At 62.2% G+C, this 57,012-nt stretch carries 45 protein-coding genes, 1 tRNA gene and 3 pseudogenes; 23 read left to right on the top strand and 26 right to left on the bottom strand.

Annotated features, from left to right (window positions below):
* The first annotated feature begins 132 nt into the window (after window positions 1-132).
* The 5 genes from V8Z78_RS24405 to V8Z78_RS24385 all read left to right on the top strand — a co-directional run bounded on the left by V8Z78_RS24405 (window position 133) and on the right by V8Z78_RS24385 (window position 3,831).
* Entirely contained in the window at window positions 133-1,920 is a 1,788-nt protein-coding gene (locus tag V8Z78_RS24405) for a DNA polymerase (protein WP_349732312.1), read from the top strand.
* Between the two features lie 57 nt (window positions 1,921-1,977).
* A complete protein-coding gene (locus tag V8Z78_RS24400) occupies window positions 1,978-2,331 on the top strand; it encodes a hypothetical protein (protein ID WP_150106953.1) in 354 nt (117 codons plus the stop codon).
* Window positions 2,332-2,451: 120 nt separating this feature from the next.
* Window positions 2,452-2,637, top strand: coding sequence for an excisionase family protein (xisR, locus tag V8Z78_RS24395; protein WP_349732311.1), 186 nt, complete (start codon window positions 2,452-2,454; stop codon window positions 2,635-2,637).
* A gap of 65 nt (window positions 2,638-2,702) precedes the next feature.
* Window positions 2,703-3,275: an Arm DNA-binding domain-containing protein gene (locus tag V8Z78_RS24390; protein ID WP_349732310.1), complete on the top strand. Its 573-nt coding sequence runs from the start codon at window positions 2,703-2,705 to the stop codon at window positions 3,273-3,275.
* The gene (locus V8Z78_RS24385) at window positions 3,253-3,831 is read left to right on the top strand and encodes a tyrosine-type recombinase/integrase (RefSeq protein ID WP_349732309.1); all 579 of its coding nucleotides are present in this window, start codon (window positions 3,253-3,255) and stop codon (window positions 3,829-3,831) included. The genes V8Z78_RS24390 and V8Z78_RS24385 overlap by 23 nt, the downstream gene beginning before the upstream one ends.
* Before the next feature lie 388 nt (window positions 3,832-4,219).
* Here the strand turns inward: V8Z78_RS24385 and V8Z78_RS24380 are convergent.
* Window positions 4,220-4,293 (bottom strand) — tRNA-Gly (locus V8Z78_RS24380).
* A gap of 212 nt (window positions 4,294-4,505) precedes the next feature.
* Window positions 4,506-4,742 (bottom strand): hypothetical protein, encoded by a 237-nt coding sequence (locus V8Z78_RS24375; protein ID WP_012838685.1) that lies wholly within the window; start codon window positions 4,740-4,742, stop codon window positions 4,506-4,508.
* 59 nt (window positions 4,743-4,801) lie between these two features.
* Here V8Z78_RS24375 and V8Z78_RS24370 point away from each other — a divergent pair, with 59 nt between their 5' ends.
* Together V8Z78_RS24370 and cyoE are read left to right on the top strand one after the other, a co-directional pair.
* Window positions 4,802-5,980: a COX15/CtaA family protein gene (locus V8Z78_RS24370; RefSeq protein ID WP_349732308.1), complete on the top strand. Its 1,179-nt coding sequence runs from the start codon at window positions 4,802-4,804 to the stop codon at window positions 5,978-5,980.
* A 24-nt stretch (window positions 5,981-6,004) separates the two neighbouring features.
* Window positions 6,005-6,910, top strand: coding sequence for a heme o synthase (gene cyoE / locus V8Z78_RS24365; RefSeq protein ID WP_003062379.1), 906 nt, complete (start codon window positions 6,005-6,007; stop codon window positions 6,908-6,910).
* Between the two features lie 287 nt (window positions 6,911-7,197).
* On the opposite strand, the gene V8Z78_RS24360 is transcribed toward cyoE, so the two are convergent.
* The 4 genes from V8Z78_RS24360 to V8Z78_RS24345 form a co-directional block, all read right to left on the bottom strand.
* Complete coding sequence (locus V8Z78_RS24360; RefSeq protein WP_003062380.1) at window positions 7,198-8,175, bottom strand: c-type cytochrome; 978 nt, start codon at window positions 8,173-8,175, stop codon at window positions 7,198-7,200.
* Window positions 8,176-8,192: 17 nt separating this feature from the next.
* Window positions 8,193-8,912 carry a c-type cytochrome gene (locus tag V8Z78_RS24355; RefSeq protein ID WP_045839462.1) on the bottom strand — a complete coding sequence of 240 codons (720 nt, stop codon included), beginning with the start codon at window positions 8,910-8,912 and terminating at the stop codon, window positions 8,193-8,195.
* Window positions 8,913-9,092: 180 nt separating this feature from the next.
* On the bottom strand, window positions 9,093-10,910 hold the full coding sequence (locus V8Z78_RS24350; protein ID WP_349732307.1) for an ATP-binding protein: 1,818 nt from the start codon (window positions 10,908-10,910) through the stop codon (window positions 9,093-9,095).
* Complete coding sequence (locus V8Z78_RS24345) at window positions 10,910-11,584, bottom strand: response regulator (RefSeq protein ID WP_349732306.1); 675 nt, start codon at window positions 11,582-11,584, stop codon at window positions 10,910-10,912. The genes V8Z78_RS24350 and V8Z78_RS24345 overlap by 1 nt, the downstream gene beginning before the upstream one ends.
* A 238-nt stretch (window positions 11,585-11,822) precedes the next feature.
* Between V8Z78_RS24345 and V8Z78_RS24340 the strand changes: the two genes are divergently transcribed.
* The 3 genes from V8Z78_RS24340 (at window position 11,823) to V8Z78_RS24330 (ending at window position 14,519) form a co-directional block, all read left to right on the top strand.
* Complete coding sequence (locus V8Z78_RS24340; RefSeq protein WP_349732305.1) at window positions 11,823-13,190, top strand: prolipoprotein diacylglyceryl transferase family protein; 1,368 nt, start codon at window positions 11,823-11,825, stop codon at window positions 13,188-13,190.
* A gap of 56 nt (window positions 13,191-13,246) precedes the next feature.
* Window positions 13,247-14,092 (top strand): thiol:disulfide interchange protein DsbG, encoded by an 846-nt coding sequence (gene dsbG, locus V8Z78_RS24335; protein ID WP_052052741.1) that lies wholly within the window; start codon window positions 13,247-13,249, stop codon window positions 14,090-14,092.
* Window positions 14,093-14,168: 76 nt separating this feature from the next.
* Window positions 14,169-14,519, top strand: a complete 351-nt coding sequence (locus V8Z78_RS24330; RefSeq protein WP_012838692.1) for a DsrE family protein — start codon at window positions 14,169-14,171, stop codon at window positions 14,517-14,519.
* 43 nt (window positions 14,520-14,562) lie between these two features.
* On the opposite strand, the gene V8Z78_RS24325 is transcribed toward V8Z78_RS24330, so the two are convergent.
* From V8Z78_RS24325 to V8Z78_RS24300, 6 genes are all read right to left on the bottom strand, one after another.
* Window positions 14,563-15,609: a patatin-like phospholipase family protein gene (locus tag V8Z78_RS24325; RefSeq protein WP_003062395.1), complete on the bottom strand. Its 1,047-nt coding sequence runs from the start codon at window positions 15,607-15,609 to the stop codon at window positions 14,563-14,565.
* Window positions 15,610-15,638: 29 nt separating this feature from the next.
* Window positions 15,639-17,765, bottom strand: coding sequence for an NAD-dependent DNA ligase LigA (gene ligA, locus V8Z78_RS24320; protein WP_012838694.1), 2,127 nt, complete (start codon window positions 17,763-17,765; stop codon window positions 15,639-15,641).
* A 63-nt stretch (window positions 17,766-17,828) separates the two neighbouring features.
* Window positions 17,829-19,178, bottom strand: a complete 1,350-nt coding sequence (locus V8Z78_RS24315) for a hypothetical protein (protein WP_003062398.1) — start codon at window positions 19,176-19,178, stop codon at window positions 17,829-17,831.
* 36 nt (window positions 19,179-19,214) lie between these two features.
* Window positions 19,215-22,742: a chromosome segregation protein SMC gene (gene smc, locus V8Z78_RS24310; protein ID WP_349732304.1), complete on the bottom strand. Its 3,528-nt coding sequence runs from the start codon at window positions 22,740-22,742 to the stop codon at window positions 19,215-19,217.
* 252 nt (window positions 22,743-22,994) lie between these two features.
* Entirely contained in the window at window positions 22,995-23,324 is a 330-nt protein-coding gene (locus V8Z78_RS24305; RefSeq protein ID WP_003062402.1) for a YnfA family protein, read from the bottom strand.
* 51 nt (window positions 23,325-23,375) lie between these two features.
* On the bottom strand, window positions 23,376-26,516 hold the full coding sequence (locus tag V8Z78_RS24300; protein ID WP_349732303.1) for a bifunctional diguanylate cyclase/phosphodiesterase: 3,141 nt from the start codon (window positions 26,514-26,516) through the stop codon (window positions 23,376-23,378).
* Between the two features lie 552 nt (window positions 26,517-27,068).
* Between V8Z78_RS24300 and V8Z78_RS24295 the strand changes: the two genes are divergently transcribed.
* Both V8Z78_RS24295 and V8Z78_RS24290 read left to right on the top strand, forming a co-directional pair.
* Window positions 27,069-27,569, top strand: a complete 501-nt coding sequence (locus V8Z78_RS24295) for a flavodoxin family protein (RefSeq protein ID WP_224648310.1) — start codon at window positions 27,069-27,071, stop codon at window positions 27,567-27,569.
* 170 nt (window positions 27,570-27,739) lie between these two features.
* Window positions 27,740-28,378: a TetR/AcrR family transcriptional regulator gene (locus V8Z78_RS24290; protein WP_003062413.1), complete on the top strand. Its 639-nt coding sequence runs from the start codon at window positions 27,740-27,742 to the stop codon at window positions 28,376-28,378.
* Between the two features lie 133 nt (window positions 28,379-28,511).
* On the opposite strand, the pseudogene V8Z78_RS24285 reads toward V8Z78_RS24290, so the two are convergent.
* The 5 genes and pseudogenes from V8Z78_RS24285 to V8Z78_RS24265 all read right to left on the bottom strand — a co-directional run bounded on the left by V8Z78_RS24285 (window position 28,512) and on the right by V8Z78_RS24265 (window position 37,347).
* Window positions 28,512-29,952 (bottom strand): annotated as a pseudogene (locus tag V8Z78_RS24285) (efflux transporter outer membrane subunit).
* Window positions 29,949-33,116 (bottom strand): efflux RND transporter permease subunit, encoded by a 3,168-nt coding sequence (locus V8Z78_RS24280; RefSeq protein ID WP_349732302.1) that lies wholly within the window; start codon window positions 33,114-33,116, stop codon window positions 29,949-29,951. Before V8Z78_RS24280 ends, V8Z78_RS24285 begins: the two are co-directional and overlap by 4 nt.
* 18 nt (window positions 33,117-33,134) lie before the next feature.
* On the bottom strand, window positions 33,135-34,433 hold the full coding sequence (locus V8Z78_RS24275; protein WP_179626278.1) for an efflux RND transporter periplasmic adaptor subunit: 1,299 nt from the start codon (window positions 34,431-34,433) through the stop codon (window positions 33,135-33,137).
* Between the two features lie 288 nt (window positions 34,434-34,721).
* The gene (locus V8Z78_RS24270) at window positions 34,722-36,155 is read right to left on the bottom strand and encodes an MFS transporter (RefSeq protein ID WP_034391985.1); all 1,434 of its coding nucleotides are present in this window, start codon (window positions 36,153-36,155) and stop codon (window positions 34,722-34,724) included.
* Window positions 36,148-37,347, bottom strand: a complete 1,200-nt coding sequence (locus V8Z78_RS24265; RefSeq protein ID WP_003062420.1) for a multidrug effflux MFS transporter — start codon at window positions 37,345-37,347, stop codon at window positions 36,148-36,150. Before V8Z78_RS24265 ends, V8Z78_RS24270 begins: the two co-directional genes overlap by 8 nt.
* Before the next feature lie 266 nt (window positions 37,348-37,613).
* On the opposite strand from V8Z78_RS24265, the gene V8Z78_RS24260 reads away from it, so the two are divergent.
* Complete coding sequence (locus tag V8Z78_RS24260) at window positions 37,614-38,171, top strand: Lcl C-terminal domain-containing protein (protein WP_349732301.1); 558 nt, start codon at window positions 37,614-37,616, stop codon at window positions 38,169-38,171.
* A 45-nt stretch (window positions 38,172-38,216) separates the two neighbouring features.
* Here V8Z78_RS24260 and V8Z78_RS24255 read toward each other — a convergent pair whose 3' ends face one another.
* The 5 genes from V8Z78_RS24255 to V8Z78_RS24235 form a co-directional block, all read right to left on the bottom strand.
* The gene (locus V8Z78_RS24255; RefSeq protein WP_046460247.1) at window positions 38,217-39,122 is read right to left on the bottom strand and encodes an SDR family oxidoreductase; all 906 of its coding nucleotides are present in this window, start codon (window positions 39,120-39,122) and stop codon (window positions 38,217-38,219) included.
* Window positions 39,123-39,322: 200 nt separating this feature from the next.
* Complete coding sequence (locus V8Z78_RS24250; RefSeq protein ID WP_087865417.1) at window positions 39,323-40,339, bottom strand: NADP-dependent oxidoreductase; 1,017 nt, start codon at window positions 40,337-40,339, stop codon at window positions 39,323-39,325.
* A gap of 135 nt (window positions 40,340-40,474) precedes the next feature.
* Window positions 40,475-40,897 (bottom strand): PaaI family thioesterase, encoded by a 423-nt coding sequence (locus V8Z78_RS24245; RefSeq protein WP_012838708.1) that lies wholly within the window; start codon window positions 40,895-40,897, stop codon window positions 40,475-40,477.
* Window positions 40,898-41,022: 125 nt separating this feature from the next.
* On the bottom strand, window positions 41,023-41,814 hold the full coding sequence (locus V8Z78_RS24240; RefSeq protein WP_003062433.1) for an SDR family oxidoreductase: 792 nt from the start codon (window positions 41,812-41,814) through the stop codon (window positions 41,023-41,025).
* Between the two features lie 208 nt (window positions 41,815-42,022).
* Window positions 42,023-42,739 (bottom strand): methylated-DNA--[protein]-cysteine S-methyltransferase, encoded by a 717-nt coding sequence (locus V8Z78_RS24235; protein ID WP_280040834.1) that lies wholly within the window; start codon window positions 42,737-42,739, stop codon window positions 42,023-42,025.
* Window positions 42,740-42,856: 117 nt separating this feature from the next.
* Here V8Z78_RS24235 and V8Z78_RS24230 point away from each other — a divergent pair, with 117 nt between their 5' ends.
* The 5 genes from V8Z78_RS24230 (at window position 42,857) to V8Z78_RS24210 (ending at window position 47,212) form a co-directional block, all read left to right on the top strand.
* Window positions 42,857-43,162 carry a hypothetical protein gene (locus V8Z78_RS24230; RefSeq protein WP_012838710.1) on the top strand — a complete coding sequence of 102 codons (306 nt, stop codon included), beginning with the start codon at window positions 42,857-42,859 and terminating at the stop codon, window positions 43,160-43,162.
* Between the two features lie 150 nt (window positions 43,163-43,312).
* A complete protein-coding gene (locus V8Z78_RS24225; protein ID WP_280031519.1) occupies window positions 43,313-44,269 on the top strand; it encodes a class I SAM-dependent methyltransferase in 957 nt (318 codons plus the stop codon).
* A complete protein-coding gene (locus tag V8Z78_RS24220) occupies window positions 44,266-45,267 on the top strand; it encodes an alpha/beta hydrolase fold domain-containing protein (RefSeq protein ID WP_057092439.1) in 1,002 nt (333 codons plus the stop codon). Before V8Z78_RS24225 ends, V8Z78_RS24220 begins: the two co-directional genes overlap by 4 nt.
* Window positions 45,268-45,409: 142 nt before the next feature.
* Window positions 45,410-45,883, top strand: coding sequence for a nucleoside deaminase (locus tag V8Z78_RS24215; protein WP_338025515.1), 474 nt, complete (start codon window positions 45,410-45,412; stop codon window positions 45,881-45,883).
* Between the two features lie 96 nt (window positions 45,884-45,979).
* On the top strand, window positions 45,980-47,212 hold the full coding sequence (locus tag V8Z78_RS24210) for a cyanate transporter (protein WP_349732300.1): 1,233 nt from the start codon (window positions 45,980-45,982) through the stop codon (window positions 47,210-47,212).
* A gap of 73 nt (window positions 47,213-47,285) precedes the next feature.
* On the opposite strand, the gene V8Z78_RS24205 is transcribed toward V8Z78_RS24210, so the two are convergent.
* A complete protein-coding gene (locus tag V8Z78_RS24205; protein ID WP_179626285.1) occupies window positions 47,286-48,431 on the bottom strand; it encodes an AAA family ATPase in 1,146 nt (381 codons plus the stop codon).
* Window positions 48,432-48,504: 73 nt separating this feature from the next.
* A pseudogene (locus tag V8Z78_RS24200) lies at window positions 48,505-49,339 on the bottom strand (RNA ligase family protein).
* A 508-nt stretch (window positions 49,340-49,847) separates the two neighbouring features.
* Between V8Z78_RS24200 and V8Z78_RS24195 the strand changes: the two are divergent.
* The 4 genes from V8Z78_RS24195 to phnE all read left to right on the top strand — a co-directional run bounded on the left by V8Z78_RS24195 (window position 49,848) and on the right by phnE (window position 55,394).
* Window positions 49,848-51,806: a choice-of-anchor I family protein gene (locus tag V8Z78_RS24195; protein ID WP_502878872.1), complete on the top strand. Its 1,959-nt coding sequence runs from the start codon at window positions 49,848-49,850 to the stop codon at window positions 51,804-51,806.
* Between the two features lie 224 nt (window positions 51,807-52,030).
* Window positions 52,031-52,912 (top strand): putative selenate ABC transporter substrate-binding protein, encoded by an 882-nt coding sequence (locus tag V8Z78_RS24190; protein ID WP_003062471.1) that lies wholly within the window; start codon window positions 52,031-52,033, stop codon window positions 52,910-52,912.
* Between the two features lie 74 nt (window positions 52,913-52,986).
* Window positions 52,987-53,829 carry a phosphonate ABC transporter ATP-binding protein gene (locus V8Z78_RS24185; RefSeq protein WP_046460238.1) on the top strand — a complete coding sequence of 281 codons (843 nt, stop codon included), beginning with the start codon at window positions 52,987-52,989 and terminating at the stop codon, window positions 53,827-53,829.
* Entirely contained in the window at window positions 53,820-55,394 is a 1,575-nt protein-coding gene (gene phnE / locus V8Z78_RS24180) for a phosphonate ABC transporter, permease protein PhnE (RefSeq protein WP_046460237.1), read from the top strand. The genes V8Z78_RS24185 and phnE overlap by 10 nt, the downstream gene beginning before the upstream one ends.
* A gap of 178 nt (window positions 55,395-55,572) precedes the next feature.
* On the opposite strand, the gene V8Z78_RS24175 is transcribed toward phnE, so the two are convergent.
* Together V8Z78_RS24175 and V8Z78_RS24170 are read right to left on the bottom strand one after the other, a co-directional pair.
* Window positions 55,573-56,028: an Lrp/AsnC family transcriptional regulator gene (locus V8Z78_RS24175; protein WP_003062481.1), complete on the bottom strand. Its 456-nt coding sequence runs from the start codon at window positions 56,026-56,028 to the stop codon at window positions 55,573-55,575.
* A 262-nt stretch (window positions 56,029-56,290) separates the two neighbouring features.
* The gene (locus tag V8Z78_RS24170) at window positions 56,291-56,794 is read right to left on the bottom strand and encodes a c-type cytochrome (RefSeq protein ID WP_349732298.1); all 504 of its coding nucleotides are present in this window, start codon (window positions 56,792-56,794) and stop codon (window positions 56,291-56,293) included.
* Here V8Z78_RS24170 and V8Z78_RS27240 point away from each other — a divergent pair.
* Window positions 56,708-57,012, top strand: a pseudogene (locus V8Z78_RS27240) (IS481 family transposase); the annotation flags it as partial. The gene V8Z78_RS24170 and the pseudogene V8Z78_RS27240 overlap by 87 nt on opposite strands.

Below are 57,012 nucleotides of genomic sequence, written 5' to 3'. Positions count from 1 at the left end.
AACAAAACCTAATCCACATCTTGAGCCTTACGGCTCAAGTCAAGGAGTGGGTCAGTTTGAGATGGAAATGGCGGGTCAGTTTTGCGTGGAAATTAACAGGCATGGGTTGTTGGGCTGCCAGGCGGTGATGTGATGGTGTGGGATCTTGATGTGCTAGACGCATCAGCCGTCACCTCATTGATATCAGACAGCATCAATTCCAAAAACCTTTATTGCTACAACGCAGCTGAGCTCCTCACATGGGCTATGAGTACTGCAAGGGCCGCAAACATGGCGCCAGCAGCGGTCTACGACCCTCTCTGGCATGTCAGGTACGTAGATCCGGATCGGATCTACGACATTTCAAGGCGCGCGGTCATCGAACAAGCCGCCGCAGCGCTTGTGAAAGCGCATAAAAAGTCATCCCCACCCACATCGCTGGAAGCCATCATGCATGGGGCTGGCATGAATGCTCGCGCAGTTAAAGCTGCCCACGACAGAGCATGGTCCGTCGCGCCGCTAAGCACATGGCACTACAGAAATGCAGTGTTGGGCCATGCGGATCCACACAGAGTCATGATGAACCGTGGCTGGGAAGTTTGCGCGACGAACCTGCCGACACAGTTGGTACAGATCAGCTGCAATGGGATGCCAGTTGATATTGACCGCCTGGAATCGATTAGATGTGATGCGGCGGCGGTAGTTGCCAAGGCTGCAAGTACTGTAGTTGAGCACATCCCGTCGTTGTACGAAATCCAGGCACGTCTATCCGCTATGTCCGGAGGAGCTACTGATGAGATCCGCTTAGCAGTCGGAGAGTACGCCAGATCAACGGGTGTTGAGCTTGATGCCAGTGACAATGGCCTTCCATCCATCAGCCTAAAGTCACTATCAAACAAGGGGGCTATAGCGCTACCCGGCATCGCCGCATGGCGTGACCTGTGTGATGCAAGACGTACCTTGGCGTCATGTGATGATTTGATTGCATCAGTGTCACCGAATGGACGGATCCACCCCCTATTCGGATACGACACCGTAACAGGCCGGCTAACAGCAAAACGGCCCGCTTCTATGGCGATGGATCAGCGCCTCAGGAGTGCTGTGACGGCTCCTGAAGGGTCTGTGATCATTAGTGCCGATTACAGTCAAATCGAACTGCGCATCGCCGCATGTTTCGCAGAAAAAATGCGGGCAGGCACTGGACTCCCTGGAATGCTGGCAACTGCCTTCAGGACTGGCGTTGACCCCCATCTCACCACAGCATTGCAGTCTGTCCGGCAGCGTGGAGATATCGATTTCACCGGCAATGCCGCTGCGTACATTGCTGGACTATGCGACGAGGAACGCTGTGAACTGAAGTCCAGACTCTTCGTTGAACGAGACACTGCCAAAGCTCAGAATTTCGGACTGCTCTACGGTATGAAAGATTCATCGTTCTGGGAATACGGGCGGCTAGCTTATGGGCTCACATGGACATTTGAAGAGGCACAAGCGGCAAGGGATGCGTGGTTCAAGATGTACCCGGAAATTGCTCTGTTACACGACTCGTACCAGAGCACGTTCAGCGCAGCGGCAAAGGAAACACTGTTTCTGAAAGCGCATGACGGTGTCTTTCAGACCACCACCTCTCGGGTTGTCAGCGGTGCCACATTGAGCGGCAGGAAGGTTACTGCAACCTCTCCTTTTCTGCTACTGAGCTACGCGTGTCAAGGCACAGGCGCAGACATCATCATTAGCGCCATTGCATCGATGGATCACGGCACCAGGCGGCACCTCGTGAATGTGGTTCACGATGAGCTTGTCCTGTGTGTACCAGAGTCATGTTCGCAACGAGAGGCCGCAGAGGTTCGAAGAGCGATGCTCAGCGCTGAAGATGCTGTTTTTGCACAGTACAACATCCCTGCTTCTGTCGACATCACAGTGGGCAACTCCTGGTCCTGAGCTGATAGCAGCTGATACCGTAAAGTACCACCCGACACTCATAAAAGGTACTGACTCATGGCTACAAAGAAAAAATCCGGTGCGGGAGCTGATGAACAAGGCCTACGTTTGGTCGTCGTTGGACGCGGAGAGACGCGTGGCCGTCGGCCTCATCTGCTCAGACTGCGTGAATCGCTATACCAAGAATTGAAAACGGTTGCGGATGGGCAGACGTACTTGCTCATTGAGATTGCTATGCGCCGCTTAATCAATGAGCTCAAGGCACGTCCGGTCAATCCCGTTGAGATAGTGCAAGCACAGGATCTCGACGCAACGCAGCTCGATGAACACTTGCTTGAGCAGTTTTCATCTCCAGCTGCAGCAGCTTCCCGCAGAGCGCCCTCAAGAGTTGCAAAGAAAGATCCACAGTAGAAGGGCTTGAGCTTCCTGGCACCTTCACCGCCCTGCCCATCTTTTCGTCACCGACACATCAAAGCGTTGAAGTCATGAAACCCACAAAAAAAATCCACTCCTCTGGCGGCAATCCCTGAATTGCAGGTCCTCGTCACGGTCCGCGCGGCAGCAGCGCAGACAGGACTGACTGAAAAAGCAATTCGACGCAAGATCGAATCTGGAGTCTGGCTTGCAACTGTCGAGTTCAGCCGTGCGCCAAATGGTCAAATTTTCATTGATCTGCAAGCTGTAGCGCGCTGGCAGCGCGGCCTGCGTCGCTTTTGAGATTTTCTCGATTTTTTAGACAATCTGATATCAACAAATATCATTAGATTTCAGGAGTGCAAAGCATGGCGACAGCAGTGAAAAAAGTGAAGGCAATCCCAGGCGTCGAAGTACGCGACGCATCGATACGCATCCGTATAAACATGCGAGGCACAAGCGTCATCCAACGACTGAATGCGCCGGACGGCAGCGCTCTACTCCCCACTCTGCAGAACGTGATGTACGCAACCCAGCTTGTCACAAAAATCAAGGCCGACATCAGACTTGGAACGTACGAACACGAGAACTATTTCGCAACCGAAAATTTGACTTCGGAAACGAAGCCTATACCGACTCTCATCGAGCAAATTGATCATTGGTTCAACACGCTAGATCTCGCAAAGTCGACAATGCGCGGCTACGCTGTTTGCTGCAATTTCTGGCGCCGTACAACAATTGAAGTCACAGTCGGTAGAGGGAAGAAAGCTCGCGTCGAAGAAGTGAAGATCGCAGACATTCCGCTCGACAAGTTGACGCTGTCACATCTGCAACTGGCGCGCAAAAAAAGCTTCAGCGCTAAGCGGCAAAACGTTCAACAACTACCTGAGTGCTGTCAGCTCGGCGCTCGCGCTGGCAGTGCAGGATGGAATTCTCACTGAAGCCGTTTCTACAGCTCGTGCGCATAAAAAGTGGCAGAAAAAGCAAGCCGATCCGTTCTCTCTGAATGAGATCAACAGTATCGTTTCGTACATGCGCGAACGATACGACGAACGCATTGCGAATCTCGTTGAATTTTGGTCCCTCACAGGCCTGCGCTCTTCTGAGTTGTACGGACTGCGCTGGGGCTCAGTGGATTTCAATAGAGCTGAAATCAAGGTCCACGAAGCGCTGGTTTTTGGTGAGCACAAAGCGAGCACAAAAACGGACTCATCGAGAATGGTGCTGCTGACCAAGCGAGCCATCGAGCTACTGAGGCTCCAAAAGAAGTTCACGTTTATGGGAGGCAACGATGCGTTCGTTTTCACGAACCCTTACGACGATCTTCCATGGCACTCAGAAAAGTCGATAAGAAACAAATACTGGATACCGACACTTCGCGCATTAGGTATCCGCTACCGCCGACCATACAACATGCGTCACACAAACGCGACGATGCGCCTAATGGCAGGTCAAAAAAATTGGCTACGCTGCAGGACAGATGGGGCACAGCATTGAGATGTTCACGCGCACGTATGCGCGCTGGCTTAACGGTGAGCAAGATCGAGTAGAACTCGAAAAGTTTGAGTTGCTAACAGAAGCGCAGCATGGTCAGCAGCAAGCTGCAGCGTACGTTCGACATGTACGCGGTATAGCAGGGCAGCAATCGCCGCGCACCTGACACGCATCGCAGAGACAAAAAAGCCGCTCATCGAGCGGCTTTTTCCATGAGGTTCTGAGCGGCCGTGATAGGCATCAGTTGTAAGCGTAGAAAATGTGTCGTGACACGCTCTTCTGCGCACGCCCCCTAATCATAGCGCTCAACTTTAAATCAGACAAATTTGCCCAAAATTTTGCCCAGCGAACCACTCAGCACAGATAACCATTTGATTAAATTGAGAAAGTCTGGAGCGGGTGATGGGAATCGAACCCACGTTATTTGCTTGGGAAGCAAGAGTCCTACCATTGAACGACACCCGCGTCTGCGACGAAGCCACGACTGCAGCTGTCTTCGACACACTCACAGTTCCAGGCTGCGAGCTTGGGCTATCGTACATCAAGGCTGTGTAGCCTCCGTTCAAAATCGGAGCATTTTGGCAATTTTTTGCCTCGGAGTTTCCCCGAAAGTAGGGTTTTGAGGACCAGCCTTTCTTCCTCGTTGTTAGGGACACTCCGGTCACGACTGCCTAGCCTCAAATCACATGGGTAAAATTGTGCGGGATCAAAGAGCCTGCATTCAACTGCTGCTCCAAGCGTCGAGCAAAGTCCTGGTCCTGGAGCACGCAAGTCTCGCTACGGGCAAGCAGGTTGCTCTCGTTTTGCGCTTGACCAAGATCTTCAATAATTTCTGTAAATACTGGCCAAGTACTGACCGCCCCTGCCGAATCATGCCGCTTTGCTTCTGCGATTTTTTCCTGCCCGCTGACCACCGTGCCTTGTCTGAAGCACAGGCGGCTGGACGATGGAAGCCGGCCCGCGGAGCTGCGGCATGACGGAGCAGCAGCTTTATGACCTGGCTCCTGCGCTGGAGCTCATGGCTTTCGGTCTGGTGCTGGCCCTGGGGCCTTTGTGCTGGGTCTGGTGGCGCAGTCGCGGCACCGGCCCCGGCAAACGTCTGCAGGCCCTTTGCGTGCTGACGCTGTTCCTGACCTTCGATCTGGTCTTGTTCGGCGCCTTCACACGGCTGACGGACTCGGGCCTGGGCTGCCCTGATTGGCCTGGCTGCTATGGCACGGCCAGCCCTATCGCAGCACATGCCCAGATCTCCGAGGCGAAAGCCGCCATGCCGACCGGCCCTGTCACCCATGGCAAGGCCTGGGTGGAAATGATTCACCGCTATCTGGCGACCACGGTCGGCGTGCTCATCATTGCCATGACGGTCATGAGCTGGAAGCAGGCGCGGGCCGCCAGACGCAAGGGTCAGCACGCGTCTTTCAGCGGCGCGGCCAACCCCTGGTGGCCGACTCTGGCTCTGGTATGGGTCTGCATACAGGGCGCTTTCGGCGCCTTGACGGTCACCATGAAGCTGTTTCCGGCCATCGTCACCCTGCATCTGCTGGGCGGTACCGGCTTGCTGGCCTTGCTGGCCATTCCTGCATCGGGACTGAGCCAGCAGCAGGCCGGTCGCTCTGCGGCCCCGATTGCCGGACGCTTGCGCATCGCGCTATGGCTGTGTCTGGCGCTGCTCATCGTCCAGGTCAGCCTGGGCGGCTGGGTCAGCACCAATTACGCCGTGCTGGCCTGCACGAGCTTCCCCGGCTGTCAGGGCAGTTGGTGGCCGGCCATGAATTTCGCCGAAGCGCTGCAGATCTGGCGCCCGCTGGGCATGCTCAAGGACGGCAGCCACATCAGCTTCGAAGCGCTGACCGCGATCCACTACACCCACAGGCTGGCAGCCTATGTGGTGGTTCTGGCACTGGCCAGCCTGTGGTGGGCATTGCGTCATGCCCCTGCACTGGCCAGGCAGCGCCGGCTGCTGGGATTTTTTGCGGTGCTGCAAGTTCTGACGGGTCTGTCCAATGTGGTGTTGGACTGGCCCCTGGTGGCGGCCGTGCTCCACACCGGTGGAGCTGCGGCCCTGGTAACGATTGTGGTCTGGAGCCTGGCCGTGACGCGTAACCATGCCGTCACCGCCCCCGACCCTGAAATGGCGCACCGCCCTGCCTGAGGCATAGCGCAAAAGAGTGATTGCATGAGTCAAAGTGAAGCCTTGTTGAACAACACCTCGCGAATCAGCCAGTTCTACGCGCTGACCAAGCCGCGCGTGGTGCAGCTCATCGTGTTCTGCGCCCTGATCGGCATGGTGCTGGCCGTACCCGGCTGGCCCACGGCCAATCAGTGGATCCATATGGGCGTCGCCTGCGTCGGCATCTGGCTGGTGGCGGCTGCCGCTGCGGCCTTCAACTGCCTGGTGGAGCGTCATATCGATGCCAAGATGAAGCGCACATCATGGCGCCCCACGGCGCGCGGCGAGCTCTCCAGTCAGCAGGCACTGGCCTTCTCGGCCATTCTCTGCATGATTGGCGCCACGATCTTGCTGGTCTGGACCAATGCGCTGACGATGTGGCTGACACTGGCCACCTTTGTCGGCTATGCGGTGATCTACACCGTGGTTCTCAAGCCCGCCACGCCACAGAACATCGTGATCGGCGGAGCTTCAGGCGCCATGCCACCCGTGCTGGGCTGGGCCGCCATGACGGGCAATGTCGGCCCCGAGGCGCTGATTCTGTTCCTCATCATCTTCCTCTGGACTCCGCCCCACTTCTGGGCACTGGCCCTGTACCGCGTGGAGGACTACCGCCAATCCGGCCTGCCCATGCTGCCCGTGACCCATGGCAGCGAATACACGCGCCTGCAGATTCTGCTCTACACCGTTGTGCTGTTTGCGGCCGGTCTGCTGCCCTTCATGTACGGCATGAGCAGCTGGCTGTATCTGTTCGCGGCTGTCGTTCTGGGTGCAGGCTTCATCGCCTATGCCGTGGCCCTGTACCGCAATTACTCGGACGAGCTGTCGCGCCGCACCTTCCGTTTTTCACTGCTTCACCTGAGCCTGCTGTTTCTCGCCCTGCTCGTGGATCACTACCTGTTCATGGCCTGATCTTTCAAGCCCTGCCATTGCAAAAGCCCGGCTCGCCGGGCTTTTCTACGCCTGTCGGAAAGTGATCTTCCCGTGCTTTCCGAGTCTAGGTTTGAGTGCGGATTGAATGGATCTTGTGCAGCCCAGCCAAACCCCGGGCTCCGTGACCAGGACGCAACGTACCGCCGACGGCTCAACGGCGGCTTGGCCGGACACCCACTCTGATCACCCCGATCACCAAAAAAGGCCGGCCCCGGCTACAGGGCTGGCCTTGAGCCTGCATCCGGCAGACCTAATCAAGCGTCCATTTACAGACCCTTGAGCAGCTTGCCGTTCACTTCCTTGCCGTACATGGAGTACTTTCCATGGTGCTTTTCGGCCGTGGCCTGCAGATTGCCGTTGAAGCGCGGATCCTGGCCACGCTCCTGGCTGTTGATGAAGGTCGCCACATCCCAGGCTTCCTGATCGCTCAGCGTTGCATTGCCGTAGGGCATGTTGTTCTTGATGAAGTTGGCCGCCTTGTCGATGTCATGCATGCCGGCACCCCAGTTATAGGAGTCCTTGCCCCACAGCGGCGGGAACACGGCCACATCGCCGACAAACTGGCCCTTGCCGTCTGCAGCGTGGCATAGCGCGCACTTGGCTTCATAAACCTTGGCACCGGCTTCATAGGTGGGAGTCTCTTCGGGCTTGCCCGCCTTCTTGAAACCTGCACCGGGCAGCTTCTCGCCCGTGGGAGCCTTCTGTGCCATCCAGTAGGCATAGGACTCCAGTGCCACCAGAACGTCATGACCGTCGTCCGGTGCCTTGCCGTTCATGGAGTACATGAAGCAGCCGCGCACGCGCTCGGCAAAGGTGTCCACATGGTCGGTCTTCTTGCGATAGGCCGGGTACATGGGGTAGGCCCCCCACATGGGGGCTGCGCCCTTCAAACGACCTGCGTCGAGGTGGCAATTGGTGCAGCTCAGCGGGTTGCCCGAGAAGCCTACGGCATTGACCGGCGTGCGTGTGAAGATCGCTTCGCCACGGCGCACCCACTCGCCCATGGGGCCTTCCGGATAGTCGCTGACGCCGGGAGGTGTGAATTCACCGGGCTTGGCTGCCACTGTCACGGCCTTGGCGTCTGCAGCAGGCGCGGCCACCTTGGCTGGTTCTTCAGCCTTCTTGGGGCTGCTGATGCTCATGCCATACCAGAGCGCGCCGCCCAGACCGGCGAACAGGCAGGCCACCACCGCGTATTCAGCGAGATTGGAGCTTTTGGAAGCAGTTTGTTGTTTGTCCGACATTGTCAACTCCCGAACTCTTAAGGCTTGGCGGTTGCTGCGGCAGCAGCGGGGTTGTGCAGGCGCTGGTAGTACGCAGCAACGGCCTTGACGTCATCGGCCGTGAGCTTCTTGGCTACAGCCCCCATCAGACCCAGTGGGCCGGCCTCACGCTGCCCCTTGTTCCAGGCATCGATCTGACTTTGCATATAGTCGGCAGATAGATGGCCGATGGCCGGAAAGTCCTTGCCCACGCCCACGCCACCGGGGCCATGGCACTGCGCACAGGCAGGAATGCCGTCGGCCCAGCGACCACGCTCGACCAACCAGGCACCGCTATCGTCGCTCTTGCCGGGCAAGGCACCACGCACGCTCTTGATAGGCAGTTGCAGGCTGGCGTAATAGACGGCCACATCGGCGCGTTCCTGCTCGCTCAAGGCCTTGGCCATGGGAGCCATGACAGCGGACTGACGGGCACCGGCCGCCAGCTGGTTCAACTGACGCTCCAGGTAACCGGCGTGCTGACCCGCCAGTGCGGGGAAGCCAGGCTGGCCCTCGCCCTTGGCACCATGGCAGGTGACGCAGGCGGCCGCGCCGCCGGCCGAGCCGGACTGAGCGATCTTTGCACCGGCAGCGACATTGCCGTTCAATGCAGCCTTGGCGGCAGCAGGTTCTTGCGCCCAGGCGCTGGTCGCCATCAGCATGGAAATGCCGACAGCCACCCACGACCGGGGCAGAGTCTTTGTGTTCAAGCGATTCATCTTGGGAATGGAGATTTAAGCGGCTCAGATCTGCCGCACATCAGGCGTGTGCTGAACGCCGACGTCTGACCTGGAATGTCACGAGCCAAAGCAGCCCAATGACAGCAAGCACATTGCCCGAAGATACTTATAGAAGATTAAGAGCCAATTAATGCTGCAAACAATTGGCCCCCAATCTGACTAATCAGGCGGCGCAGCACAGGACTTCACCGGCAGGCATAAACGCACCACCAGCCCTGTCACCGCTTCTGGCGCCAGGCCGCTGTGCACCTGCTCGAATGCATAGCCCTTATGCTGCTGCCACTGGGCCAAGGGCAGCAGCTCTAGCTCACCGTCGCTGCACTGTGCAATGCGCTGCACTATCGCCAGCCCCAGACCGCTGCCATGGGCCTGATGCTGCTTGCGCCAGAAGCGCTGGGTCGCCACGGCACAGTCCTCGCTACTCAGCCCGGGCCCATGGTCAATCACTGTGAACTCCACATAACCGGCAGGATTGACAGACATCGTCTGTGGCTTGTCGCCGCCGACCTGCGCCAGCTGCGGAATGTGGCGCAGGCCGAGCAGCACCGCAGAGTCGTCCGGCTCGCCACTTGCCTGCTGCCCATAGCGCAAGGCGTTTTCCATCAGATTGCGCAATGCCGACACCAGCAGGGGCTGAGGCACGGCCACACGCAAGTCCTGCAGCCTGGCGTCATTCAGGGCTTGCTGAGGCAACCAGCGCAAGCGCAGCGAGCCTGAAGGAATGGCCGTGGCGGCCAATCCCCAGGCTTTTTCCAGAGCCTCCCACGCACAGGCGGGCTCGCTACCGCAGGCCATGGCACGAGAGCCTCCTGCACCTTCGCCCACCGGCTGACAATCCAGCCGGGCCAAGAGCAGCAATTGCTCCAGCGTGTGCTGCAAATGCTCCACGCCCTCCCCCGCCTGCTCCAGCGCCTGCCGGGTCATCTGCCACTGTGCGGTCTCCGAAATCGGCCTGGGCGCAGCATCCTCTTTGCCAGCGCCGGGCTGATCCCTCAAAGCGACCATCTGAGACCCCGCATTGGCCACCGCCATCTGCGCCACCTGTACATGGGTTTTGACGGCAGTCAGCGGAGTGCGCAGCTCATGGGCGGCATCGTCGCTCCAGCGACGTTCGCGCTCAATGGCTTTGTGCACGCGCTGCAGCAGGTGATTGATGGTCTGCACCAGTGGCGCCAGCTCCTTGACCTGCCTGCCTTGCGCCACGGGCGAATCGTCTCCGGGCGGACGCTCGCTCAACTCCTGGCGCAGCGACTCAAGGGGGCGCAGGCCGCGTGTCACCCCCCACCACATCAACACCATGCTGGCCAGCAGCGCCAGCACAAAGGGCAGGATGATGGTGTAGGCGAAACCATGTATCAGCCCCTCGCGCACATCGATGCGGTCGGCCGTGGCAATGCGCACGCCATGCTCCTCAAGCACATAGGTACGCCAGGGCTTGCCGCCTTTGGTGATGCTCGAGAAGCCTAGCGGCAGCGGCCCCTGGAAGCTGGGCGCACCCGCAGTGCGAGCCAGCACCTGAGAATCGGTAGGCTCGGCCGCCTGCTCGGAGGCCGTATCTGCGGAGTCCTCGGCGCGGCCGGTCTTTGCAGTTTTGGCGCGCGGTGCATCCAGCGGAGATGCCGGAATCAGGGCTGGGCGAGCCGCCTTGCCGCTCGCCTCGTCCGACACAGCATCTGCATCCATAGCATCATGTGTAGGTGCGGTATGCACTTCGCTGCGAATCATGCTGACCTCGCAAGCCACACCATCACGAGCCACCACATTGAGCATGGGACCCCAGTCCTCGGGACTGGTGTTGTGCGGCTTGAACTGGTGAACAATGCCCGCCACCATGCGGGCCGATGCAATCAGCCGGTCGTCGAGCACGGAACGCAGCTCATGCCTCATGTCGGCAAACATCCATGCTGCCACACCGCCCCATAGAGTGCACAGCGCCAGACACAGCCAGACCAGCAAACGGACCCGCAGGCTGCGCATCAGCAACTGCCTCCCTGCACGCGCCCTAATCTGAAGCCCACACCACGCACGGTCTCCACCATGTCCGAGCCCAGCTTGCGACGCAGATGGTGCACATGCACATTGACCGCGTTGCTTTCCACATCAAGGCTGTAGCCATAGAGGCTGTCGCGCAGTTGCTCCAGGCTCAGCACTCGCCCGGGCGACTGCAGCAGCGCGCGCAGCAACGCCCATTCACGACGCGACAGGTCCACGATGCTGCCCTCCCGTATGGCCTGGCCGGCGGCCAGATCCACTTTGACATCGCCCAGCACAATCCAGTCCACGGTACGCCCCGCCGCCAGTCGCAGCAGCGCATGCAGCCGCGCCGCCAGCTCGTGCAGATCGAAGGGTTTGACCAGATAATCGTCAGCTCCGGTCTGCAAGCCTTCGATGCGCTGGTCCACTGCATCACGTGCGGTCAGCACCAGCACCGGCAGCTCCAGCCCCTGACGGCGCCACCGCGCCAGCAGATGCAGACCGTCCTCATCGGGCAGACCCAGATCCAGCACACATACATCGAAGTGGGAGGATTTGAGTGCCGCATCAGCCTGGCTGGCGCAACCCACCACGTCCACGCCAAAGCCCTGTAGCTGCAGGCCCGCCTTCACCCCGCTGGCGACCAAAGCGTTATCTTCCACTAACAGCACATGCATTTTTTCACTGCGCAACCGCCACCCGCACCATCACATCCGGAGATGTGAGTACCTGTTACGCACCTTGTTTATCCGAAGCGGTCGAGCATCGCAGATTTGTCTTTTCGCAGCGTTAACCCCTGCTTAATCCCTTGCGCCCAAGATGCGGGGCTGCCTCATCCAAGACACTCAGCCACCACCATTCATGTCTCTTCGCTCTGCCGCAGCCTTCGTTCTGCTTTCAGTCCTGCTGACGGGAATGACTGCCTGGGCACAGCCGCTGACCCTGCCCGGCCTGAGTGCCGACAAGCCCGCTGCGCAACCCGAAGTCCTGACTGCTGAACAGGCTTTCGAGCTGGTCCACACCGAGCAAAGCGCCATCCAAACAGAGGCTGATGGCCGCCGCCTGCTGGAGCTGCGCTGGAATATTGCTCCTGGTCACTATCTCTACCGCGACCAGTTGCGCCTGCTCGATGCTCAGGGTCAGCCAATACCGCTGCAGATCCCCGAAGGTCGGACCCTGAGCGATGCCTTCTTTGGCCGTGTGCAGGTCTTTCACCGGGAGTTGCGCATTCAGGCTGCGCTGCCTGAACGGCCGGCACAATGGCCGCTGGAGCTGCAATGGCAGGGCTGTGCCGAGATAGGCATCTGCTACCCGGTACAGCAGCAGAGCATCAGCGCCGCTCAAGCAGGCATGGACGGGAATGCGGATGCCCCGACTCCAGCCCTTGACGAAGGCAATACCGAAGCAGCTCAACCCGGCTTGTTGCAGGCACTGGCCTTGCCCGCCAGTGTGCGGATAGGCCCTCTCGCTCTGCCCACCATGGCTCTTGCCGCATTTCTGGCATTGTTTGCCAGCCAGTGGTGGGCGCGGCTCAGGCAGCGGCAAAGCAATCAGCCTGTAGAGACTGTGCTGCTTCACGCCACGCTTGCCGGACTGGTGGCGGCGCGCACGGCCTACGTCGTGCAATGGTGGCCCGAGTACTGGGGGCCCGTGAGCGCATCTCCCTCCAGCGTGCTGCAGATTCTGGATATTCGCGACGGTGGCTGGAACCTTTGGGCCGGACTGCTGGTGGCGGTTCTCTGGGCAGCCTGGAGCTGCCGCAGCCATGCACTCCTGAAACGTGGCGTGCTGCAGTCCCTGGGTGTGGGTGCGTTCATCCTGATCGCAGCTTACACATTGCGAAATTGGGTTGAGCCTTCAGAGTCTTCACTCCCCTCTCTGACGCTGGTCAGCGCTGCCGCTCAGCCCACGGATCTGCGCAGCTACGGCGGTCAACCGCTGGTCATCAACCTCTGGGCCAGTTGGTGCCCGCCCTGCAAGCGCGAGATGCCGGTACTGGCCCAAGCGCAAAAAGACCATCCAGGTGTGCGTTTCATCTGGATCAACCAGGGTGAAGACGCCGCTGCAGTGCTGCGCTATTTGCAGTCCATGCCTCTCCCCCCAGCCCAGGTGCTCCTGGACCCAGAGCAGCTCGCCGGTCAGCACTGGCAGCAGCGCGCCCTGCCATCCACCTATTTCTATGACGCGAACGGACGCCTGCGGTCCACGCGTACGGGGGAGCTCTCCCGCGCAAGCCTGAGCGAGCAGTTGCGCATCATTGCGCCTCCAACACAGGCCCCATGACTCAAGATGGACAAAGGTTTATCGTGCCACGTTTACAGCCCCTGTCACGCCAATGGATGGCGCTGATCCTCCCCATCTTCGCTGCAGCCGCAGCCACCGTAGTCGCCGTGGCCTATACCCGCGACGTGATTGCCGCCAGTGGCGCTGCAGCAAGCGGTGCGGCAAGCAGCGACCTGCCCTCAGCGCAGTTTCTCGCCGAGCAAGGCCTGCAGATCGTGGGCCCCATGCAAAGCGCCGGCGGCCTCAAGGCCTGGGCCGCCTACCGCGACCAGCAGCCCATCCCCATCTACCGCATGCCTGACGGCAAGCACTGGGTGATTGGCACCGTCATCGATGCCCAGGGCAAGGATGTCAACGCCAAAGCCTTGCACAACGCCGTGCAAAAGCCCATGGGCCAGGAGTTCTGGACCGATCTGGAGCGTACACACTGGATTGGCGACGGCAAGCCCGATGCCGCCCGCATCGCCTATGTGTTCACCGATCCCAACTGCCCTTATTGCAACCAGCTCTGGCGCGATGCCAGGCCACTGGTGCAAGCTGGCCAGCTGCAGTTGCGCCATATTCTGGTGGGCATGCTGCGCCCCAGCAGCGAAGGCAAGGCCGCCGCCATTCTGGCCTCCAAGGCACCCGAGCAGGCTCTTGCCAGCCATGCCATGGCCTATGCCGACGCTCATGGCAAGAATCCCGATGTCCTGGGTATTGCACCGCTGCAGCGCATCCCCCTGTCGGCCCGCGATGCACTAGCCAACAACGCCGCGCTGATGAGCAATGCAGGCCTGCGTGCCACACCCGCGACGATCTGGAAGAATGCCCAGGGGCTGGTGCAGATCCGCACCGGCATGCCGCCCGGGCTGCTGGACGAGTTGATGGACAAAGCTCCCGCCAAGTCGCCAGCACATTAGGATTCAAGTCACCGCATAGCCCCTGCACAGAATTTGCAAGCGGCTATCATCGCGCTAGCAAATCTGCCCCAACACCATGAGCCGACCTGACTGGAACACCCTGCTGCCCGCCCTGCGCCCCAGCACCCGCATCGTGCTGCACGCACCCAGCACGCAAGCACTGATCCGCGCACGCGGCAACTTCAAGAACCTGAAAGCCGCCAACCCCGAGTTGGAAGTCTGGATTGTCGTCAATGCCCAGGCCGTGCAAGCCGTGCTGGACCAGCCGGACGACATGGGTCCTGCTCTGGCACATGTGCTGCTGTGCCCCAACACGCTCAGGAACGCCGGCATCAGCGCACCGGACAATATTCAGGTGCTGCCCATGGGCGCCGTCGAAGCCATCGCCCGCATGCAGCAAGGTGGCTGGACCTATATCCGCAGCTGAGCAGGCTGCGGCATCGACACTCCAGAGCCGTGCGCACTCCGGGCTAAAGACCCCAGTCCTTGAGCGCAGGCAACGCCAGCTGAGTTGCGGCATAGCCTTCATCGATGGACTCGCGCCCCCGGTAGAAGTCCATCAGCCCGACATGCGAGAGACGCGGAGCAATCAGCACCTCGGCCGGGTCACCCGCCATGCGGCTGCGGGTGATGCGCATCTGCATGATGTTGACACTGGCCATGACCACATTGACCAGCGAGGGCACAGGCACAGAAGCACCGTCCTCGGCATCTCCCTCCCCCTTGCGCCCCCTGCGCATGACGGATGAGGACAATGTCTTCACGCTCGTCATACTGCGCATCCATGCGCCCGCCCAACCGAGCGGTGAGCCATTCGCCGCCAGCGCTTCAGGAATCTGGCCCAGCGGCACCGGAGGCTCTTCCTCATCCAGATGCAGCTGCGAGACCCTGAGCTCGCGGGAATGCAGGTTGATCTCGCTCTCGCTCATGTCAACGGGCTTCATATGTCTGCGCATGATGTCGGCATTCAAATCGACGGCGATGACGATGTCCGCACCCATGGCGCGCGCCAGCGACACCGGCACCGGGTTGACCAGACCGCCATCGACCAGCAGCCGCCCCTCTCGCATCACCGGAGTGAACAGGCCGGGCAAGGCGATGGAAGCACGCACGGCTTCGGCAATCGAGCCCTTGCGCAGCCAGACCTCGGCACCTGTCTGCAGATCGGTGGCCACGCAGCCGAACGGCGTGCCCAGTTGCTCCACGGTTTCCTGGACGAAATTCTCGCGCCAGAACTCGATGATCTTCTCGCCCTTGAGCAATCCGCCGCCCAGATTGAAGTCCATGAAGCCGAAGACCTTGCGCTTGCCCAGGCCCAGTACCCAGCTCTCGAAGGCATCCATTTCGCCGGCGGCATAGGTTGCACCGACCAATGAGCCAATAGAGGTGCCGCAGATGATGTCGGGGCTGACACCGGCCTCGCGCAGCGCGCGCAGCACGCCAAAATGCGCCCAGCCTCTTGCGGAGCCGCTGCCCAGGGCCAGGCCCACCACGGGTTTACGTCGCAATTTGTTCATGTAGCCTCCTTGCTGCTTCTACAGCCGACTCAACCGGGCTGCTCGCCCCTTAGCAGAGCCAGCATGCCAGCTTCGTCCAGCACGGGCACGCCCAACTCCTCGGCCTTGGCCAGCTTGCTGCCCGCCTCGGCACCTGCGACCACATAGCTGGTCTTTTTGCTGACCGAACCCGAAACCTTGGCACCCGCCGCCTCCAGCATATCCTTGGCGGCGTCGCGGCCCAGCGTGGGCAAGGTGCCGGTCAGCACCACGGTCAGGCCGGCCAGAATCTGAGGAGCCTTCTCGGCCGGCTCACCTTCCTCCCAATGCACACCGCAGGCGCGCAGTTGCTCCACCACCTCGCGGTTATGGGGCTGGGCAAAAAAGGTGTGAATGCTGTCTGCCACCACCGGCCCGACATCCTTGACTTGCAGCAACTCCTCCACGCTGGCGTCCATGATGGCGTCGAGCTTGCCGAAATGCTTGGCCAGATCCCTGGCCGTGGATTCGCCCACATTTCGAATGCCCAAGCCAAACAGAAAGCGCTGCAGCGTGGTGCTCTTGGATTTTTCCAGGGCTGCCAGCACGTTCTGGGCCGATTTCTCGGCCATGCGATCCAGCGCTGCCAGCGAGCTCAGGCCCAGCCTGTAAAGGTCAGGCAGCACGCGCACCACCTGGGCATCCACGAGCTGATCGACCAGCTTGTCGCCCAGACCTTCGATGTCCATGGCACGGCGATGCGCAAAGTGCAAGATTGCCTCCTTGCGCTGTGCGCCACAGAACAGGCCGCCCGTGCAGCGGTGGTTGGCCTCGCCTTTTTCACGCACCACCTCGCTGCCGCAGATGGGACAGGTCTTGGGCATGCGGAAGTTGGGCACATAAGCAGGCCGCTCGCCCGGCACCCGTCCCACCACCTCGGGGATCACGTCGCCCGCACGGCGCACTATGACCTGATCGCCCACGCGCACACCCTTCTTGCGGATGTCGAACAGATTGGACAGCGTGGCATTGGTCACCACCACACCGCCCACCTGCACAGGAGCCAGGCGGGCCACGGGCGTCAACTTGCCCGTGCGCCCCACCTGCACATCGATGGCTTCCATGAGCGTAGGCATCTCCTGCGCCGGGTATTTGTGCGCCACGGCCCAGCGCGGCTCGCGCGACTTGAAGCCCAGCTGACGCTGCAGTGCCAGGCTGTTGACCTTGTAGACCACGCCGTCGATTTCATAGGGCAGATTGGCGCGCTCGGCACCAATGCGCTCGTGAAACGCTACCAGTTCAGAAGCACCCAGCGCAATACTGACTTGCGGTGCAACCGGAAAGCCCCAGGACTTCAAAGTCTGCAGCATGGCGTAGTGCGTGCCGAAGTCCGGCCCGCCCTGCTGCGGCGGCGTGATCTCGCCCAGACCATAGGCGAAGAACGACAGCGGACGCTGGGCCGCGATATTCGAGTCGAGCTGACGGACCGATCCGGCCGCCGCATTGCGCGGATTGGCAAAGGTCTTGGCACCTGCGGCCTGCTGGCGCGCGTTGAGCTTGTCCAGATCGGCCTTGGCCATATGCACCTCGCCTCGCACCTCCACCACGGGGGGTACATCGCGGCCTGCGGACAGGGTCAGGGGAATCTGGCGAATGGTACGGATATTGTGCGTGACGTCTTCCCCCACCTCGCCATCGCCGCGCGTGGTGGCCTGCACCAGGCGACCGTTTTCATAACGCAGATTCATGGCCAGGCCATCGAACTTGGGCTCGGCCACATATTCGATGGCTGCAGCGGACTCATCCAGCCCCAGCTCCTTGCGCACACGCTGGTCGAAGGCAATGGCACCCGTGGCCTCGTTATCGGTCTCTGTCTGGATGCTCAGCATGGGCACGGCATGGCGAACCGGAGTCAAACCGTCCAGCACCGCACCGATCACGCGCTGCGTGGGAGAGTCCGGCGTAACGAGTGCGGGGTAAGCCCCCTCCAGCGCTTCGAGTTGCTGATAGACGCGGTCATATTCCCCGTCGGGAACCGTGGGCGTATCGAGTACATAGTACTCATGTGCCCATTGATGGAGTTGGGCGCGCAATGCCGCCACCTTGCTCGTCACGCTTTCGGGCACGCCTGCATTGATAGCTGTCGATGGCTTCTGGCCCTGGGGTTCAGCGGAAAAAAGATCTAAATTCTCGGTCATGCTCTGCCCGCTGGAAATTCAAAGTCCGGGATAAAAAAGGCCAACATTGTTGGCCTGTTTGTTTTAGCTGAAAAGCCTTCTGGCAAGAAGTGAGCCGGCCGACAGCTCTGCGCTGTCGAGCTTGTCGTAGAGCAGCTCCAGGTCATGCTGAATCGGGTCCAGCGCCGAGACCGGCAGCAGATAGCCGTTCTGGTCGCAGAGCACGCCGTCCATGGTCTGGCACAGTTGCTCCGCCACCTGACGCAGGCGCGCAAACGGCTGCTGCCCGCGCGGCACCTGGGCCACGTCCAGGCTGAGCAGGAATTCGCGCACGACGGACTGATCCAGATCATCGCCCATGGCGGCCTGGGGGTCGTAGTTCAGCACCAGCACCGGAGGCAGGCCCTGGATGGGCGAGGCAAGCACCATGCGGCCCGGCATGGGCGTGATGACAAAGCCCAGGCGCTGGGCATTTTGCTGGACATAACCAGCACTCCAGGACGCCTGACGCGCACGCAGCATAAAGCTCAGCTGCGCATCGTGCTCGCTGGCGAACTGATCGAGCTCGCGTGCACGCGAGACCTCGTTGAGCATATTGGGCACGTCGGCCATGGCGCCCAACGCATCGGCGAAACGCTGCACCTTGGTGACGAACTCCGAAAACTCGATCTCGTTGAGTGCACCGGTACGGTTGGCCAGCTGGACACCGGCCTGAAAGCCCAGATAGCGCTGGCCGGTCTGCAACGGCTCCCACTGCTTGCTGTCCTGGTTCATGCCTTCAATGGCAAAGGGCTTGTTGCCGGCACGGCGGGTACTGGGCTGGGCCTGCAAGGCCACTTCACCAGGAACAATCTGGGCCACGGTGATCGGAGCAATCGCATCGATCAGCGCATCCAGATGGCCGCGTCGCTCCACTGACGGGGCGGGAGGAATCGAGGCGGCCAGAGGAGCGTCCGTCAACACGGGCTCCACAGCCTGCACGGCCTGCTCGGTCACTGCAGCAATGGCTGCATCCGTGCCCTGAGCGTTCACCTCTTGCACAGCATGCGCAGCCTCGGTCGTCTCGGCTTTGTGCTGGGCGGCCGCCAGAGCTTCCTGACGCTGCGCTTCCTCATGGGCTTCGCGCGCCACCAGGCGGGCCAGCTCGGCATCGGCTTCGGCAAAGCGACCTGCGGATTCGGGCATCTGCAGGGGCTCGGTACCGGGAATGGCCTTGCCGAAATCCCCCAGCACGGGCTCATGCTGGTATTTGGTCAGGTCCGCACCATGACCGACGGTGTTCATTCCGGGCTCGAGGCGCTGAGGATCTGTGCTTTCTTCCTCAGGCTCGGCCCGCTTGGGCGCATTGCGACGCGCAGTCCAGGAGTTGTAGGCAACGATCAGCGCCAACAGCACCACACCCAGGACGGCCAGACTGATTTGCAAGTTACTCATGTGAGAAAACGGTTCTTCAATAGGGGATGACCGGGCTCAGGATAGCTCAGCCATGGAGAGGGCGGACTCCATGTCCACCGCAACAATTCGTGAAACGCCCTGTTCCTGCATGGTCACACCAATCAGCTGCTCAGCCATCTCCATGGCGATCTTGTTGTGACTGATGAACAGGAACTGGGTTCCCTTGCTCATGCTGTAAACCAGCTTGGCATAACGTTCGGTATTGGCGTCGTCCAGCGGAGCATCCACCTCGTCCAGCAAACAGAATGGCGCTGGGTTGAGCTGGAAGATGGCAAACACCAGCGCAATCGCGGTCAGCGCCTTCTCGCCGCCCGAGAGCAGGTGAATGGTCTGGTTCTTCTTGCCGGGCGGCTGAGCAATCACCTGCACCCCGGCGTCGAGAATCTCGTCGCCAGTGATCACCAACTTGGCCTGACCGCCACCGAACAGCTCGGGAAACATGCGGCCAAAATGGCGATTGACGATGTCGAAGGTGCCGGTCAGCAAATCCCGCGTCTCGGCATCGATCTTGCGAATGGCTTCTTCCAAGGTGTTCATGGCCTTGGTCAGATCATCCATCTGCGCATCGAGGAAGGTCTTGCGCTCACGCGCCAGGGTCAACTCATCCAGCGCGGCCAGATTCACGGCCCCCAGGGCCTGGATTTCGCGGTGCAGGCGGTCGATTTCACCTTGCAGGCCGTGCATGCGCACATTTCCTTCGGCAATCGACTGAGCCACAGCAGCCAGATCGGCCTCGGCTTCGGTCAGCAGATTGCTGTACTGCTCCAGTCCCAGGCGCGCGGCCTGTTCCTTGAGCTGGAATTCGGTGATGCGCTGACGCAGCGGGTCCAGTGCCTTTTCCAGGCTCTGGCGGCGCTCGTCGCTGGCACGCAGCTTATTGGTCAGATCCTCATATTCGCTGCGGCGCTCGGCGACGTCTTTTTCGCGCTGCATCTTCAGATCCAGCGCATCCTGCAGGCCGCCCTGCGCTGCGGCATCAGACAGTCTTGCCAGTTCGTCCTGAGCGCGTTGCTGCTCCTCGGCCAGGGACTTGGCCTGCTGGCTGGCGGTTTCGATGGTGCGCGACAGCTCGGCGCGACGCGCGTGCAGCGTGCGCTGCGAGAAGGTCGCCTCCTGGGCCTGACGCTCCAGACTGCGCAACTGCTCGCGCGATTCGTTCAGGCGGCGCTCGGCCTCCAGCACGCGATCCCCCAGCTGGGCATGGCGCTCCTGGCTGTCGGCCAACTGCATGTCCAGCTCTTCAAAGCGGGCCTCGGCGGCGACCTTGCGCTCTTCGATATCGGAGAGCTGGGTTTCGACTTCGGACAGATCCGCCGAAATTTGCGCATTGCGTGCGCGCGCCTGCTCGGCCAGTTGAGACAGGCGCAAGGTCTCGACCTGCAGCTCATGGGCACGGCTTTGCGACTCGCTCGCTTCGCGGCGTGCGGACACCAGACGCTGCGAGGCATCGGCATAAGCGCTTTCGGCGCGCACCAAGGCCGAACGCGATTCATCGGCGATCAGCGCCTGGGCGCGGACTTCCTTTTCCAGGTGCTCGATTTCCTGCGCCCGCGCCAGCAGCCCCGATTGTTCGGAGTCCTGCGCATAAAAGGTCACGCTGTGCGCGGTCACCGCATGGCCGGTGGGCACATAAATGGTCTCGCCAGCCTGCAGATCGGCACGCTTGGCCAGGGCCTCGTCGAGCGTGGGCGCGGTATAGCAGCCCGTCAGCCAGTCCACCAGCACGGCGCGCAGGCCGGCATCATTGATCTTGAGCAGATCGCTGAGACGCGCAAAGCGCGCAGCCACAGGTGCTCCCGCTGCCTGAGCCTGGCTGAAAAAGGCCAGCCGGGCCGGCGGAGCGTCCAGCCCCCCGGAGCCCAGAAAACCGCGCACCATGTCGAGGCGACCGACTTCCAGCGCACCCAGACGTTCGCGCAGTGCGGCTTCCAGCGCATTTTCCCAGCCCGACTCGATGGCTATGCGGCTCCACAGGCCTTGCATGCCGTCCAACCCATGCTTGGCCAGCCAGGGCTGAAGCTTGCCATCGGTCTTGACCTTTTCCTGCAAGGCCTTGAGCGCATCCAGCCGCGCCGACAGATCGGCGTGACGACTGTTTTCGGCATTCACGGCCTGCTGGCGTGCGCGCCTATCCTCATCGAGTTGCGGCACGCTGTCCTGCAACTCATTGAGGACGGCATCGGCCATCTCGGCCAGCTCCTGCGTCTCGGCCAGCTGCGCCTGCAAATTGTTCAGGCGCGCTTCGTCCGGCGTTTCCAGTGCATTGCGGTCGGCCCGCAAACGTTCGTAACGGGTTTCAAACTGACGGCGCTGCTCATCGAGACTGCGCTGCTCGGCGGCCAGCACCTGAATCTGCTGCTGCACCTGCACCACCGAGTTGCGCTGGTCTGCATCGGCTTTCTGCGCCTTATGCAGAGAATCTTCCAGATCGGGCAGGCGGGTGCTTTGCTCCTCGAGCTGGGCAGCCAGCATCTCGGCCTGCTCTTCGGCATCCATGCCCGCACCCTCGATGTTCTCGATCTCGCCCTGGGCCTCTTCGCTGCGGCTGCTCCACAGCAGCAGTTGCTCGGCCAGTTGCTGCAGACGCAGTTGCACGCGCTGACGGCCTTCGACCACATAGCGGATTTCGGCCTCCAGCTTGCCGACCTCGGCCGTGGCTTCGTAGAGCTTGCTCTGCGCCTGATTGACCTGATCGCTGGCGTCGTAGTGCGACTGGCGCAGGGTCTCGAGTCCGCTCTCGTTGTTGCGGATATCGGCCATGCGCTCTTCGAGCTCGTTGACGACCTTGAGGCCTTCGACACGCACGCGGTCCTGCTCGGCCTCGGCATCGGCCCGCTTCATGAACCACAGTTGGTGCTGCTTGAGCGTGACCTGGGCGTTCAGGCCGTTGTACTTGGCCGCAACTTCGGCCTGCTTTTCCAGCTTGTCCAGATTGGCATTGAGCTCGCGCAGAATGTCTTCCACACGGGTGAGGTTCTCGGTCGTGGCCGAGAGGCGGTTTTCCGTCTCACGACGACGCTCCTTGTACTTGGAAACCCCGGCCGCTTCTTCGAGGAACAGGCGCAGCTCTTCAGGGCGCGACTCGATGATGCGGCTGATCGTGCCCTGACCGATGATGGCGTAGGCACGCGGTCCCAGACCCGTGCCCAGAAACACGTCCTGAACGTCGCGACGACGCACGGGCTGGTTGTTGATGAAGTAGCTGCTGTTGCCCTCGCGCGTGAGCACGCGCTTGACGGCGATTTCGCCGAACTGCCCCCACTGACCGCCCGCGCGGTGGTCGCTGTTGTCGAAGGTCAGCTCCACACTGGCACGGCTGGACGGCTTGCGATGCGTGGTGCCGTTGAAGATCACGTCCTGCATGGACTCGCCACGCAGCTCGCTGGCCTTGCTCTCCCCCAGCACCCAGCGCACCGCATCCATGATGTTGGACTTGCCGCAACCGTTGGGCCCCACCACGCCGACCATCTGCCCCGGCAGAATGAAATTGGTGGGCTCGGCAAAGGATTTGAAGCCGGAGAGCTTGATGGAATTCAGGCGCACGGTGTCGGTGTCGGTCTAGAGGCTGGCCAGCAAAGGCTTGTGATTGGGAAAGAAAAACGGCAAAAGCGGTTGCACAAACGCAAAACTTGAAAAAGCCCTGTTCTTGCTCGCAACCGTCAACAGACGGGAATCATAACGCGGCCTGCCCCCTCGTCAGCCAAGATTGCTGCATACACGCAAACCATAGCGGCCTGCGCAGGATCGGCAAGGGATTGGGGCAGATTTTGATCAAATAAGAGAGCAGCGGATGCCTCAGGTGCGCGGCTGAAAAGCAATCAAACCCGCCCCCAGCAGACAGACGGCCACCCCTGCCATATCCCAGACGCTGGGTTTGATGCCATCCACCAGCCACAGCCACAGAAGCGCCACGCTGATGTAGATGCCGCCGTAGGCCGCGTAGACACGACCCGAGGCCGAGGGATGCAAAGTCAGCAGCCAGACAAACAAGGCCAGGCTGACCGCGGCGGGCAGCAACAGCCAGGCGCTGCCGCCCTGCTTGAGCCAGAGCCAGGGCAGGTAGCAGCCCACAATCTCCGCCACGGCGGTCAGGACAAATAACAGCAGGGTCTTGATTTCAGGCAATTCAATCTCTCACACAGCGAAATGCGGGCATTGTAGAGAGCATGAACCGCCTCAGCGCATGGACACCGGACTGAGAGCCGGCGTCGGAGATCCCGGCACATTGCCATTGGTGACCAGGCTCTCGAACTCGCTGACCGGCACGGGCGGGCTCATCAGATACCCCTGCCACGCATAGCAGCGTATGCCTTCGAGAAAACGGCACTGCGCCTGGGTCTCCACGCCTTCGGCGATCACATGCAGACTCAGGCTCTTGGCCAGAGCCACAATGGTGCGGGCAATGGCCGCGTCATTGGGATCGGTCAGCACGTCACGCACAAAGCTGCGGTCGATCTTGAGCTGGTCCAGCGGCAACCGTTTCAGATAGGACAGCGAGGAATAGCCGGTACCAAAGTCGTCCAGCGAAAATCCGATGCCGTAGGACTTCAGGCGCATCATCTTGGCGATGGTGTCGTCCACGTCGGAGACCAGCATGCCTTCGGTCAGCTCCAGCTTGAGCCGACGCGCATCGGCCCCATGCTCGGCCAGCGCCTTGAGCACCTGTTCGACAAATCCGCTCTGATGGAACTGCTTGGGACTGACGTTGACCGAGAGCACCAGTTGCGCATAACGGGGGTGCTTGGCCCATTTCGCCAGTTGCTGGCAGGCGGCTTGCAGCACCCAGTCGCCCAGGGGGAGGATGACGCCTGTTTCCTCGGCCAGCGGAATGAAATGCGCAGGAGGGACAAAGCCTTTTTCAGGATGCTTCCAGCGCAGCAGACCTTCGGCGCCAATCACTTTGCCCATCTCCACCTGGGGTTGATAGAACAGCTCGAATTCACCGGCCTGCAGACCGGCACGCATGTCCTGCTCAAGCGTACGGCGTTCCTGCAGCGCCGATTGCAGCTGAGGGTCGAAGAAGCAACTGACATTGCGCCCCTGGCTCTTGGCCTGGTACATGGCCATTTCAGCGCGGCGCTGCACTTCTTCACCCGTCAGCTCTGGCTCGCCAAACAGGCTCAGGCCCATGCTGACGGTAATGGAGCGCGGAATGCCGCCGATCTCTATGGGCTCACGCAAGCGGCTCAGCCACTGGTCGGCCTGCTGCTCCAGCCTGGCGGCAGCCGCCACGGAATCGCTGCCAAGGTCCTCGATCAGCAGCACAAAATCATCGCCGCCCTGACGAGCAATCGTGGCCCCTGGAGGAAGCAGACCACGGATGCGCTGACTCATCGACTGCAGCAGCAAATCGCCCTGATCCAGGCCATAGGTCTCGTTGAAGGCTTTGAAGTTGTCGATATCCAGCAGCACCACACCACCAAAATGGGCCTTGCGTTGCGCCACGGCCAGAGCCTGTTGCAGCCGATCAGCCAGCAGGCGCCGGTTGGGCAGGCCAGTCAAGGCGTCGTAGAAGGCCAGACGGCGGACCTCCTGCTCGGCCGCCATGCGCTGGCTCTGATCCTGCAGCACCATCAAGCACCCTTCGGCTTGCAACACGGCACTGACCGCGACCGGGCGGCGCAGGCCGTCTACCCCACTGAGCATCAATGTCTGCGCAGACACCGTGCAAGCCGACGCCTCGGTGGCGAGCTCGTCCCACTGAGCCTGCACATCGTCGACACGCTCGGATTGGCGCAGCTGCAATGTCCGGCGGGCCTGAGCCTTGGCGACTTCCCAGCGCTGGATGACGCGCTCGCGCTCAGCGGCATCGGGGAACATGCGCTCCCACCACTGCTGGGTTGATACGCCGGGCTTGCCCCCATGGCCAGCCAGACGCAGAAACTCTTCGTTCCAGTAGACCAGGCGCCCATCCAGATCCTCCATGACCAGACCCACCGGAAGTCTTTGCATGAGATTGCGCAACTGCTGATGACCCAGCCGCTCCATCTGCTCGAGGCGCTTGCGCCCGCTGATGTCCTGCACCAGCACCTGCAGGCGCCGTGATTCATGACGTCCGGTCAGAAACGCATTGAGTTCGACCCAGACTGGCGCGCCCTCCTTGGAACGCAGACAGAATTCGCCCGCATTGTGCTGGAACTGCTGCAGGTCCAGTCCTTCAAGCAGTTGCGCACAGTGCGCCTGGTCTTCGGGCATGACCAGCTCCAGCACGCTGCGTCTGTGAATTTCCTGAGCCTCATAGCCCAGCAACTGACAGAAATGCTGGTTGACCTTGAGTACGCTGCGCGTGGCGATATCAAGCTCGAGCACGCCCATGGCCGCCTGCTCGCACATGGCATGAAAGCGCGCATCACTCTCCTGCCTTGCCTGCGCACTGAACTTGAGGCGCCGGCTCCAGCTCCAGCGGCTTTGCCACCAGCCCGAGACCCAGGCAGCCAGCACCAGCCCCGCCAGCAAACCCAGGCCCAACACCAGCCAGGGCAGATACCTCTCAAACCTTCTCTGAGTGCTGAGCGCAGGCTTGAACTGCAGCGACCAGATGCGGTCATACACCTGTATCTGCCGCTCCAGCGGCTTGATCAAGGCAAATTCAGGATGGGTTTCCGCCTCCGCCCACAGTGAGCCAGTGAACAAGATTTCCGCACCGCCAGCAAGCATCGACAGCGGTGTGCTCAGTCTCATGTGGTCCCCACCAGCCTTTGGCGATGGGTCGGCTGGGCTGAGATCCACCAGCTTGAAAGCGACCTGAGGGTAGAGGTTGGCCGGAACCAGCCCCCTCGCAAATTCGCCCAGACGGATCCGGGCATTGAGCGTCCCGAGCGGCTTTCCGGAAGATTTCCCGATCGCGGCGACGCCGCCCCCCTCTTCTGCAGCCCACAGCGGAGCCCGCAACACCACGCCCTTGGGGCTATCGGGCAGTTGCAGAAAGCGAAATGGAGCCGACATCGACATCTGGCGAGAGTTCCACGCCTGCATCAAGGAATGAAATGCCGCCGCCGGCTGACGCGCGTTGCTTCCCGCCAGCGCCTCGTTGCCTATCAACGGCCAGACGTAGGAAACCTCGAAGGCCTGTGAATCACGCGCAACATCGGTGTGCTGCTCCGCAGTCACTGCACGGGTCAGACTCAGGGCCTGCAGCCCCACCAGACTATCCTGACTGAGCAGAGCATGGGCATGCTGGGCAAACACCTGCTGGCCCGCATCCGCATTGCCGGCCATTTGCTCGGCGAGCTTGACGAGCAGACGGTCATAGCTGCCCAGGCGTTGCTCCAAAGCTCGCGTCGCCATATCGGCACTGAGCTGCAAGCGCTGTTGCATGCGCGACTCCTGGCGTTGATGGAGCATCCAGCCCCCCAAACTGCCACAGGAAATTCCAAAACCCAATGCCAGCAGCGCCAACCAGGGTTTACGCATTTTCATCACTGGCTGAGTTGCGAATTGCGACATGCAAAAAACACAAGATTCCTGAGTTGCGAGGTGGCTCCAGTCGGCAGTGGCGCCTTGCAGCAAAGGCTGCAGCACCATGAGCCAAGATGAGGAGCGACATAGTTTGTAGGAGCAAACCTACATCCAAAGAACAGTCACACCAAGTGATTACCCTGAAAGCCTTGGCATGATTGCGTCTGGATTTAGATCAAATCATAGGCATAAGCTTGTATATCCAATACAAAGCGCTGCAAAATCAAGAGCAACCCCAGGTCGCAAAATTGACAAATGTCAATATTTGTCGGAGCTTAGTCCCATTCAGGCCGCATCACAAACCACGGCAACCCGTATCTTTTTAGCAACAATCAAGCAGAACCACAGCGCTCTACCCGGTTATTCCCGCCTGCAAGCGCCTGCGGTTTGTCCACCGGCAATAAAGCAACCATGTCACAACGCACGACCCTGCTGATCGTCTACCACTCACTGACTGGCGGCACACTCCAGATGGTTGAAGCGGCCAGCACCGGCGCCCAGCAGGAGGAATCCGTCGAGGTCCGCGTGCTGCATGCCTCCCAGGCCGGCCCGCAAGACCTGCTGCAAGCTCAGGGCTATCTGTTTGCCACACCGGAGAATCTGGCCGCCATCAGCGGTCTGATGAAGGACTTCTTCGATCGAAGCTATTACGGCGTGCTCGACCGGATACAGGGCCGACCCTATGCCAGTTTGGTCTGCGCCGGCAGCGACGGTCATAACGCAGCCAGGCAGATGGAACGCATTGCCACCGGCTGGCGCCTGAAGGCCGTGGCAGAGCCGCTCATCATCTGCACCCATGCCCAGACGCCGGAGGCCATACTCGCCCCCAAACAGATACCGTCCGCCGATTTGCAGCGCTGCGAAGAATTGGGGCAATCACTGGCCACGGGACTGGCCTTGGGCATTTTTTAGAAAAACAAGGGTTTGCCCGCATCATTCCGGGCAGGACAGGCTCCATACAAAGGCAAAAATGGAGCCTTCGAATCGGCTTGTATAAATGTGCCATCATTGCTTGCGCACGCTTTTCCCCGATGCGCGCTCCCATGCAGGCATAGTCTGCGACTTCACCAGCTCTTGCGTCCATGATTGAACCAGACACCGCACGCCCCAAGCGCACGCCACGCGGCCCCAGTCCACAAAAGACCCAGGCCACACGCCGCTCCATCGTGGCGGCTGCGTTTGCAGAATTTCTGGAACACGGCTATGCGCGTGGCACCACGGCTTCGGTTGCACAGCGCGCAGGACTGTCCAAGGTCACGCTGTTTCGCTATTTCGACAGCAAGGAAGCCTTGTTCGAGGCAGTGATCCAGACACATATCGCCTCTGCCGCCGTGGCCTTGCAGTCCAGCCCCATGCACGAGCATGAATCGGTGGGCGAGTATCTGCTGCGCACGGTGGGGGCTGCGGCAGAGGTCATCGACAGCAGCGGCCGCTCTGCCACGGCCAGGCTGGTCGTCGCCGAAGGCCTGGAGTTTCCGCTGCTGGCGCAGATGTATCGCCGCTACGTGCACGATGCCCTGCTCGAGCATTTCACCCGGCTCGCGCAGCTGGCCGCCAAACGTGGCGAACTCAAGGCGCCCGAGCTGGTGCAGCACCCGGAATTGCTGCTCGCACCGCTGTGGCTGGCGATGATGAACAACACCGTCATCCATCCCGAAGTGCCCATGAATGCTGGAACCCTGTTCCGACTCCAGGTGGCTCTGCTATTCAAGATGCCATGACCTTGGATGTTGACGCGCCGAAATTTCAATGAAATCCGGCTCAATCGCTTTCTGGTAAAGCGCTAGTAGCTATCAAAAAACAAAGCCGCAGTCTTTCAGGCTGCAGCTTTTTTTTATCGAGCGAGTCCGCCCATCAACCCTGCTGTGCGGCCTCGTCCCCGCCCAGCGCCTTCCACAGAGTCACACGGTTGAGCTGCTCAGACAGGCGCAGGCCTATCAGGGTCTGCTGCGCGGTATAGAGGCTGCGCTGCGCATCCAGCACCGTCAGATAGTTGTCCACGCCGGCCTTGAAGCGAGCATTCGACAAATCGAAGGCTTTTTGGGTATTGGCCACCATGCTTGTCTGGGCGGCCAGCCGCTCATCCCACTGGGCTCGGTCGGCCAGCACATCCGCCACCTCCTTGAAGGCTGTCTGCACGGACTTCTCGTACTGACTCAGTGCAATGCGCTGATTGCTTTCGGCCACTTGCACATTGGCGCGGTTGCGACCGCCATCAAAAATCGGCAGCTTGACCAGAGGGATGAAACTCCAGGTGCTGTTGTTGTTACCGAACAAACGGTCCAGCTCGTTGCTGCCGGTACCGACACTGCCAGTGAGCGTGATGCTGGGAAACAGCGCCGCTCTGGCTGCGCCGATATTCGCGTTCATGGCCTTCAGATTGCGCTCGGCGGCCTGCACATCGGGACGCTTGAGCAGTACCGATGATGGCAGGGGTACGGGCACGACCTTGAGAGCCGCCGTGTCTGCCGCGCCCGCCAGGGTCTGCGCAGTAGGTAGCAGTTGCACGGGCACCGCCCCCCCCCACCAGCAGTTGCAGGGCATTGCGATCTCTGTCGACCTGGGAGGTATAGCTGGCCACATCGCCGCGCGCCGTATCGACCGTGGTCTGGTTCTGAGCCAGCACCAAACCGGAGGTCGAGCCCAGTTCATGCATGCGCCGTGTCAGCTCAAAAGCCTTGATGCGGCTGTCCAGCGTGTCCTTGGCCAGCTGCAGGCGCGCCTGATCGGCCGCCAGCGTCAGCCAGGCATTGGCGACATCGGCCACCAGGCCGATCTGCACATTGCGCCGGTTGTCCTGGCTTTGCAGAAACTGCTGCAGCGAGGCTTCGCTCAGATTGCGGATGCGCCCCCACAGGTCCAGCTCATAGCTGGCGAAACCCAGCTGAGCCGTGTATTGCTCGGTGATGCTGGAACGCCCGGCCGTCGTCAGATCCCCTGCGGTGCGCGTGCGATTGCTCTGCGCCTGGGCCGTGATGCCAGGCAGCAGATCGGCTCTTGTGATGCCGTACTGGGCGCGCGCCTTCTCGATGTTTTCCAGCGCGGCACGCAGATCGCGATTGTTGCTCAGCGCCAGCGCCACCACCTCGCGCAGCTGCGGCGACTGCAACCATTGCAGCGCCTGGGCCTGTTGCAGCGCCGCCTCGCTCGCCTGGGCCGGCAAGGCGTTGCCTGAGACAGTCTCGGGCACGGGCAGATCAGGCGTTTTATAGGCCGGAGCCAGATTGCAGCCCGCCAGCAAGGCCGTCACTGCGGCGGCCGCCATGGTCGAAAATTTCATGCTCGGGCGCCTCATGCTGCGCTCTCCTTGTTGACGTCAGGTGCCTCATCGCTGCGCGAGCGGCTCTTGAACCAGCTGCGAACCAGCAGGAAGAACACCGGCACGAGGAAGATACCCAGCACCGTCGATGCCACCATGCCGCCCAGCACGGCCGTGCCGATGGCATTGCGACCACCAGCGCCAGCGCCGGTGCCGATGGCCAGCGGGATCACGCCGAAACCAAAGGCCAGAGAAGTCATCAGGATGGGTCGCAGACGCAGGCGCACGGCTTCCACAGTCGCATCGAACAGCTTCTTGCCCTGCTCCTGCAGCTGCACCGCAAACTCCACGATCAGGATCGCGTTCTTTGCCGCAAGACCCACGGTCGTGAGCAGACCGACCTGGAAATACACATCGTTGGTCAAGCCACGCGTATAGGTCGCCAGCAGTGCGCCGACCACACCCAGCGGCACGGCCAGCATCACCGACAGCGGCACCGTCCAGCTTTCATAGAGTGCAGCCAGGCACAGGAAGACGAACAGAATCGAGATGGCATACAGCATGGGCGCTTGCGCACCGGACTGGCGCTCCTGCAGAGAAGCGCCTGTCCATTCGTAGGCAATGCCGTTGGGCAGCTTCTTCAAGATATCTTCCACCGTCTCCATGGCGGTACCCGAGCTGATGCCGGCTGCGGCACGGCCTTCGAACTCATAGGCCGGGCTGCCGTTGTAGCGCAGCAGCTGGGGTGAGCCGTAGGCCCAGTAGCTTTTGGAGAAGGCTCCGAAAGGCACCATCTCGCCCTTGTTGTTGCGCACCGTCCATTTGGCGATATCGGTGGGCAGCATGCGGTACTGGGCATCGCCCATGATGTAGACACGCTTGACACGACCATTGTTCAAGAAGTCGTTCACATAGGTGCCACCCATGGCGCTGGAGAGCACGCTGTTGATGTCGCTGTACGCCAGTCCCAGCGCAGCGGCCTTGCGCTCATCCACATCCACGCGCAGCTCGCTGGCGTCTTCCAGATTGGTCGTGCGCACGGCAGTCAGCAGATTGTTGGCGCGCATTTCGCCAAGCACCTGATCACGCGCGGCGAGCAGTGCCTCGTGGCCCACACCATTGATGTCCTTGATCATGAAGTTGTAGCCCGAACTCGAACCCAGGCCGCGCACTGCAGGCGGCAGCACCACTTGCACGCGCGCATCACGGATGCTGGCCAGCTCCCTGGTCGCCTTGTTCGCAATGGCCGCGGCTGATTGAGAAGGCAGCGGACGCATGCTCCAGGGCTTCAGACGGATGAAGCCGCGCGCCGAACTCTGGTCGCCGTTGAGACCGGACACCTGGTTGAAGCTGATCACATCCGGCTGCTTGGCCAGGTACTCGCGCACCTGGTCAAGCACTTCCTGAAGACGGGCATTCGAAGCACCGGAAGGCAGGTTCACGTTGACGTAGACAAAGCCCTGGTCCTCATCGGGCAGAAAGGAAGTGGGCAGCTTGGCCATCAGCAGCCAGACCGCGGCCAGCACGGCCAGGAAGATCAGCATCATGCGCTTGGCCCGGCCCAGGCTGAAGGCCACGGTGCTTTGGTAGCGATTGGCGGCGGCATCGAAATTGCGGTTGAACCAGCGGAAGAACCGGTCGTTGATGCCCAGCACCCCGGAGCGTATGGGACGCTCATGGCCGTCGCCATGGCTGCGATCCGGTGCCTTGAGAAGCGTGGCGCACAGCGCCGGTGTCAGCGTCAGGGCCACGAACACGGACAGCGCCATGGCCGCCACGATGGTGATGGAGAACTGGCGATAGATCACACCCGTGGAGCCGCCAAAGAAGGCCATGGGCACAAACACCGCCGACAGCGTGACCCCGATGCCGACCAGCGCAGGCGTGATTTCCTTCATGGACTGGCGCGTCGCCTCCTTGGGAGACTTGCCCGTCTCGTGCATCACCCGCTCCACGTTCTCGACCACCACGATGGCATCGTCCACCAGCAGGCCGATGGCCAGCACCATGGCAAACATGGTCAGGGTATTGATGGAGAAGCCCGCGACGGACAGCACGCCGAAGGTCCCAAGCAGCACCACCGGCACGGCAATGGCGGGGATCAGCGTGGCGCGGAAGTTCTGCAGGAACACGAACATCACGATCACCACCAGCACCATGGCCTCGCCCAGCGCATGCACCACTTCGCTGATCGAGGCCCGCACAAAGGGCGTGGAGTCCGAACTCACGAAATAGTCGATCTGATTGGGAAAGAAGGGCTTGAGCTCGGCCAGCTTGGCCGCCACTGCATCCGACACCGCCATGGCGTTGGCACCATCGGCCAGGATGATGCCCATGCCTGCGCCCGGCATACCATTGAGCTTGGCCTGGATGGAGAGATTGTCGGCCCCCAGTTCCACCCGGGCCACGTCCTTGATGGTGACGACCGAGCCGTCATTCGAAGACTTGAGCACGATGTCCTCGAACTGCTCCACGGTCTTGAGCTTGGTACGCGCCGTAATGGTCGCGTTCAGCTGCTGGTTCTGCACCGCGGGCAAGGCCCCCAGCTGACCCGCCGAGACCTGGGCATTTTGCGCGTTGAGCGCGCTGCTCAGATCGGAGGGGATCAGCCCGTACTTCTCCATCTTGGCGGGGTCCATCCAGATGCGCATGGCATAGGGCGTGCCGAAGACGTTGATGTCACCGACGCCTTCGATGCGACCGATGATGTCCACCAAATTGCTGTTGATGTAGTCGCCGATGTCCACTGCGGTCACATCTTCATCGGGCGAATAGAAGCTGTAGGTGACCAGAAAATCCTGGCCGCCCTTGTTGATGAAGACGCCACGCGTCTTCACGGAGTCCGGCAGGCGGTTGACCGCGCCCTGGATCTTGTTTTGCACCTGCACCTGCGCCACGTCGACATTGGTGCCCGGAGCAAAGGTCAGCGTGATGCGAGCCTGACCGGAGGCATTGCTGGTCGAGCTCATATAGAGCATGTTGTCGATGCCTTTGATCTGCTGCTCGATGATCTGCGTCACCGAGTTTTCGACCGTCTCGGCCGAAGCACCCGTGTACTGGGCGCCGATGGTCACGCGGGGTGGAGCGATCTCGGGATACTGCTCCAGCGGCAGCAGCTTGATCGACAAAGCCCCGGCCAGCATGATGATGATGGCGATGACCCACGCAAAGATGGGCCGGTTGATGAAGAACTGAGCCATGTGTGTCGCCTGCCTTGCTTACTTCTTGGCAGGTGCATCGGCAGCGGCCTGCACGGGCGGCTCGCCCCGCTGGCTCTTGCGCTCGGCCTTGGCCTTCAGATCCACCTCCACGGTCTGAACCTTGTCGCCGGGCTTGATGCGCTGAAAGCCATCCACCATCACACGCTCGCCTGCTTTCAGGCCCGTCTTGAGCAACCAGAAAGCGCCTACGGCGCGGTCCAGTTCCACATCCCGCTTTTCAACCACATCGCCGTCCTTGACGACCATGACATTGGCACGGCCGGTCAGATCGCGGGTCACCGACTGCTGCGGCACCAGCAAGGCATCGGGTGCCAGGGCCGTTGGCAGCAAGGCCTTCACATACATGCCGGGCATGAGCATGCCGTCGGGATTGGGCACCTCGGCGCGCAGGGTCAGCGTGCCGGTCGTGTCGTTGACGATCACGCCCGCAAAGGCCAGCTTGCCCTGATGCGGGTAGTCGCTGCCGTCGTCGAGCTGGATGCGCACGGGAATCTTGTTGCCTTCCACCTTCTGGTAGCGGCCGGAATCCAGATCGCGCTTGAGCTGCATCAGATCGGTGCTGGACTGGGTGAAGTCCACATACATGGGGTCCAACCGCACGATGGTGGTGAGCGCCGTGGCCTGATTGGCTGTGACCAGCGCACCGGGCGTGACGGCAGACAGCGCGATGCGACCGCCGATAGGGGCTTCGATCCGGCTGTACTTGAGATTGATGCGTGCGGTTTCCAGATTCGCCTTGGCCACGGCCACATCCGATGCGGACTGGGCCGCCGCCGCCTGGCTTTCGTCAAACGCCTGCTTGCTGATCGCGTCGATCTTGACCAGCTCGGCATTGCGCCGTGCCGTTGCAGCCAGCGTGCGCTGGCTGGCTTCGGCCTTGGCAACGGCGGCCGCAGCACTGGCCTCGGCCGCCTTCAACGACGCGGCGTCGATCTGATAGAGCTGCTGGCCCTGTTTGACCAGAGCACCTTCGGTGAACAAGCGCTGCTGAATGATGCCCGAGACCTGGGGACGCACTTCGGCCGTCATGAAGGCACGGGTGCGCCCCGGCAGGCTGGCATCCAGCTGCTGGCTTTGCGACTGCAAGGTGACCACGCCGACCTTCGGCTCGGACTTGGGCGGGCCTTTTTGCTCCGCCTCGGGCTTGGAGCAGCCCGCCAGCGCAGTGGCAATCAGCATGGCTCCCACAGCCAGTGTCCAGCGCTGCTGGCGATGACCTTGCTGGCTTGCACTGGGAAGGCAAGAAAAATGCGCCTCTCGGCGCGGGCTCAGCGAAGCGGGCTGGTCAATCTTCATACGTGGAGCGGTCTGAACTAAAGAACTTGTCAACATTGTGCGCCGACAATATTAATAAAATGTAAAGCAGCCAAAGGCGCAATGACATGCCGGCAATCACCCGCTTGCCATTCTCCTGTCATGCGGGCATGCGGCGTCGCAGCGGTCTCTGGCTTGAGACACCACTGCAGAAAACCTTGGCAGCAAGGCTCCTCGTCATAACGGACTAGAGCCGGAACCCGCAAAACCCCGGAATCGGCAACTGGCTGCGCTCTCTATATCAGGACAAAAGCAGCTTTTGCTGCCAAATCAATGCTGCTGCTTGCCCGGACGTACGCGCAAGATGCTGAAAACTCCGGCCAGCGCCGCAAAACCGCCGGCCACAGCCAGCGCCAGCAGTTCAGCATTGCCGCCATGCCCGCCCGAGATGGCAAAGATGGTGGCCAGCACCACGGCACCCAGTGTCTGACCTGTCATGCGGGCAGAACTGAGCATGCCGCCCGCGGCACCGCTGCGCGACATGGGGGCCGAAGTGACGATGGTGTGATTGTTGGGCGACTGGTAGAGCGCGAAGCCGCTGCCCGCCAGCAGCATGCGCCAGACCATGTCCCAGTGCGCCACATCGACCGGCATGGCCGCCAACAGCCACAGTCCACAGGCAAACATGGCCATGCCGATGCCGCCCAGCAACCCGTCGGGATACTTGCCGATCAGGCGTCCGGCCACCGGCGCCGTCAGCACGGTGGCCAGCGGCCAGGCCGTGATCAGCATGCCTGCCTCCATGGGTGACAGACCGCGCGCCTCCAGCAGCAGGAACGGCAGGGCCAGATAGGACAGCATCTGCGCGCAGAAGGCCGAGACCGAGCCGCACATCGACAGTCGGAACACGGGAATGCGCATCAGATCGACGGGGAACAGCGGAGCTGTCTTGTGCCACTGACGGCGCAGATAGACATAGCCGACCACCAGCCCGGCGCCCAGCAGCCACCAGCCCGAAGGCATCAGCGGGCTGCCCGCAGCCCCCTGATCCTGCCCCATGCGCACGCCCAGTTGCTCACCGCCCAGGAAAAGCAGGGTGAACATCAGAATATTGAGCAATACGTCAAGCGCCGCTATCGGCTCGCCATTCTTGCGCACCACGGGGTTGGCCGGCAGCGCCTTGCGCCCCATCCACAAGGTCATCAAGCCCAGCGGCACGTTGATGGCAAACAGCCAGGGCCAGCTGGCAACCGACAGGATGGCAGCGGCCACCGAAGGCCCGGCCATGGACGAGGTCGCCACCACCAGCGAGTTGATGGCCATGCCGCGCCCCAGCATGGCACGCGGATAGGTCAAGCGCACCAGCGCCGCATTGACGCTCATGATGCCCGCTGCACCCATGCCTTGAAACACGCGCGCTGCAATCAGCGTGCTCAGCGAGCTGGCCAGCGTGGCCGCCACCGAGGCAATGACAAACACCGTCATGCCCAGCAGATAGATGCGCCGATAACCCAGGCGCTCGCCCAGGGCTGCCAGCGGCAGCAGCAGCACCAGGCCGGCCAGCTGATAGGCGTTGACCACCCAGAGTGTCAGGGCCGAGCTGGCCTGCAGCTCGCGCGCAATGGCGGGCAAGGCCAGATTGACAATGCTGCTGTCCAGCACCGACAGCGTCAGTCCCAGAATGATGACCAGCATGGCGCGGCCACGCGCACCGTCAGGCAGGCCGTCGTAGGCAGGGGAAGCTTGAGCAGTGCTCTCAGTCATGGGCGACTCGGTGCACACGGCCCAGCGTGATCCAGGTCAGCGCCACGCCCACCAGGGCGCCGGTCGCCATGCCCACCACCATGGGCAGGGGCTTGCCATTGGAAAAGTGCCCCACGATCTGCATGGCCGCAGCGCCGCTCAGCATCTGCAGCGTTCCCAGCAAGGCGGAGGCCGTGCCCGCAATCTCGCCATGCTCTTCCAGGGCCAGCACCGAGGTCGTGGGAATCACCAGGCCCATGAAGGCGCTGGCAATGAAGTACAGCACGATCAGCACCGCCAGCTTCTCGCCGCCCAGCAGGTAATAGAGCAGCAATGCTGCCATGGTCAGGCCCGAAGCAGAAGCCGCAGCCTTGACCACATTGACCAGGCCAAAGCGCTGGCCCAGCCGCCCCGTCAGCTGCGCCGCGCCGATAAAGGCGATGGAGTTCAGCGCAAACGCCATGCTGTACTGGGTGGACGAGAGGCCGTAGTAGTTGATGAGCACAAAGGGCGAGCCCGCCAGATAGACGAAAAAGCCCGCCATGGCGCAGCCGCCGATGAACACCAGGCCCAGGTAATGCCAGTCACGCAGCAGGACCAGATAGGCCTTGAGCGCACCGCCAAGGCTGCTGTCCAGCCGCGCCTCGGCCGTGCGGGTCTCTTCCACGCCACGCCACGTGGCGATCAGGCCCAGCACGGCTGCTGCCGCCACCACCCAGAACACGGCACGCCAGCCGGCCAGGGAAATCACGCCGCTGCCGGCCAGGGGCGCCAGAATCGGCGAGACGCTGAACACCAGCATCAGCAGCGACATCATGCGCGCGGCCGCGTGGCCGGTATGCAGATCGCGCACCACGGCACGCGGCACGGCCATGCAGGCCGCAGCACCCAGACCCTGCACAAAGCGAAACGCCACCAGGGTCTCGATATTCGGAGCCAGCGCGCATCCCACGCTGGCGACGGCAAAAACCGTCAGACCAAAGTACAGCGGCGGCTTGCGGCCCAGCATGTCGGAGACCGGCCCATAGAGCAGCTGGCCCACACCAATGGAGAGAAAGAACGCGGTCAGGCTGGCTTGCACGGCCCCGACCTGGGCATCCAGGCTGGCGCCGATCTGGGGCAAGGCCGGCAGATACATATCGATGGCGAAAGGCCCGATGGCCGACAACAGGCCCAGGATCAGAACCAGACGCAGGGAGACAGAAGCTTGCATAGGGGTGTGATTGTCGTGGTAACTTGATTTATGTGCTGAGCAATTGCCGGTTTCCTGTATGACCTTGCAGGCTCACGCCAGTCCGCCGGGCAGCGCCTGTGCCGAAGCCTTCAATTACGAGGCTTTAGACCCGGTCATCCAGGCGATGACTGCATGGACAACCAGCACAATGGGCTCAACCACCCTTCCCTGCTCTCGCCGTGACTGCTGCAAGCTCCTTCCCACGTCTGCCCTTTTCGCTGCCCACCGCGCTCGCTGCACTATGCTTGGCGGCTGGACCAACTGGTGCACAGCCCGCGCCTGCTGCCCCTGCCTTTCAGCTCTCGCCCGATGCCAGCATGGTGATAGACACGCGCGCCAGGCTGGCCTGGCCGCGCTGCGCCGAGGGCATGAGCTGGAATGGCAAGGCCTGCAGCGGCCAGGCCGAGGTCTTCAGCTACAAGCAGGCCATGAGCCATGCCGCAGAACGCAGCAAGGCCGAAAACCTGCGCTGGCGCCTGCCGCGCGTCAATGAACTCAAACGCCTGCTGGACCGCAGCAGCAAGCCCCAGGGCCTGAACCCGGAACTCTTTCCCAATGCGCCACGCGACTGGTACTGGACGGGTACGGCCGCCGTGAATGCCCAGCGCCTGAACACCTACAACTACGCCCAGGTGGACAAATCCAGCAGCCTCTCCGGCCTCTCGGCCCAGCAGGCCTGGGCGGTCAACACCGAGACACTGCAGGCCGTGCCCGATATGGGCAAGGGCAATGCCTTGCTGCTGCGCCTGGTGCGCCCTGCCACCGAGGCCGAACTCGGCACCCAGGCTCCGGCCGCACCATGAAAAAAGCCTTGCCGCTTTGGCAAGGCTTTTTCAACTCCCGCCGGCTCAGCCAGCGCGCAGCGCTGCCTTGAGGCTCTCGCCCAGTTCGGGCTTGTGCGCAAACGGATCCGTCGGGTTGCGGCCCTGAACCACATCTTCCAGGCGCACCTGCACCGAGCCCAGGGCCTGCGGGTGGCTGTAGATATAGAACTGGCCCGAGGCCATGGCATCGAACACCTTCTGCGCCACCTCGGTCGCCGTGACCTTGCCCGAGCCCACTGCCTTGTCGGTCATGGCCTGGCCTATCTTCTGGCTGGCCGTCAAAGGCTGCGCCTCCAGGCCTTGGGGACGGTTGCGCTCGCTATGACCTATGCCCGTGGGCACGAAGAAGGGGCAGAGCAGACTGGCACTGACCTGGTCCGAGACCAGGGCCAGGTCCTGGTACAGCGTCTCGGTCAGTGACACCACAGCGTGCTTGCTGACGTTGTAGATGCCCATGTTCGGCGGCGCCAGCAGACCTGCCATGCTGGCGGTATTGACGATATGGCCTTCGAAGGCGGGATCGGCCTTGGCGGCCTCCAGCATCATGGGCGTGAACAGGCGTACGCCATGGATTACGCCCCAGACATTGACGCCCAGCACCCATTGCCAGTCGGCAACAGTGTTTTCCCAGACCAGGCCGCCCGCGCCGACGCCCGCGTTGTTGAAGACAAAGTGCGGCGCACCAAAGGTTTCCTTGACTTCGGCTGCCAGTCGCTCCATCTGCGCCGCATCCGAGACATCGACCCTGCGCGCCAGCACCTTGGCACCGGCAGCCTTGAGCTCGGTCTCGGCCTTGTCCAGCGCCTCCTGCTGCACATCGACCAGCACCAGATTCATGCCTCTGGCGGCTCCGATGCGCGCGCACTCCAGCCCGAAGCCCGAGCCCGCACCAGTCAGAACCGCCGTCTTTCCCGCGAAATTCGTGATCATTTTTGTCTCCGTATTTATTTGGACGCAGCTCAAATGCGCTTCCACACTCGAAACCGGTGCGGCACAACCAAGGGACAGCAAGCAAGGGCCTATGCCGGCCGCGCCGCCCCGCAGCGAGGCTGTCGTCCCCCTTCCATAGCGCGCAGCGCGTAGAGAAAGGGGGCGCCCGGCTAGGGGAAGGCGCAAAGCGCCTCAGGGGGTTAGAGCAGCTTCACCAGCTGCTTGCCGAAGTTCTTGCCCTTGAGCAGGCCCAGGAACGCGCCGGGCGCCGAGGCCAGACCTTGGGAGATCGTCTCGCGCGGCTTGAGCTTGCCAGCTGCCACCAGACCGCCCAGCTCGGTCAGGGCCTCGCCCCAGACTTCCATGTGCTCGCTGACGATAAAGCCCTCGAGCTTGATGCGGTTGACCAGCAGCAGCGCCGGGTTGGCCAGCGGCAGGGGCTGGCCGTCATAGCCGGCAATCATTCCGCACAGGGCCACACGCGCAAAGGCATTGGTGCGCAGCAGCACGGCGTCGAAGATATAGCCGCCCACGTTCTCGAAATAGCCGTCGATGCCGTTGGGGCAGGCATCCTTCAAGGCCTTGGCCATGGTCTTGACATCGGGGTGCTCGCGGTAATCGATGCAGGCATCAAAGCCCAGCTCATGCACGGCGTAGCGGCATTTCTCGGCACCGCCCGCAATGCCCACCACGCGGCAGCCACGTGCCTTGGCCAGCGCCACAAAGGCGCTGCCCACGGCACCGGTGGCAGCGCTGACGACCATGGTTTCACCGGCCTTGGGGTTGATGATCTTGACCAGGCCATACCAGGCCGTCACGCCCGGCATGCCCACGGCGCCCAGATAGTAGGACAGCGGCACATGGGTGGTGTCGACCTTGCGCAGCGCGCCGGGCACGCTGGGGTCGAGCAGCGAATATTCCTGCCAGCCGCCCATGCCGACCACCTTGTCGCCGGCCTTGAACTTGGGGTGGCGGCTCTCGACGATCTCGCCTACCGTGCCGCCCTGCATGACCTCGCCCAGCGGCTGGGGCTGGGCATAGCTCTTGGAGTCGTTCATGCGGCCGCGCATATAGGGGTCCAGGCTCAGATAGTGGTGGCGCACCAGCACCTGGCCCTCGCCCACCGTGGGCAGCGGCGACTGCACCAGCTTGAAATTGCTCTCCACCGCCTCGCCCTGGGGGCGATTGTCCAGAAGGATTTGCTGATTGACCGTCATGTTTCGTCTCCTGTTTGAACTTCAGATTTCATAGCTGCAAGCGTTTGACATGCCTCACACTTGAAGCCGATAACACACAAAACAACGATAGGAAAAGCGGTGTCCGCTCATAAAAACAGAGCAACCGATCCGTACTCAATCCGTGGGCAGGGCTTGCAATCCGCCTTCGGCCGCAGGCCTGCGCTTCATGTACTTGAAGGTGCCCGTGGCATGTACGCAGAGTCGGCCCTGTGCATCGTAGATGCGGCCTTCGGTAAAAGCCATGGTGCCGGTGCGATGCAGCAGCACGCCCTTGCCCACCAGCGGGCCGTTGGCCGCCTGCATGAACGAGGTTTTCATCTCGATGGTGACCACGCCCAGATCGAAATCCACGCTGCGCGCAGCCACGGCCATGGTCACATCCATCAGCGTCATCGAGGCTCCGCCATGGGTGATGCCGAAGGAATTCAGATGTTCGGGACGCGGTGTGAAGTGCAGCTCGGACTCACCGTTCTCCATCTTGTGGAGGGTGAAGCCCAGCTCATGCACAAAGGGAATTTCAGGACCAAATGACAACACCGCGAAACCTTTCAGAAGAGTGATGCGCCGCAGACCGCAGCAGCTGAACCGTGAATGTAAGCGCGGCGGACAGCCTCAGAATGCTGCGCCGCACAAAAACATGACTCACCCTTCATCCGCCACTATCAACCGCCGACCAGAGCGCTCACGCCGCCATCCACGGCCATCCACTGGCCCGTGATGTGCTTGCCGGCGTCGCTGGCGTAGAGCAGCGTCAGCCCCTTGAGATCCTCATCATCGCCCAGGCGGCGCAGCGGGGCATGGGAGCGCATTTCGTCCTCGCCCAGTGTCTCGATCAGCACGGCCGCCATCTTGGTCTTGAAAAAGCCCGGGCAGATGGCGTTGACGGTAATGCCGTGCTCGCCCCACTCGCCGGCCAGAGCGCGCGTGAAATTGATGACTGCGCCCTTGGAGGTGTTGTAGGCAATGGTCTTCATGCCCGTGGGATTGCCGCCCAGGCCGGCGATCGAGGCCAGATTGATGATGCGGCCGCTCTTGCGCTCCAGCATGGACAGGCGGGCGATCTGCTGGCTCAGCAGAAAATAGCCGCGCACATTCAGGTTCATCACCTTGTCCCAGGCAGCCGTCGGGTGGTCTTCGGCCGGCGCACCCCAGCTGGCTCCGGCATTGTTGATCAGAATGTCCACATGGCCGAGACGCTGCACGGCCTCCTTGGCCAGGCGCGTGATATCGGCCTCGTCCGAGCAGTCGGCAGCAATCCAGTCGGCCTCTATGCCAGCGGCCTTAAGCTCGGCTGCGGCCTCTTCCAGATCCTTGGCCTTGCGCGAGCTCAGCAGAATCTTCGCGCCGGCCTCGCCCAGCGCATGCGCCATCTGCAGACCCAGGCCACGCGAGCCGCCGGTCACCAGGGCCGTCTTGCCCGAGAGGTCGAAAAGTTGCTGCACCGTACGTGTCATTCTCATGTCTCCTGTTTGTTTTCAAGGTTCAAACCGGGTGCGCAGTGCCTTGCAAGGCCTGCCCGTCAAAAGCTGCATGAATTGTGCGGGCGCCTCAGACGCTGTGTTGTCACCTGCGTGTCGGCGCTGTCCCGCAGGTGGCAGAGCCCGCGCTGGCGCGGCTTGCAGGGTCTGCCAGCTGCAGCAAGGCAAAGCGCATCCGGCGCCTTCAATCGGCAAACAGCGACTGCGTGCCGCCCCAGGCCCCGCCTTCGATCTCCAGCATGCGCAGCTTGGTCAAAGCGCCCTGACCGCCCGAGAAGCCTCCCGGTGCCCGCCCTGCGGCCAGCACGCGATGACAGGGAACAATCGGCGCAAACGGATTCGCACCCAGGGCCTGGCCCACGGCGCGCGCAGCACCGGCCTCACCCAGCGCTGCTGCAACTTCACCATAAGTGCTGGTCCGGCCTGGCGCCAGGGCGCGCGTGAAGGCATAGACCCGGCTGTGAAACGCAGGCACGGCAAACTCATCCAGCGCGATCTGCTGAAGATCGGGCAGACCAGCGGCCGACTCCTGCCCAAAGGCCTGGCGCATATCGCCCAGCACGCCGAAAGCCGCGGCCTCTGCACCGGGCTGCGCCCAGGCCTGTTCGCCCTGAGAACTCAGGCCTGCCAGCAGACACTGCACCCCGGCCATGGCCTGCAGCGCAAAGCCCGGAACCGCGGAGATGGAGGTCACGGCGCCATAGGCCGCAGGCCCGCGCTGCGGCTGCAGCGCATGGCGTTTGCTCAGGCCCAGCAGCATGCGCTCCCGGGTCTCGCCCCAGCTGGCCTCGGGCAGTTGCACGGCGCAGATGGCAGCGGCAGTCCAGGCCAGACCACAGACACCGATGCGCGTGACAAACAGGGCATGGCCGGGAAACGGCAACGAAGCAGCGTGATTCATGGCCACAGTCTACAAAACGCAGCCAGAGGTGGCTGTTTAAAAATTCCCCAAGAACTGGATACAAAAACAGTTAATTACTGTATATTTAAACAGTCAAAACACTGTGGATATACGGACATGCAAGAAGCCCATTTCACCGTCTCTCTTTGCGACTACCCCGAGCTGCCCGAGGACAAACGCCAGCAGGCCGAGGCACGCTATGCGCGTGTGCTGGCCCGCCAGCTCGGCGGAGAGGAACAGGTCGGACAAGCCCTGTCGCTGGTGCAAGGCCTGGAAGACACCCCGCCCGAAGAAATCACCGACGACGCCAAGCTCACCTTCCAGCGCTGGATGAAAGCCGCCCGCGCCGCGGCCGAGGCCGGCCTGCAAGGCATTGGCGGCACCGAAAGCTGTTTTTTCGATGTGCGGCGCATCTACCACTGAGTGAACGGACGCGGGCGGCGCGAGTCCCGAGGCCGTCAGCGCCGGCCCGGGCCGCCAACCATTGCAAGGGACATGTGCCGCCCTGGCCACAGGAGCTCGCTGCAATGCCTACACTGGCGGCTTGTTTGACCGTGTGACTGTTCTCTCTCCATGCAAGCCCTGCTAGCCGCCATTGCCCAGATGCCCTTCCCCACCGATGCCCAGCGCATCTTTCATGGCCGTGGCGGGCGGTATCCGGGCTGCGAGCAGATCTCGCTGGATGCTTTTGCGCCCGTCATCGTGCTGACCAGCTTTGCCCCCATGGAGGAAGCCCAGCTGAGCCAGATTGGTCAGGCGCTGGAGCAGCGCTGGCAGCAGATCGCCCCTGCAGGACTGCCTCTGACCTGGGCCTTCCAGACCCGCGAAAGCGGCGGCAAGGTCGAAACTCGCGTCATGGCCGGCGAGCTGCCCGAGCCGCATGTGGTCACAGAGAACGGCGCCCGCTATCTGATCCATATCGCACGCGGGCAGAACCACGGCCTGTTCCTCGACATGGCCGCCGGCCGCGACTGGGTGCGCCGGCAGGTACTGGCCCATGAGCGGCCCGAGCGCATGAAGGTGCTCAATCTGTTTGCCTATACCTGCGCGTTCTCGGTCGTGGCCAAGCTGGCCGGCGCGGGCCAGGTTCTCAATATGGACATGAGCAAGGGCGCTCTGGCCACGGGTCAGCACAACCATCAACTCAACGGCGTCAAGGCCGGCGCCAGCTTCGCCGCCCACGATATTTTCAGCAGCTGGGGCAAGATCAACCGCAGCGGACCGTACGACCTGATCGTCGTGGACCCACCCAGCTACCAAAAAGGCAGCTTCATCGCCACCAAGGACTATGCGCGCCTGATGCGCCGCCTGCCCGATCTGCTGGTGCCGGGCGGCCAGGTGCTGCTGTGCCTGAACGCCCCCGAACTCGGCACCGACTTTCTGCGCGAGCAGATGGCGGAAATCGCACCCGAGCTCCAGTTCGTCGAGCGCCTGGCCAACCCGGCCGTATTTGCCGATGTGAACGAAGAGCGCAGCCTCAAAGTCATGGTCTATCGCGCTCCTGCGCTAGCAGCGGACCAGCAGCCATGAGCGACTGCACAGACAATCTCCACGGCCTGCCTCTGCAGCCCATGGACCCGGCTCTAGCACGCACGCTGCAGCGCTTTGCCCGGCTTGATGCGGAGACGCCGACCCCGCAGCTCGACTATGTGCAACGCCGGCGTCTGCTCAGCGAGCTGCAGGCAGGGCTGATTCGCTCCGCCCTGCCCGGCATTTCCAGGGCCGAGCATTTTGTGGCCGCCGAGGGCCGCGAGATCTGCGTGCGCAGCTATCGCAAGCAAGGTGCGGGCAGCGGCCGGACGCTGGTCTGGCTGCATGGCGGCGGCTGGATGGTGGGCGATCTCAACACCCATGACGACCTGTGCGAGCATCTGGCCCAATTTAGCGGCCATACCGTGCTGTCCGTGCATTACCGCCGCACACCAGAGAGCCGCTTTCCCGCGCCGCTGGACGATGTGATGGCCGTGCTGCAGTGGCTGAGCGATATGCGCGGACTGCTGCCTTTGGCGACCGACCAGGTCCTGCTCGGAGGCGATAGCGCTGGCGCCCATCTGGCACTGGCTGCGGCGGTGCGCCAGATTCAGCAACCCAGCGATGCCTCCCGCATCGCTGGCCTGCTGCTGCTCTACCCGCCGCTTGAGCCCGATCAGGACAATGACAGCATGCGCCGCTTTGCCACAGGCTTCGGGCTCACGCCCGCCGCCATGCAGCGCTACTGGCAGGAACTGGGCAGGCCCGAGGGCCAGGCCTCGCAATGGCTGACGCCGGGCTGCTGCAGCGCAGCCATCGCTGCTTTGCCGCCCACGCTGCTGATGACGGCCAGCCACGATATTCTGCGCGACGAGGCCGAAGCCTTTGCCCATGCAGCCCAGGCCCTGGGCGCACCGCTGCAGCTTTTGCGCGCGCCGGCCATGGTCCACGGCTTTGCGCGCATGCTGGCTGCCAGCCCGGCGGCGCGTCAGCAGGTCGAGCTCGCCTGCTCGGCCTGGGCGGAACTAATAGGCCGCCAACGTCCTCAGAGCAAATAAGCTTTGTTCTCCAGACGGGTAGCGGCATGGCCGTGCAGGTGTACGCTGCACGGCGCCGGGCGCCGCCCCGCCCCTTTCAAACACAGTACCTCGACGCTGATGCATCAAGCATCCGACGCTCGCCGCCATATCTTTCTTAGTCATGAGTCCAACTTCCACCACCCCACAACAACTGATGCGCCTGGCCGTGGACCTGGCCCATGCCAACCGCCTCAAGGGCGGCCGCCCGTTCGGCGCCGTGCTCGCCCAGGGAAATGAAGTCGTTGCCACCGGCGTCAACGAAATCATTGCCAGCCACGACCCCAGCACCCATGCCGAAATGCAGGCCATACGCGCGGGCACGCAAAAACGCGCCAACCCCAGCCTGGCAGGCCTGTCCATCTATGCCAGCGGCCACCCCTGCCCCATGTGCCTGGCCGCCCTGGTCATGAATGGCGCCGAACAGGTGTTCTTCGCCTTCGACAACCAAGACGCCGCGCCTTACGGCTTGTCCAGCGAGGGGACATACCAGCGCCTGCGCCTGTCGCTGACGCCGCAGCCGCTGCCCATCACCCGCATCGACACCGGCATCCGCGCGGCCCAGCTCTATGGGGATGAGGCCTGGCCCGTCGCCTGATCCTCGTTGCCGCCAAAACCATAACAACAAACCGTGCTGCCCAGGACGAGCGGCGCGCACACCGGCGCGCCGCAGCGCAGCCAGCCCCCGAGCTTCATGACATCGACATCTTCCCGAACACACCACGTGCCACCATTGCTGTGGCTGGCCGTGGTGATACTGGTCACCATCAATCTGCGCCCCTTTCTGACGGCTCCGGGCCCCTTGGCACCGACCATACAGCAGGCCACGGGCATGGATTTGCGCAGCTTTTCCTGGCTCACGCTGCTGCCCATGGCGCTGATGGGCATTGGTGGCTGGCTTGCTCCCACGGCATTGCGACGCTGGGGCGCGCGCGCCGCCATTTGCGCCTCGTTGCTGCTGATTGCGCTAGGCTGCGCCCTGCGCCTGACGCCTGCAGGAGCTGCGAGCGGCAGTCTGCTGATCGTCACGGCCGGCCTCTGCGGCGCGGGCGTGGCGCTGGCACAAAGCATTCTGCCGGGGCTGATCAAGCGCCAGTCTCCCCACAACGTGGCGCCCATGATGGGCCTGTATTCAGCCGCGCTCATGGGCGGCGGTGCACTCAGCGCCCAGCTCTCGCCCATGGCCATGCAACTGGGTCTGAGCTGGCAGGCTTCGCTGGCCATCTGGGCCATCCCAGTGCTGCTGGCATTGCCGCTGGCCTGGCATGCGCTGACGCTGATGCACGAGCCCGTTGCCCTTGCACCCTCCGTGCCGCTGGTACAAGCCGACAGCGACACCGGCTGGCTGCTGCGCCGTGGCCGCACCTGGCTGCTGCTGATCAGCTTCGGCCTGATGAACGGCGGTTATGGCTCCACCGTTGCCTGGCTCGCTCCGTTCTATCAAACCCATGGCTGGACGGCCACGCAAAGCGGCTCGCTGCTGGCCATCTTGTCGATTGCGCAGGCCGCATCGGCGTTGGCCATGCCCGCTCTCGCGCGCCGCAGCCTGGACCGTCGCTGCTGGCTCATGCTGGCCTTGCTGCTGCAGATCATCGGCTTTGCCGGCCTCGGGCTCTGGCCCGAGGCCATGCCCACACTCAATGCCATCGTGCTGGGTCTGGGTCTGGGCGGCTGCTTTTCGCTCTTCATGCTGGTGGCGCTGGACCATCTGCCATCGCCAACACAGGCCGGCGCCCTCAACTCGCTGATGCAGGGCGGCGGCTTCATCCTCGCCGCACTGGCCCCTCTGGTCATGGCACAGTTGCACCAGATCAGCGACAGCTGGATGACGGGCTGGCTTTATCAGGCCGGCGTCGCCGCGCTGGTCTGCCTGCTGGTGACACGCTTCAACCCCCAGGGCTACCCGCAAGCCATGCAACAGCCTTGAGCACGGCATTGCGATCCCCAAAAAAAGGGCCTGGAAACTTCCAGGCCCTTTTTCCTTTTCGTTTTTACGCGGACTACTCGTTGACCAGCAGTTGCAGCCCATGCGCCTCGGTCGGCAAGGGTACCTCCCATCGGTGCAACATGCCCAGCAATGCGGCATTGCCGAGCGTGGTGTCGCGCTTGCTGTTGCGCGCCAGCAAGGTGGACCTGCTTGCCTCCAGATGCACCAGTTCCACCTGCGCGCCATAGGCCAGGCACAGCTCCAGCGTCTTGCCGCGCATCTGCCTGGACAGATGCGTGGCATTCCAGACAAAAGCGGCCTTGGCGCGCAGCAGGCTCTTGGCCTTGTCCACCGCATGATGGGCCGCAGCGCCCTCGTTCTCGCCGTGGCGCAGGCCCAGTTCGGTGCGCGCATCGTCAAACGACACCACGGGCAGGCCCGCATGATGCCGGGCCACCCAGTGGTTCTTGCCCGATGCAGGCAGACCGCACATGACGATGACGCGCGAGCCCGGCTCTTCGTGCAAGGCGTAGTCCGGGTGCAACTCGGCACCGCGGAAATAGCGCACTGCCGTCTCGGCCGAAGCAAAGCTGCGCGGCTTGCGCAAACAGCCCTCCTCCAGCGCAAGCTCCCTGAACAGCTCGATATTCACCAGCACATTGCCCACATCGGGGCAGATGCGGCCGCGAATATCGGCACGGGCCAGCAGCACCAGCAAATTCAGATCGACCTGCCAGGACAGCTCTCTGACCATGAACTCGGGCGAGACGCCTCGGCGCGAATCGGCAAAGGCGAAGAACGGCACCTGATGCACTGCAATCAGGCGGCAGACCGCCTCGCGCCGGGCCACGGGCGCGCCCGCCTCCCAGAGCATGAGCCGCGCATCGAGTGCACCCCGGCGCGAATGGCCGGGCTGCGAGATGCGGCCGTCGTCGGCTATCTGCGTGGTCGAGCACTTGGCGACATCGTGCAGCAGCGCGGCCAGAAAGACTGTCTCGCGCTCCTCGTTGGTGAGCCCTGCATAGTCGCCGTCCTGCAGCAGCTCGGTCACCACCATCTGCGTATGCGTCCAGACATCGCCTTCGGCATGGTAGATCGGATCTTGCGGCGTGGTCTTGGCCAGCTCCAGTTGCGGAAAAGCCTCCAGGCAGGCCGCCCAGTCCACCGCATGGTGAGCGGAATGCGGCACCAGGGCCGCGATCTGTTTCCAGCTCCACATAAATTCTCCTTTCACCGCAGCCTCCTCATGAAAACCACGGTTTTGATAGCTATCAACGCTTGTTGGACAAGCCTCACCAGCTTTTTTGAATCTTGTTGGCAAAAATATCGACGCCTGTGCGCAGACCGTTGGCGACAATGGGCCGCTCGCTGTGGTGCGAGCCCGACTCCAGGATCACCTGCACGAAGTCGGAGCGCACGAACTTGTAGCGCTCCACGGTCTGGCCGTTTTCCTCGACCTTGATGTACAGACCTTCGGCCAGCTCGGATCGGTCGGTCTGGCGCCAGGCCAACGGCAGATCCAGCTTCTGTCTTTGCACCTGATCCTCGAACATCGCCTTCCAGCCTGTGCTGCGCCCCAGAGATGGTGTCAGCAATGCCAGCAAATCCTGCATGCGCCTCGGTGCGATGCCCGCAGAGCACGGGCACGGACACCACGGGCACACCGTCCAGCAGCGCGTGGCGCTGCGGCGTGTCCAGAAACTGCTGCGCCGAGCGGTCCCAGATGTCGAACTCGCAAAACCAGTGCGGCAAGGCGTCGTAGTACAGAGAATGCTTGGCATACAGCCATTCGCCATACATCACATAGCGATCGTCCAGCAGCGCCATCAGCGCGCTCTCATGAGCTCGGGCCCATTGCTTGTAGGCGTTGAACTGACGCTCGCGCCCGCCCATCTGATCGGCTTGCAGATAGTGGCCGCGCGACTGCAGCAGCAAGCTGCCGCCGGCACCAAAGCTCAGTGCCGCATTGGCGCCGTCCAGCTTTTCCTCGACCACGATATGCCGGCCGGCCAGCGCATCGTAAGGCACGGCATCTGCCTGATCGCCGATCTGCAGCCGCGAGCCACGCAGATGCGGCGTGCGCGGATATTTGAGGATCTCCAGATTGAATAGATGTGGTGAAGTCATGTTGTGCTTTCCTAAAAGGGAATAAGCCACGCGCAAAAAAAGGCGCGGCAGACAAATCAAGGACATGGACAGCGCCGCTCTCCGCTGCCATCGGAAAAAGACAGAACCCAAGCAGCCAAGCAAAGGGCCGGCCTGGAGTTCAGAGAGTGGGAGGAGCTTGGAGCCCGAATGCAATTCAGGCCAGAGACGCCAAGCAGGAAGATTGCCGCCCTTCACAGAGCGGGAGTTCCACACCGCAGCGCACACGCGAGAAAGATCAGCGTGTGACGAAGTCGTTTAGCTCAAACGAATACGGCGGGACATGGTGCACCTCGAAAATGAGAGCGAATAGCGCAGGTGGAGCAAGGCTGGCGAGTGTATTTGCTTGCAAGCCCAACTGCCAAGCGCTTGACCGAAACTTGTTGCGCAAAGAACACGAAACGGTTTCACAGAGATGAAACAGAGACTGGTTACAAATCGTAGTTTTCTTCCTGCACCTGCCAAACTCTCAATGACATCTGCACAGACCTTGCGCCAACCTCTTCTGATTTCCCTGATCGCAGCCGCTGCCCTGGCCGCCTGCGGTGGCGGTGACAACAACACGAACAGCACCACACCAGCGCCTGCTCCGATTCCTGAAGTCCCGGCGCCGGCACCCGAGCCCGAGAAGACGCCCACCTCGCTCACGCTGGAGAAAATCGGCAGCTATCAGTCGGGCATTTTTCTGCAGAGCGCCGCCGAAATTACGGCTTTCGATCCTGTCACCAAGCGCGGCTTTGTGGTCAACGCCCAAAAGGGTGCGCTCGACGTGCTGGACATCAGCAACCCCGCCGCACCGCGCATGCTGGCCAGCCTGAATGCCACAAAGCTCTCGCTGGGTGCGGGGGCCTCCATCAACAGCGTGGCCGTGCATGGCGGCCTGGTGGCTGCAGCCGTGCAGGCATCGGTCAAGACGGACAAGGGCATGGTCGTCATCTATGACGCCGACAAGCTCGGCGTGATCGCCGAAGTGCCCGTGGGCGCCCTGCCCGATATGCTGACCTTCACCCCCGACGGCAAGACCATTCTGGTCGCCAACGAGGGCGAGCCCAGCGATGACTACCAGATCGACCCCGAAGGCTCGATCAGCGTGATCGATGTGAGCACGCCCGCCAAGCCCGTGGCGCGCACTGCCGACTTCAAGGCCTTCAACAGCCAGAAGGCGCAGTTGCTGGCCAAGGGCGTGCGCATCTTCGGCCCAACCGCAGACGGCCTGGGAACGGCCGCCGTGGCCAACGACCTGGAGCCCGAATACATTGCCGTGGCCCCGGACGGCAAGACGGCCTGGGTGACGCTGCAGGAAAACAATGCGCTGGCCATCGTGGACATCGCCAGCGCCACCGTGACCGATGTGGTGGCTCTGGGCTACAAGGATCATGGCGCGGCCGGCAACGAGCTGGACTTCGCCGACAGCGACGGCAAGAGCCCGGTCATCAACATCACCCAGGCCGCCAATGTGTTTGGCATGTACCAGCCCGACTCCATCGCCGCCTACAAGGCCGCCGACGGTGCGACCTATCTGGTCACTGCCAACGAAGGCGATGCACGCGCCTGGGGTGAAGGCAACAAGAGCTATTTCGGCACGGCCGCCGACAAGACGGCCAACACCCCGGCCACGGCGGGCGATATGAGCAAGGGCTTTGTGGAAGAGTGGCGCATCAAGCACCTGGTGCACAAGGACGGCTTTCTGCGCCGCGCGGGCGACGATCTGCCTGCCCATCTGGCTCAGCTGGCCAGCGGCGCCTATCTGAATGCCAGCAACTTTGCCTGGTGCGGCGCGGTCGGCACAGACCCCAAGACCTGCCGCGACGATGACAAACTGGGCCGCCTCAAGGTCACCTGGACCATGGGCTACCAGACCGACAGCAGCGGCAACCCCGTCAAGGATGGCAAGGGCTACCTGACCTATGACAGGCTATACGCCTATGGCGGCCGCTCCATCTCCATCTGGGATGCCAAGGGCAAGCAGGTCTGGGACTCTGGCGCGGCCATCGAAAAATTCATCGCCAGCCCCGAATGCAAGCTGGGCGCCAGACGTGACATTGCCTGCGCCACCTACTTCAACACCGGTCATGACGAAACGGCCAGGCTCGATGCGCGCAGCAGCGCCAAGGGTCCCGAGCCCGAAGGACTGACCGTGGGCCAGATCGGCACCAAGACCTTTGTCTTTGTGGGCCTGGAACGCATGGGAGGCATTCTGGTGTTCGACATCACCGACCCCAAGGCACCCAAGCAGATCGACTATCTGAACACTCGCGAAAACTGGACCGCCAGCTTTGACAGCAAATCCGCGCTGGCAGGCACTGCACTCAGCGATGTGGGCGATCTGGGCCCCGAAGGCCTGCACTTCATTTCTGCCGCCAAGTCACCCAACGGCAAACCCTTGCTGATGGTGGGCAACGAGGTCAGCGGCACCACGGCCATCTACCAGCTCAATCTGCAATATTGAAACCTGCAGACAAGCAATCGCTTTCATGCCAAGCCCCGTCCCCACGGGGCTTTTTGCTATTCAAATCAAGCAAAGACTGCACCGAGGGTTTCTCAATTACGTAACAATAAGCGCCAGCGGTCGGTGTACCGCCTATGGGTTCCCATTCGCCGCAAGCCAGACGCTTGCGACCTACTAAACCGCCGTGTATCCGGACGGCGGTGGCTTTTTGAACGGAGCACTTAATGACGCACTCTTTCGCTCGCCGCCAGGCGCTGCGCGGCTTGGCCGTGGCAGCTCTCGCCTCCTCTTCCCTGCTGTCCGCAGCGCATGCAGACACCCCCGCCGTGCTGCGCGTCTCGGCCATTCCTGACGAAGCACCGACCGAGCTGCAGCGCAAGTTCAAGCCCCTGGGCGAATACCTCTCGCAAGCCACCGGCATGAAGGTGGTGTTCACCCCCGTATCCGACTACGCAGCCGTGGTCGAGTCCCTGGCCACCAAAAAGCTGGACCTGGCCTGGCTGGGCGGTTTCACCTATGTGCAGGCCAAGATTCGCACCAACGGCACGGCCATCCCCATTGTGCAACGGGCCGAAGATGCGGTCTTCACCAGCAAGTTCATCACGGCCGACCCCGCCATCAAGACGCTGGCCGACCTCAAGGGCAAGACCTTTGCCTTCGGTGCACCTTCGTCCACCTCAGGCAGCCTGATGCCGCGTTTCTTCCTGCAGCAGGACGGCCTGAACCCCGAAAAAGATTTCAAGACCGTGGCCTACTCGGGCGCGCATGACGCCACCGTGGCCTTTGTGGCCGCAGGCAAGGCCGAGGCCGGCGTGCTCAACACTTCGGTGTGGGACAAGCTGGTCGAATCCAAGAAGGTGGACACGAGCAAGGTGCGCGTGTTCGCCACGACGCCCACCTACTTTGACTACAACTGGACGGTGCGCGGCGACCTGGACCCAGCCATCGTCAAGAAACTGACTACTGCCTTCCTGGCACTGGACCCCAGCAAGCCAGAGCACAAGGCCATCATGGACCTGCAGCGCGCCTCCAAGTTCATCGCCACCGACTCCAAGAACTACGACGGCATCGAAGCTGCCGCCAAGTCCGCCGGTCTGCTGAAGTAAGAAATTCAGCTTTTTTGACTGCCAACGCTTATTTATCAGGCGTTGGCAGCTATTGTTTTCAGAGTATTCGTCTCATGAGCTTCATGCTGGACGATGTGGGCCTGACCCACAGCAACGGCTTTACCGCCCTGTCCCATATCTCCTTGTCCGCCATCCAGGGCGAGAGCATTGCGCTCATCGGCCCCTCGGGCGCCGGCAAGACTTCGCTGCTCAGCACCATAGGCACAGCCTACCTGCCCACGGCAGGTCGCATGCAGGTGCTGGGCCGGACCGCGTCTGCGCAATCCGCCGCCCGCGAACTCAAGGCTTTGCGCAGCCGCATCGGCACCGTGCACCAGGCCGCCCCCATTCCGCTGCGTCAGCGCGTAGTCACGGCCGTGCTGGCCGGCAAGCTCGGCCAGTGGCCGCTGTGGAAGGCGCTGGCATCGCTGGCCTATCCGCAGGACATTGCGGGCGCGCGCGAGGCCCTGGCCCGCGTGCAGCTCGAGGACAAGCTGTTTGCACGCTGCGACCAGCTCTCCGGCGGCCAGCTGCAGCGCGTGGGCATTGCCCGCGTGCTCTACCAGCAGGCCGAACTGATTCTGGCCGACGAGCCGGTCTCGGCCCTGGACCCTGCACTCTCGCAGGCCACGGTGCAGTTGCTGGTGCGGGAAGCCGCCGCGCGCAAGGCCACGCTGGTGGCCAGCCTGCATGCCGTCGATCTGGCGCTGGCCAACTTTGCCCGCATCGTCGGCGTGCGCGATGGCCGCCTGGCCTTTGACCTGCCGGCCGCGCAGGTCAGCGATGCGCAGTTGCAAGCGCTCTATGCCCATACCGATGGCAGAGCGGCCGACTTGCCCATGCTGCACAACCGCCTGGCTCAGCGCGATCCCGCCAGCATCACGCCCACTCCCATCCAGGTGAACGCATGCCGGTAGACATGCTCGAGCAAGCCCGGCCATCACGCCGCGACCCCTCTGCTCGCGGCCGCCTGAGCGGCCTGATCCTGACCCTGGTCGTGCTCTGGCCCATGCTGCAGACCTCGGGCTTTTCGCTCAAGCCGCTTTTCGATGCCGACAATCTCAAAGTCATCGGCGGCTTTCTCGCGCAGTTTCTGCCGCCCGAGACCAGTAGGGAGTTTCTGGCCTATCTGGCTCAGGCCACGCTGGAGACCCTGGCCATCGCCACGGCCGGCATGGCGCTGGCCTTTGTGATTGCCGTACCCATGGCCTATCTGTCCACGGGCGCGGCACGCGAGAGAGTCACGCTCAACCCCATCGCCCGCAGCGTGCTCACCATCCTGCGCGGCATTCCCGAGCTGGTCTGGGCTCTGGTGTTCGTGCGTGTCTTCGGCCTGGGCCCGGCAGCCGGTGTGCTGGCCCTGGGCCTGACCTATGGCGGCATGCTGGCCAAGGTCTATGCGGAAATTCTCGAATCCACCGACCCCGCCCCGGCCCGCGCCCTGCGTGCCAGCGGCACCGGCCGTATCCAGGCCCTGCTCTATGGCCTGCTGCCCCAGGCTGCCAAGGAGCTGACCTCCTACACCGTCTACCGCTGGGAATGCGCGGTCCGTGCCTCGGTGGTCATGGGCTTTGTCGGGGCGGGGGGCCTGGGCCAGCTCATGGATCAGGCCATGAAGATGCTCAACGGCGGCGAAGCCGCCAGCATTCTGCTGGCCTTCATGCTGCTGGTGGCGGCGGCCGATCTGCTTTCCTGGTGGCTGCGTCGCGCGCTCGACGCCGCGCCTGCTGCGCGCGCCCAGCCCTTCGGCTGGCGAACCGGCACATTTCTGCTGGCTGCCTGCGCGGCGCTATGGGCCAGTCTGCGGCTTCTGGATATTGATTTCTCTGCGCTGTTCACGGCAGATGCTGCCGCCAGCATGGGCGACTTCGTGCGTGGCTTTTTCCCGCCCGATCTGAGCCAGTCCTGGCTGCTCAAGGTGCTGCAAGGCATCTGGGAGACCCTGGCCATCTCCATAGTCGGCACCTTGCTGGCCGCGATCGCGGGCCTGCTGCTGGCCCTGCCGCGCTGGCGTGCGCCATGGAATGTGGTGCTTAACGTGCTGCGCTCCGTGCCCGAGCTGGTCTGGGCCACGATCACCGCGCTGGCCGTGGGCCTGGGCCCGTTTGCCGGTGCGCTGGCCCTGGCCCTGCATACCACCGGCGTGCTGGGCCGCCTGTTTGCCGAGGCCTTGCAGAATGCTCCGGCCGCCCCCGCGAATGCGCTCAAGCTCAGCGGCAGCAATCGCCTGCTGGCATTTTGCTATGGCACCCTCCCTGGCGCAGCGCCGCAGTTGCTGGCATACACGCTGTACCGCTGGGAAATGAATATCCGCATGGCGGCGATTCTGGGCTTTGTGGGTGCCGGCGGTCTGGGCCAGCTGCTGTACTTCGAGCTTTCGCTGTTCCACTATGCCCAGGCCAGCACCGTGATCATGGCCATGCTTTTGCTGAGCATTGCCGTGGACTGGAGCAGCGCCGGCCTGCGCCGTGCCATGCGTTGAGACAGTTGACGCGGTGCCCAGGCACCGAATCAGCTTCATCCGTTCCTCCATCACATCCGCCGCGCAGCCCCCCAGATGGGCCAACGCGGCCAGCGATCCGGTCTGCATCCAGGTCTCGATGAGAGTTGAAACCTGAATGACTTCAGCCACACCTGGCACCGCTTAGAGCGATGCTGCTTCACACTCCCAGTGGCAGGTCGGCCTTCTTCAGCGTGCGCAGCACAAAGCTGGACTGGCTATGGCGTATGCCCTTGATCTTGTAGAGCTTTTCGCGCAGCAGGCGCTCGTAATCGCGCGTGTCCTTGACAACGATACGCAGCAGATAGTCGTACTCGCCCGAAACCAGATGCGCCTCCACTACCTCGGGAATGGTAGCCAGCACCTCGCCGAACTTCTCCAGCGTGTTGTCCGAGTGGCTGTCCAGCGTGACCATGACCAGAACCGAATCGGCCAGTCCCAGCGCCTGCGGGTTCAGACGCACGGTATAGCCCTCGATCACGCCGGCCTCCTCCATCTTCTTGATGCGGGCCCAGCATGGTGATGCACTCAGACCCACGGCCGCGCCAATCTCCTGCAGACTGGCGCGCGCGTTAGCCTGTAATGCAGCAAGAATCTTTTTATCCAGAGTATCCATATCTTGGAATTTACCGCCAAAAATTCAAAAACAGAAAAATTTTCTGTAGCAACACTGTATTTACAGAATTTGAAGCAACATTTTCTGCACTGCAACATGCACACTTGAGTCCATGGAAGCACGTTTACCGACGCAGCAAAACCATTCAACATACCGCGCCGTTTACCGTCAGCATCCGGTTGGTTGATCCGCAATACGCATATGCAACAGGCCGCATCACTTAAGCACAGTGATGCGGCCTGTTGATATTTGGACTGCTCAGTCACTCCGGCAAACGACAGCGGCATGAAAAAACCCGGCCGGATTTCCATCGGGCCGGGTTTTCGGGAGCCGGCCCGGCGCACAAGGCACCTGGCGGACGTTCATGCTGTCTACGGGGTCGCTGCGGAGCAGCATCGGCTTGCACATGCTTGCGCAGCTTGCTGACCAGGCTTTCGCTCACATCCGAAGCCTGGTTGCCCCAGCCCGTGCGCAGGAAGGTGGACAGTGCGGCCGCCTCACCGTCGGTAAGGCGGTCGGCATAGTCCTGCATCACCAGATGCATGGGACGGCGCTCAGTAGCGGGCGATGAAGCGCCCTTGAGAATCACCGATACCAGCGGGCTGGCATCCTTGCCCTGCACCATGGCATTGCCTTGCAGCTCGGGGAAGATCTCGGGAGCGCCCTTGCCACTGACAAAGTGACAGGCGGCGCAATTGTCGAGATACAGGCGAGCACCCAAAGGCATGTCGGGAGACGCGGATTTCAGCAGCTTGGCCGTGGCCAAGTGCGTGCGCGCACCTCGGTGCTCGATGAGCCCATGGGTCTTCGGGACAGAGCAAGCCAGCATCTTTCTCAAGAGCAAGAACATCTGGCAATTGCATTACGCAAGCAAGGGCATCTGTCGCTGGACGATCTCATGGGGCAGCTCCTGGAGACGGCACCCAAGCTCAGCCGCAGCGCCTTGCATCGATGCCTGCAGCGTCACGGAATCAGTCGACAGCC

It is taken from the genome of Comamonas sp. wu1-DMT (assembly GCF_040187805.1).
Taxonomy (GTDB): Bacteria; Pseudomonadota; Gammaproteobacteria; order Burkholderiales; family Burkholderiaceae_C; genus Comamonas; species Comamonas thiooxydans.
Note: the sequence above shows the minus strand (reverse complement) of the source record. Positions and strands in the feature narration are given on the sequence as shown.

Excerpts from the sequence above, each read along its gene's own strand:
- V8Z78_RS24185 (WP_046460238.1), top strand. The coding sequence starts at position 52,987 with ATGAGCTTCATGCTGGACGATGTGGGCCTGACCCACAGCAACGGCTTT.
- V8Z78_RS24210 (WP_349732300.1), top strand. The coding sequence starts at position 45,980 with ATGACATCGACATCTTCCCGAACACACCACGTGCCACCATTGCTGTGG.
- V8Z78_RS24370 (WP_349732308.1), top strand. The coding sequence starts at position 4,802 with ATGACGGAGCAGCAGCTTTATGACCTGGCTCCTGCGCTGGAGCTCATG.
- V8Z78_RS24230 (WP_012838710.1), top strand. The coding sequence starts at position 42,857 with ATGCAAGAAGCCCATTTCACCGTCTCTCTTTGCGACTACCCCGAGCTG.
- V8Z78_RS24345 (WP_349732306.1), bottom strand. The coding sequence starts at position 11,584 with ATGCATGTGCTGTTAGTGGAAGATAACGCTTTGGTCGCCAGCGGGGTG.
- V8Z78_RS24315 (WP_003062398.1), bottom strand. The coding sequence starts at position 19,178 with ATGAGTAACTTGCAAATCAGTCTGGCCGTCCTGGGTGTGGTGCTGTTG.
- V8Z78_RS24205 (WP_179626285.1), bottom strand. The coding sequence starts at position 48,431 with ATGTGGAGCTGGAAACAGATCGCGGCCCTGGTGCCGCATTCCGCTCAC.
- V8Z78_RS24400 (WP_150106953.1), top strand. The coding sequence starts at position 1,978 with ATGGCTACAAAGAAAAAATCCGGTGCGGGAGCTGATGAACAAGGCCTA.
- V8Z78_RS24220 (WP_057092439.1), top strand. The coding sequence starts at position 44,266 with ATGAGCGACTGCACAGACAATCTCCACGGCCTGCCTCTGCAGCCCATG.
- V8Z78_RS24280 (WP_349732302.1), bottom strand. The coding sequence starts at position 33,116 with ATGGCTCAGTTCTTCATCAACCGGCCCATCTTTGCGTGGGTCATCGCC.
- cyoE (WP_003062379.1), top strand. The coding sequence starts at position 6,005 with ATGAGTCAAAGTGAAGCCTTGTTGAACAACACCTCGCGAATCAGCCAG.
- V8Z78_RS24350 (WP_349732307.1), bottom strand. The coding sequence starts at position 10,910 with ATGCGCAGCCTGCGGGTCCGTTTGCTGGTCTGGCTGTGTCTGGCGCTG.
- V8Z78_RS24355 (WP_045839462.1), bottom strand. The coding sequence starts at position 8,912 with ATGAATCGCTTGAACACAAAGACTCTGCCCCGGTCGTGGGTGGCTGTC.
- phnE (WP_046460237.1), top strand. The coding sequence starts at position 53,820 with ATGCCGGTAGACATGCTCGAGCAAGCCCGGCCATCACGCCGCGACCCC.
- V8Z78_RS24360 (WP_003062380.1), bottom strand. The coding sequence starts at position 8,175 with ATGTCGGACAAACAACAAACTGCTTCCAAAAGCTCCAATCTCGCTGAA.
- V8Z78_RS24240 (WP_003062433.1), bottom strand. The coding sequence starts at position 41,814 with ATGACACGTACGGTGCAGCAACTTTTCGACCTCTCGGGCAAGACGGCC.
- V8Z78_RS24405 (WP_349732312.1), top strand. The coding sequence starts at position 133 with ATGGTGTGGGATCTTGATGTGCTAGACGCATCAGCCGTCACCTCATTG.
- dsbG (WP_052052741.1), top strand. The coding sequence starts at position 13,247 with ATGGCGCTGATCCTCCCCATCTTCGCTGCAGCCGCAGCCACCGTAGTC.
- V8Z78_RS24275 (WP_179626278.1), bottom strand. The coding sequence starts at position 34,433 with ATGAAGATTGACCAGCCCGCTTCGCTGAGCCCGCGCCGAGAGGCGCAT.
- V8Z78_RS24290 (WP_003062413.1), top strand. The coding sequence starts at position 27,740 with ATGATTGAACCAGACACCGCACGCCCCAAGCGCACGCCACGCGGCCCC.
- V8Z78_RS24295 (WP_224648310.1), top strand. The coding sequence starts at position 27,069 with ATGTCACAACGCACGACCCTGCTGATCGTCTACCACTCACTGACTGGC.
- V8Z78_RS24270 (WP_034391985.1), bottom strand. The coding sequence starts at position 36,155 with ATGACTGAGAGCACTGCTCAAGCTTCCCCTGCCTACGACGGCCTGCCT.
- V8Z78_RS24330 (WP_012838692.1), top strand. The coding sequence starts at position 14,169 with ATGAGCCGACCTGACTGGAACACCCTGCTGCCCGCCCTGCGCCCCAGC.
- V8Z78_RS24390 (WP_349732310.1), top strand. The coding sequence starts at position 2,703 with ATGGCGACAGCAGTGAAAAAAGTGAAGGCAATCCCAGGCGTCGAAGTA.
- V8Z78_RS24255 (WP_046460247.1), bottom strand. The coding sequence starts at position 39,122 with ATGATCACGAATTTCGCGGGAAAGACGGCGGTTCTGACTGGTGCGGGC.
- V8Z78_RS24325 (WP_003062395.1), bottom strand. The coding sequence starts at position 15,609 with ATGAACAAATTGCGACGTAAACCCGTGGTGGGCCTGGCCCTGGGCAGC.
- V8Z78_RS24250 (WP_087865417.1), bottom strand. The coding sequence starts at position 40,339 with ATGACGGTCAATCAGCAAATCCTTCTGGACAATCGCCCCCAGGGCGAG.
- V8Z78_RS24340 (WP_349732305.1), top strand. The coding sequence starts at position 11,823 with ATGACTGCCTGGGCACAGCCGCTGACCCTGCCCGGCCTGAGTGCCGAC.
- V8Z78_RS24225 (WP_280031519.1), top strand. The coding sequence starts at position 43,313 with ATGCAAGCCCTGCTAGCCGCCATTGCCCAGATGCCCTTCCCCACCGAT.
- V8Z78_RS24265 (WP_003062420.1), bottom strand. The coding sequence starts at position 37,347 with ATGCAAGCTTCTGTCTCCCTGCGTCTGGTTCTGATCCTGGGCCTGTTG.
- V8Z78_RS24235 (WP_280040834.1), bottom strand. The coding sequence starts at position 42,739 with ATGAATCACGCTGCTTCGTTGCCGTTTCCCGGCCATGCCCTGTTTGTC.
- ligA (WP_012838694.1), bottom strand. The coding sequence starts at position 17,765 with ATGACCGAGAATTTAGATCTTTTTTCCGCTGAACCCCAGGGCCAGAAG.
- V8Z78_RS24300 (WP_349732303.1), bottom strand. The coding sequence starts at position 26,516 with ATGCAACAGCGCTTGCAGCTCAGTGCCGATATGGCGACGCGAGCTTTG.
- V8Z78_RS24215 (WP_338025515.1), top strand. The coding sequence starts at position 45,410 with ATGAGTCCAACTTCCACCACCCCACAACAACTGATGCGCCTGGCCGTG.
- V8Z78_RS24190 (WP_003062471.1), top strand. The coding sequence starts at position 52,031 with ATGACGCACTCTTTCGCTCGCCGCCAGGCGCTGCGCGGCTTGGCCGTG.
- V8Z78_RS24175 (WP_003062481.1), bottom strand. The coding sequence starts at position 56,028 with ATGGATACTCTGGATAAAAAGATTCTTGCTGCATTACAGGCTAACGCG.